Source organism: Oscillatoria salina IIICB1 (assembly GCF_020144665.1).
In the GTDB taxonomy this organism is placed as follows: Bacteria; Cyanobacteriota; Cyanobacteriia; order Cyanobacteriales; family SIO1D9; genus IIICB1.
This window is the reverse complement of record NZ_JAAHBQ010000051.1, coordinates 1-45,959: the sequence shown is the minus strand read 5'-3', so window position 1 is coordinate 45,959 and position 45,959 is coordinate 1. Positions and strand designations below refer to the sequence as shown.

Below are 45,959 nucleotides of genomic sequence, written 5' to 3'. Positions count from 1 at the left end.
GACGATAATCTGGAAAAATGTCATCCTGAGCGAAGCGTTCTCGGAGAGTAGGATCTCCCCAGATCCTTTGCTTTGCTCAGGATGACGTAAAATTAAATGAAAAAGAAGTTGTATCTAGATATTTTATTCATTTTCCGGAATTTCAATTATCTCTAATTTTAGCTCATTTCGAATCGTTTGACAATACTTTTTCCCAGCTTTAAAAAGTATCCAAAAATTAATTTTTATCGCCCAAAAAGGAAACGACATCACATAACTACTAAGATATCTTTCCCTTTCAACAAAGCGATCTCTAAGCGAATCTACCGGAATTTTTTGAGGAAAATGACCGCATTGTCTAAAGATTTCTACAGCATCTTCATGAGTTTCTAGAAAGCTTGCAAAAGTAGAATAATTGTCACTCATCAAAGCTTGATAGTAAAAATTATTTGGTTTCGGTGTATGTATCGCATCGAAAGAAACCGTCGGTGTATGTACTGCATCAAAAGAAACCGTTTTTAGCAATAAATTACTTGCAAATACTGTCGATAATTCCGAGAAAATTTTCTGCGGATAAACAGCAGAAATTAAACTAGGAACATAAATTAAATACCAATCAATTGCTTTTTCTGGATGTCTGAGGATCGTGACAATAAAATAGTAACTTTTTTGCAAAGAAAAGCGATCTATTTCACGAAAACCTAATTGTTCTATTTCAGTAATTATGCTAGCTAACTGAGTAAAACCTCGCTTAAATTTTCTGGCTTTTCTTTCAGTAATTGGATGTGGTGTATAATCTTCAGCAAATACAGATGTATAATTTTCGTAATTAGCAATAGTTAGTAATAGGAAAAAACCAAAAACTACGACTACAAAGTAAATTAAACTAAGTAAATTGAATTGTTTTGCAGACGGTTGCAAAAGCACCAGAAAACACATTATCCCAAGCGTCAGCAAACTTATAAAAATAATCAACCTCACTTGAGGAGAAATTCTTAATAGCCATTTCAACAACTTGGGTAGATTTTCTTTCATTTTTCAAATGAATAGATTAGAGAGCAAAAAAGTTATTTGTTTATTGGTATTTTAATTATCTCTAATTCTAATTGGTCGCTAAGAGGTTGACGATATTTTTTCCCAGTCTTAAAAAGAGTCCAAAAAGTAACCTTTATAGCCCAAAAGGGAATTGACATTAGATAACGATTTTCCCTTCTTTCGGTTTCAACAAAGTGACTTCTAATTGAGTTAGGAGAAATTTCTTTGGGATGATGACCTCGTTGTCTAAAAAGTGTTAAAGCTTCTTGATGAGCTTCAAGAAGTGTAGCATAATTAGCATTAAGCAAAGCTTGATAGTAAACATTTTTTGGTTTTAGGGTATGAACTGCATCAATAGAGACTGTGAAAATAAATAAGTCACTTTCAAATACTGTAGTTAATTCAGAAAAAATTATCTTATTCGCAAAAGATATTAAATACCAATCAATTGATTGTTGTCGATCTCTCAGGATAACAATAATAATATCGTAATTACGTTTGAGATAAAAACGATCTATTTCTCGAAAACCTAATTTTTCGATTTCGGTAATTTCTTTAGTTAATTGGGAAATAGTTCGCTCAAATTTTCTTTCTGGAATTGAACGTGGTGTACACTTATCCAGAAAAACAGATGTATAATTTTCGTAGTTAGCAAGACTCGTTAAAATCAAGAAAAGAAGAATTAAAACTAAGAAGTAAACTAAACCAGGTGGTTGAAATACTATACCCCAAATTATTAGTGCAGCTAGAGCTATATATAACCTTATGTTTCCAGGAATAAGCAATATCGGTTGCAACAACTTGGGTCGATTATCTCTCATGGTTTTTCGTCCTTAATAAAGTAAGTTGACAAAATTATTATTTCAGACAAATCAGTTATTTTTTTGACTGGAATCATTTTTAGAAGAGTGAATATTGTTACTATCTTGGCTGTGGGATTTTCCCCCATTTGACTGATGTTGAAACCAGCTCGCAAGACTGGTTGATAGTTGTGTTAAAGACGCAATTAATTCCGGTGAAACTTCTACTGGTAAGCTACCACTACGAACGTGCAAATCTCGTTGGGGAAAGGGAATTTCTACACCACGATTGCGAAAAATTGCTTCAATCCGAAAATAAAGATCGCTTTTGATTTGAAACTGTTTTTGTGGTTCTTTAATCCAAACTAATAAATCAAAATCAAGGGAACTATCGCCAAATCCTCTAAAAAATACTTTTGGTTGAGGGTTTTCGATAATATCTGGATGATTTTTGGTAGCATCAATTAAGGCAGATCGGACTGTAGTTAAATCTGAACCATAAGCTACTCCTATAGGAAGTTTTAATCGGGATACTGAACTATGATGATTCCAGTTGACTACTTCTTGTTCTAAAAAGCGGGAATTAGGCAAAATAATGGAGACTTGGTCGAGGGTACGAATTTCGGTACTGCGGACGCTAATTCGCTCTACTGTACCCATTAAATCGCCAACTTCAACAAAATCACCGACTTGGATAGGACGATCGAAAATAAGTACCAAACCGCTAATAAATTCTTTGGCTACTCCTTGCAATCCTAAACCAATACCAACACCGAGAACGCCTGCAAAAACGGTGAGAGAACTTAAATCTAGTCCCCAAACTTGCAAGACAACAATTGTGCCAATAAAGATAAAAGCATAGTTAGCAATAATGGTAATTGTTTCTTGGGCGGCGCGGTTTAAACCAGTATAGCGGAGGACGCGCGATCGCAAAAGTCGCTTGACGATTCTCGAAACATAAATTAATCCGGCAAATAAACCAAAGAGAATGAATAAATCCAGGACTGAATAGGCGTTATCTCCAAGGGGAATAAGTTGGGAAGTGACACTGTTTTCAACGACTCCAAAACTGCTACTTAAAAAGCTCACAACTCGACGACTGAGTTGTCTGGTTTGGATAAATAGATCGCTGATATAAATTAAACTCCAAATTCCGATGATGATGCGGATAATAGCGATAATAATTTGAGCAGCAATTTCTACATTTGTCTGGTGTCTGACAGTTTCTTCTTCTGAATTACCGTTACTGAAAAGTCGATCTAACAAAGGTTTTAGCTTACGTTCCCAAAACCAACCGACTCCCCAACAAAGCGCGATCGCCACTATAATCCAAGCAAAAGATACTAATCCTGCTTGGAGAAAATATCTGGTTGTGCGTTCGTATTGCGCGTCAGCGATCGCCTTTTCTAGTTCTCGCCGCCAAATTTGTGCTTGTTGTTCTACACTTCTCTCATCAGGAGTATCTTTGGCAGTGACTGTCAGTAAGTGCTCGTTGTTGACTCTAATTACAGGTAAACTTAGGCTAGTATCGACTTCTACAACGGCTGGAGTTTGGGAGTTTTTAACGATTTCTTCGAGAATAATGTTAGCTTCTCGCGCTCGTTTGTCAGCGCTGAATTTAGCTTCATTGACTTCAAATAATCTTCGTCCGTCAATGGTAATTGGTGCAGTAGGAGTATCTTGTGCCAAAATTGGCGCTATCGAAGTTAAACCTAAACAGGCGATCGCCACTAGCAAAAATGAGATAACTTCGATAAGAAACGATCGGTTTTTCATAGATTGGGGATTGGGGATTGGGGACTGGGGATTGGGGATTGGGGGGAGATAAGGGAGATAAACTGGTAACTGGTAACTGGTAACTGCTAACTGATAACTGCTAACTGCTAACTGGTAACTGTTCACTGCTAACTGCTAACTGCTAACTGATAACTGCTAACTGCTAACTGATAACTGTTCGCTGTTGGCTGATTTTTCCGCGAGTAATTTCGGTTTTAAATAAAGATTGTCTAGGACAGCCGAAGCACCTGCAACCCAAGGTGGGACAATTAAAGCACCGATAATTCCTAAGACTTGTGCGCCGCCAATAACTGCTAAAAGTTGATATAAAGGATGAACTCGGACTGTGTTACCTACGAGTAGAGGATCGAGTAAATATGTTTCCACATTTTGAATAATTACGAATAGTAGTAACACCCATAAAAAAGTCCAACCTCCTTGGGCGATCGCTACAATTAAGGCGGGAATTGCTCCGAGTACGGGTCCGAAAAAGGGAATTAGGTTGGTAAACCCGGCAATTACTCCTAAACCAAGGGCAAATTCGGAAATTCCTAAGAATTTCAAACTGACGCTAATCGCTAATCCTAAAATTGCCGAAACTAAGACTCGCCCTTGGATATAACCGCCCATACGCTGACTTACAGGTACTACCTGTGACGCTAAGCGATCGTCCCACGGTTTGGGAAATAAACTGAAAAAACCGGAAATTAATCTTTCTGCACCCGATAGCATATAGCCTGACAAAACTAGCGAGAAAACTAAACTAACTACGCCGCCAACAATGCCTCTGGTGACTCCGTAAGAACGCACTAGCAACTGTTGCGAAGCCTGAAACGTCCATCTCGTCACGGCTTGGGTATCGAAAAGTTGGTTAATTTGTTCGATCGCTTCGGGTTCGGTCATGCCAAAGCGTACTGCTATATTTTCTGCTAGGGCTTCCAAAACATCTAAATAAGTTGGCAACCGCCGAAATAGTCTTTGAATTTGTTCGACTACTGTCGGACCAATCAACAAGACTACTCCTGTCAAAATTGAAATTAAGCCCAAGTAAACCAGGATAACTGCTAACCAGCGAGGAATTTTTAACCTTTCTGCACCTTTGACAAAAGGTGCTAAGGTAGCCGCTAAGACTACGGAAATCATCAAGACGACGATCAAACTCCGTAACTGCCATAACAGCACTAAAATCAAGCCAGTAGCAACAAATGTTAACAGGTTTGAGAAAGAAAGATTAACGCGCCGCTCAATTGACATAAATTTAAGCTGAGTCAGAATTATTTAATCTAGAGACTTTCTAACTCAAGTCTCTAACCGCGATGCCATTCGGTTACACCACCTGGCTTGTCAATTAAGATGATACCTTGGGCTTTGAGTTCATCGCGAATGCGATCGCCTTCGGCAAAGTTTTTCGCTTGACGCGCTTGTTTTCGTTGTTCGATTAAGGCTTCGATTTCGGCTTCGCTTAAACCTGCGTTTGCTTCCTTGACATTTTCCTCAAATTGTGCAGTAAATCCTAAGACTTCTGCCAATTCGACTAAAGTCGCCCATTGTCGCTGCAATTGCTCCGGGCTGGTTTGAGTTTTCCCTTCGTGAATTAACAGATTTCCCTCGCGACGCAACTCCTTCGCTAATTCAAACAAAACCGCCAAACCGCCAGCGAAGTTGAAATCATCATCAACCGATGCTGCAAAGCGCGTGCTAAACTCCTCGATAATCTTACTCGTATCCGAATTTAACTCTTTCCAGCCCAATTTATTACCATATTGTTCACCAAAAAGCAACCCTTCTTTTAAAGTATTCCAGCCATTCGTCGCGGCTTCCAACGCCTCATCAGTAAAATCTACAGGCTTGCGATAATGAGCTTGCAAAATAAACAAACGCACCGCCATCGGGTCAAATTTCGCCAATAATTCGCGAATCGTCACAAAATTGCCCAACGACTTTGACATCTTCTCGCCGCCCACCTTCACCATACCATTGTGCAGCCAATACTTCGCCAAAGGCTTACCCGTAGCCGCTTCCGACTGAGCAATTTCATTTTCGTGGTGCGGAAAAATCAAGTCACTACCACCCACATGAAGATCGATAGTTTCCCCCAATCTTTCGCGCACCATAGCCGAACATTCTATATGCCAACCCGGACGACCACCACCCCAAGGCGACTCCCAACTCGGTTCTCCGGGCTTAGAAGCCTTCCACAGCGCGAAATCAAAAGCCTCTTTCTTCTTCGCCGCTTCGGGATCTGACACATCCACTCGTCCGCTAGCACCAGCCTGCAAATCTGCTAACTTGCGTCCCGAAAGTTTACCATAGTCAGGAAACTGGCGCACTGCATAGTAAACATCGCCACCAGCCGGATAAGCATAACCTTTTTCTTCGAGTTCGTGTACCAGACGCTTAATTCCATCGAGGGTATGAGTAGCGCGAGGATAAGCATCCGCAGGTTCCACTTTTAAGCGTTCCATATCCTCAAAATAAGCTTGGATAAAGCGTTCCGAAATAGTTTCCATCGGTACACCTTCACTTCTGGCGCGATTGAGGATTTTATCATCAATATCAGTAAAATTTTGGATATACTCAACCTGATAGCCACGCCAGCGCAGATAACGACGCACCACATCCCAAACCAAACAAGTCCGCGCATGACCCAAATGGCAATAATCGTACACCGTAATCCCGCAGCAATACATCCGCACCTTATGATCAAACAAAGGTTCAAAAGCTTCTTGAGTACGAGTTAAAGAGTTGTAAACAGTTAAAGTCATACGCAGTATTTTTTTCGAGTAATAACGCGATCGCAACAGCGAGATCGCTAGATAAGCAATAATATGGGAGAAAGAGAGACTGGTGACACTAGGAAACTGGATTAACGATCGGCGATCGTTCTCCATCCCCATCTTCCCAGTCTTCATTTTATTTTGACGTTGATTAGAAACTAATTATGCGATCGGCAGATATATCTGTTCCTACTGAGTCAATGGATGCTCCCAAACAAGGCTTACCAGTGACAATTATTACTGGTTTTCTCGGCAGTGGCAAAACTACACTCCTTAACCATATCTTGAGTAACCAACAAGGAGTCAAAACCGCCGTTCTCGTCAATGAGTTTGGCGAAATCGGGATCGACAATGAACTGATTGTCACCACTGAAGACGACATGGTGGAACTGAGTAATGGTTGTATTTGTTGCACCATCAACGAAGACCTCGTAAAAGCAGTTTACAAAGTTCTCGAACGACAAGAAAAGATCGATTACTTGGTTGTGGAAACTACCGGTTTGGCTGACCCCCTACCAGTCGCACTCACATTTTTAGGAACCGAACTGCGAGACATGACTCGTCTCGACTCGATTGTTACTGTAGTCGATTGTGAGAATTTCAGTCTCGATTTATTTAACAGCGAAGCGGCTTATAGCCAAATTGCCTATGGTGATATTATTCTGCTCAATAAAGTAGATTTAGTTGACGAAGGTGATGTAGATGCTTTAGAAGTCAGAATCCGCGACATTAAAGCTGGTGCGAGAATTATGCGTACCAGTCAATCGAAAGTTCCTTTACCTTTAATTCTCAGCGTCGGTTTGTTCGAGTCGGATAAATATTTCGAGTCGGAAGATACTCACGAACATCATGACCATGAACATCATCATCATGACCATGACCACGATTGTGAACACGAACATCATGACCACGAACATCATCATCATGACCACGACCACCATCATCACTCCCACCACTTAGAAAATGATGGCTTTACCTCGATTTCTATCCAAAACGATCAACCAATGTCGATTAGGAAATTCCAATATTTCCTCGACAACCAGCTACCAGTAAACGTTTTCCGCGCTAAAGGTATTCTTTGGTTTAACGAAAGTCCCAATCGTCATATTTTTCACCTCAGTGGGAAACGTTTCACCATCGAAGATGATGAGTGGAACGGACGCGAAAAGAAAAATCAGTTGGTATTAATCGGTCAAAATCTCGACGAAGCTAAGTTACGCGAACAAATTGCTAATTGTTTCTCTCTCCCTACCCCTAATCGTGGTAAGGGTTTCGGGAAATAATTATTTTGCTTTGTTTTCCTCTGAGTTTAGGACGTACTGCGGTGCGTCCTAAAATACTTTCCTAGAGTTATCTTCAGTCATTCAGCTAACATCAATTGTAATTCTCTCAAATCCATTGTCAGACTGTAAAATCAATTGTCATCCTTCGCTTCGCGAAGGATGACAGCACAAGATTGAGTCTTAAAATTGATGAAATAGTAAACTCCTCTAAATTTGTAACTTCAAATCTAATAATGCGCTTAGTTATCCAAAGAGTTAAATCTTCCCAAGTGACTGTCGATGGAGAAATTATCGGGAAAATCGGACCTGGATTGAATTTGTTAGTGGCGATCGCGTCTAACGATACCGACACCGAACTCGATTGGATGGTTCGCAAATGTTTAGCTTTACGTCTCTTTCCCGCTACTGAAGATGGCGATAAATGGGATAAATCAGTACAAGAAATTAACGGCGAATTACTCGTAATTAGTCAGTTTACTCTCTACGGTGATTGTCGTAAAGGTCGTCGTCCTTCTTTTAGTAATTCCGCACCACCAAATATTGCCGAAAAGCTTTACGATCGCTTCGTGAGCAAGTTACGCGCTAGTGGGTTAAAAGTCGAAACTGGTAAGTTTGGTGCAATGATGCAAGTCAGTATTGAGAACGACGGACCAGTAACATTACTACTAGAAAGAGAAGCTGAAAGTTAGACCTTTTTTGCTTAGATTTATCCTTTAGCTAAGAAATAGTTTATAATTAAGAAAAAGTATCTTGGAACTTAGATGAAGTAATAACTAGAAAAAAATTATGGAACCAAACCAAGGAATTATTATCGATTCATACCATTTTTACAATCTTGCTAAAGATGCTTACTATCAGGCAAAACAAAAACCTAAAATTCATCGGCAGAATGAGGCAGCAATTTCCGTTATCTTTTCGGCTCTTTCACTTGAAGCTTTTATTAATGAGTTTGCCGCGATCGCAATTCTCGAAAAAGCTTCGGGAGGTGGAGATAAATTTCTTGATAAGTTAATTGACGCGATTGAAGAATCAGCAGATCGTAAAAAAAACACGCAAGATAAATTCATGCTAGCTAGCAAAGCCTTAAATGATAAATTTGATAAGGGCAAAAACCCGTATCAAGATTTTGCGGATTTATTCAAATTACGCGATTGTCTAGTACATCTTAAGCCACACGATCGCTTGAAAATTGAAGAAGATGGGACATTTAGTTACTTAGGTAGAAAATTCATCAAAAGACTAACAAGCAAAAATATTCTGCGTCAAGATACAACAGTTGAATCAATAACCTTATTAATAGCTAGTGAGGATGTAGCTAAGTGGGCTTGCGATACAGCTTCAGCAATGGTTAATGCAATTCTAAATAAGATTGCTGAATCAAAGTTTAGCAAAGATAATCCTCACCTGGAATTGTATAGGCAGATGTTCCAATCTTTAGAAATTGACGAAAAAAAAATTTTAGAACAAGAGCATCAAAGTCGTCAAACGGCGGTTAGCAAAATTGAGCAACTTAGACCAAGATTACTCGAAACTTATGGAGAGTTTCCTGACTGTGTGGAGTTGTTACAAGAAGATAGGTCAAGGTAAGAGTGGATAAGCTTGTAGTTGATAGCAGCGTTGCAATTAAGTGGTTTATTCCCCAACCTTATTCATCCGAAGCACAAAAAATTCTGAATGCTTATCAATCGGGTAGCCTCTTACTACTTGCACCAGAGTTAATTTATGCAGAAGTAGGTAATATTGTCTGGAAATTGTCTAGATTTCAGGGGTTATCAGAGACAGATGCAGTTGCAATTCTCGATGGATTTTGCTCAATAAATATCTCAGTGACTCCCTTAGCATCGTTACTCAATGATGCTTATCAGCTTGCTGTTACTCATGAAAGAAGTGTATACGATTCTCTTTACGTGGTTCTGAGTTTACGGCAAAATTGCCAGTTTGTGACGGCTGACCAAAAACTGGTAAATGCGATTAGTGGTACATTTTCCAATGTAATCGCGATCGCTGATTGGTGATGCTAAATTGACCAAGCAAAGAGCGCAAGTGAAGCATCGTTCTTCACGTCGCGTCTCCCACGGAGAAGAGCATCACTACCGCAACCCCCACCAAAATCGAGCCAGATCTCGCACCTCTGACACTCCGTCCCTTGAGATAGGTAATTTTTCTGTGAGATGATGGGAAGATAACAAATTACCGAAAATAAAGGACTAAAGATTATGGCGCAAATTGAGTTTTCTAGAGGTACAGTTGAGGAATCTATTCCTGACGTGCGCGTAACTCGCTCTAAAAACGGTGGTGGTGGTACTGCTACCTTTATCTTTGATAACCCTAAAATCCTGACTAGTAAAAATTCTGGTGATGTTACAGGAATGTATCTCATTGATGAAGAAGGTGAGATTATGACGCGAGAGGTCAAGGGTAAGTATGTGAATGGTCAACCTCGCTCTGTGGAAGCAATCTTGATCATGAACAGTGAAGATGAGTTTAATCGCTTTATCCGCTTCATGAACCGCTATGCTGAAGAACACGGTTTGGGTTTGACTAAATCTTAATCGCTTGAAAGTCAGTTTGTGGGTGGTTCGCTCACAAACTTGGCTTTTTGACCGTTTGATTCGTATTTTTCGCGTTAAAATGTCAATTCCTCACTCGGATTTACCTGGAATTACGGTTTGCTGTGCGGTGATTACTGTTAGCGATACGCGCACTACCGCAACGGACAAAAGTGGTCGTTTAATTCAACAGTTATTATCTACCGCAGGTCATCAGGTGGGAAGTTATGCGATCGTTAAGGATGAACCTACCCAAATCCAAGCTGAGTTAAATCGCTTGTGTGACAATGAAAATCTGGATGCTTTGATTTTTAGCGGTGGTACGGGAATTGCTCCGAGAGATACTACTTATGATGCGCTATCAGCTTTATTAGAAAAGACTTTACCAGGGTTTGGTGAGATTTTTCGCTGGCTGAGTTATCAGGAAATTGGTTCGCGCGCGATCGCATCTCGTGCTACTGCTGGTATTTATCGTCGCAAATTAATTTTTTCCCTCCCAGGTTCCTCAAATGCAGTTAAACTCGCTCTGGAAAAGTTACTCTTACCCGAACTCACTCATCTAGTTACCCAACTTGGCAAAAAATAGTTATCTTCGTAATTGGGTTCGTCGTCAAAAATTTAGTCTTTCTGGCAAATTTTTAATTTCCTTAACCCCAACTACAATTGACTTCAATTATGTCTGAAGAAATTTTTGCTCAAGAACGTCAATTTCACGATCGCTGGGCGAATACTATTAATATTGATGGTATGAGCGTGCGAGATTATTTTGAAGCTTGTACTGCTCCGGAAAATCGTTTTATTCTCCAACATTTAGGAAATGTTCGAGGTAAATATCTCCTCGATCTTGGTTGTGGGGCTGGCGAAAATAGCGTTTACTTTGCTCAAAAAGGTGCAAATTGTCTTGCGGCTGACTATTCTCCCAAAATGGTCGCAGTTGCTTTACAATTAGCCGCAGCTAATCAGGTACAAATTACTGGCTGTACTGCTAATGCGATGCAATTAGATTTTCCTGATAATACTTTTGATATTGTTTATGCTGCTAATTTATTACATCATCTTCCCAACCCTAAAATAGCGCTTCAAGAAATGCACCGGGTTGTTAAATTGGGAGGAAAGGTTTGTTTTTGGGACCCTTTACAACATAATCCGGCGATTAATGTTTATCGACGCATTGCTACTGAGGTGCGTACTGAAAATGAACGACCACTAAATATTAATTTGGTTAATTACGTTAATTCTTTATTTTCTCAAACAATTTGGGATACTTTTTGGCTGGCTAGTCTCTGGATTTTTTTACGCTTTTATTTTCTCGAACGAGTTGACCCCAATCAAGAGCGCTACTGGAAAAAAATTATTCTCGAACAAGAACGCTTGCAACCGGAATATCAGCGTTTAGAACAGTTAGATATCCTTTTGAAAAAGTTACCTTTGATGAAGCGAATGTGTTGGAATTTGGCTGTGGTTGCTATTAAATAATCCTCGGTTGCTATTATCGCTATTACTTGTTATCTTTGGTATAGATGAGGTAGGATCTCGTCAAATAGTTGGCTTCTTTTAAGTTAACGTTTTTTAAGACAAATTCTTTCAGGCTCAAGATTCTTTTGGGTTGCATTTTTGCTGTTTTTCTGATATTACTAATTTATAGTATAATGGGAATCTTGACAGTAAAACTTTTTAGTCAATATTCCCATTATAAAAATAATATCCCGAAATCGAAAAAAAGTCAAGAAAAAATTGACTAAAAAAATAACTGGCGATCGAGTAAAGAATTAGTAACAATTTGATTCACACCCAGAGCAACTAATTGGTGTAAATCGGTGGGATTATCGACAGTCCAAGCAACCAAATCGACATCTTCTTGATAAGTAGTTTCAATCAAAATAGGATATGCGAGTAAAAGATGATATTCACAGAGCAAAACAGCATTACCTCTGCTAGTAGCTTGGCGTAACTTTTGCGAATAATCATCCAGTGTAGTAGGATAGAAACCCAAAGTAATATCTGGGGAACGAATAGCAACTTGTTGGAGAAAACTATCGTTAAAAGAAGTAACAATACAGCGTTTATACCACCCTTGAGACAAAATCTTAGCGACAAAATTATCTAGACTAGTTGTATTCCAGAGATCCCCTTGTTTAACTTCAGCATAAACTTGTAAATTAGTAGGTTTGAGTAAATCGAGAGCTTCTTGAAAAGTAGGAATTTTTTCTTCAGCAAACTGACTACTAAACCAACTCCCAGCAGACAATTGCTTCAATTGTGCTAGGGACTTTTCTCGAACAAGACCGCGACCATTAGTAGTACGATCGAGAGTAGAATCGTGAATAATTACAGGTATACCATCAGCAGACAATTGCAGATCGAACTCCACTGCACCCACCCCTCCAGGGTACCAGAGAGTCGGTGCAGCGATCGCCGCAGACAAAGCAGCAAGAGTATTTTCTGGAGCGATCGCGGAAAAACCCCGATGAGCGACTAAAACCAATTTCTTCATCTTGCTTTTACATCATCAAGTTTTAATCAAGATTAACTACCACTACTACAACCGAGAGAGATAATAAACAAAGAAGAGAATAAACTTTAAAATCATTATGTCATCTTTTTTACCAAAATCAAAGCAACTAATTTCTACTTAGAGCGGACAATTTACTCGCTCCGAGTAGCGATCGCCGTACCAACCTGTTACTACAGAGTTAGGTTAAGATAAATCAAGCTAGTCAGTAAGTAGAAGTGGGGTGAGAATAGATTACTCTAACCCAGAGTAAATGACAAAATCACTGTAGTATGTAGCCAAATCAAGATCGCTCGCTATGTCGGAAAAGTTGAAATTAAGGAGTTTACGAAGAGAATGAAAACACAAGTTTTTGGGAATTTTGTTGAGAATCTCCCTGTTAGTGACGAGTCATTAGTGATGAGATTTTCTCCAAGTTCTGTTCCCTTAAAACAACGCTGGCGAAATAATGGTTTATCCGCCGATTTTATGGCAGATTATATGACCACTTTTTTTCCAGGAAATGAACGAGTAACGGCTGCCATAAATAAAAAAGAAGAAATCAAAGGTGCCGTGGGCTATATTGCCAACGAATTGCTAGAAAATGCTATGAAGTTTAATGATGAAAAATCTTCTTATACTATTAGCATTCAACTGCATATGAACAGCGATTCCATTATTTTTGTAACCCGCAATAGCATTGCCCAAGAAGAAGTAGAAAGTTTTATTTTGTATATTAAAGAATTAGTTACTGGCGATCCAGAAGAGTTATATATACGTCAGTTGGAGGAAAACGCAGAAGATGTTGCGTGCAGTAGTTCTAAGTTAGGCTATCTGACAATGATTAATGATTATGGTGCCAAGCTAGGCTGGAAATTTGAGACAGTACATCAAGAATCAGAAGTTACGACTGTGACAACAATGGTGCAGCTAACAGTATAAGATAACATTAACTTTAGACAACATGATTATCGAGGTAAGAATGGAGATTAAAACAGACAATTATCGCATTTGGTACGATTCAGATACTACTACTGTGAAGTGTCAAGGTTCCCTTCGTCTTAGTGGTAGTGAAGAATCAGCACCAATTTTTGCCTTACTAGAAAAAGTTGCGGAAATGGAACCAAACATCATTACTTTGAATTTAGAAGAATTGGAATTTCTTAATAGTTCTGGTATTAGTATGTTGTCCAAATTTGTCATTAATATTCGCAAAAAGAAAAATACCAAAATGGTAGTTTTAGGCTCAAAAACTATTCCCTGGCAAGCCAAATCTCTAAAGAACTTACAACGTTTAATGCCTGGGTTGGAATTAAAGCTGAGTTAAAATATTAGTTCAGGTAAAAACTGAGAAGATATTTACCAATATGAAAGCCCAGAAAAACCCCATGTTACCAAATAAGGAAACATCCCCAGAATGGTTATTATTTCAAATAGAAAATCAGCGCCGAGAAATAGAGAAATTAAAGCAGGATAAAGCAGATTTAGAAATTTTACTGGAAACTGTTAACAATCATGCTGATAACGTCCAAGCAGAATTATATCGAGCTAATGAAAAACTAGAAGCAGAAGTAGCAGAAAAGCGACGAGCAGAAGCCAAACTAGAGTCAGTCTTAGCAATGGTGAGCCAGGAAAAGGCAGATTTAGAAATTTTGCTAGAAACGATCGCCGAACACAACGATGCTTTAACTGAGTTATTAGAGGAAAAGTTAAAAGATACAGTCGAGCAAAGTGAGATCCGCCTAGCTCAATTTCTCGAAGCAATTCCTGTGGGGGTGTTTGTAGTCGATTGTAGTGGTAAACCTTACTATGCTAATCGTACCGCGAAACGAATTCTTGGTAAAGATATCGTCTGGGATAAAGAACTTGAGGAACTTAGAGAAGTTTACCAAGCTTATCTAGCGGGTAGTGAGGAAATTTATCCTCGCGATCGCGATGCCTTAATTTTAGCTTTACAAGGACAAAGTGCGATCCTCGACGATATAGAAATTCGTCACCAAGAGCGAATTATTCCCCTAGAAGTGCGCGGAACGCCGATTTATGACGAATCGGGTAAAATTATTTATGCGATCGCTGTTTTTCAAGATATTACCGCCCGCAAACAAGCTGAAAAAGCAATCAAACAAGCAGAACATAAATATCGGAGTATCTTTGAAAATGCCCTTGAAGGTATCTTTCAAACTACACCTGAAGGTCGCTATCTGAATGTTAATCCAGCTTTAGCTCAACTTTACGGTTACGACAGTCCAGAAGATTTAATGTTAGCAATTACCGACATCAGTCAACAAGTTTATGTAGATTCCCAGCGCCGAAGTCAGTTTATCGAAATAATGAGAAAACAGGGAGAAATATCCGGATTTGAATCACAAGTTTATCGTCAAGATGGTTCGATTATTTGGATTAGCGAAAATGCTCGTTCTGTTTACAACGAACATAGCGAATTGCTTTATTATCAAGGTTTTGTTGTCGATATTACCGCCAGCAAACAAGCAGAAGTAGAACGAATTGAGTTTACAGAACAATTGCTGCAACTTAATAAAGCCAACGAACGCTTTGTTCCATCTCAATTTCTGCAATTATTAAATAAACAAAGTATTGTTGATATTCAAGTTGGCGATCAAGTAGAAAAGAAAATGTCAATTCTCTTCGCTGACATTCGCGGCTTTACCAGGTTATCTGAAGGAATGACACCGGAAGATAACTTTAAATTTATAAATGCTTATTTGAGTCGGATGGAACCTGCAATTATGGAAAATCGAGGGTTTATTGATAAGTATATCGGCGATGGTTTAATGGCTTTATTTAACGGTAGTGCAGACGATGCTGTCAAGGCAGCAATTACGATGATGCACAGACTTGCTCAATATAATACTACTCGCGATCGCCCAGAAAGACCACCACTCAAAATTGGAATTGGGATTAATACGGGTTTGCTAATGTTAGGTACCGTGGGAGGAGAATCTCGCCTCGATAGTACAGTAATTGGTGATGCAGTTAACTTGGCTTCTCGGTTAGAACATTTGACCAAAGAATATGGCGTATCCGTATTAGTTTCCCATCACACTTTTGCCAGTTTAACTAAACCAGAAAAATATAATTTGCGCTTCGTCGATCGCGTCCAAGTCTCAGGTAAATCAAAAACCGTTGCCGTTTTTGAAGTTTTTGATGCCGATCCTCCCGCAGTTAAAGAATGTAAATTAATCACCAAAACCGTTTTTGAACAAGCTATTTGGTTATTTTTTCAGGGAAAGTTGGCGGAAGCCAGACAGCAATTTGCCAACTGTCTGGAGGTAAACCCTAACGACACCGTAGCGAAAAATTATCTCAGGCGTTGCGAACAATTTCTGCTTTAACCTCAGAAAAAATTATTCAAAGGTAGGAAACAACTCGCGAGGGAAATCTTCCGCATCGATACAATTTTCCATCGCTGCTGCTGGAGAAAGATCGATTTCTCTGGTTAAACCAACAACACATTGAGAAAAACGCTTAGGAATCAAGCTGAGACGACAATTTTCGAGAACTTGACTATTATTAGGATTTTTCGTTTCTTGGCTGATTTCCGCCACACAGAAGGACAATTCTACAGGCTGTCTGACGCGGAAGCAAGTATCGAGAGCCTCTCGCGCTAAGATTGGCGTACGCTCGTAAATTCTCAGCACGCAGATTGATAAATCCTTGGGTTTGAGAGCGCCAGCACAAGCCGCAGACGATTCTTCTGGAGAAATTCCCACGCTACGCAATTCGCGAGCGCAGACATTAAATTGATTAAAATCGGTAGCTAAAGTAGGACTACTAGGAATTGCCATTGCCAATAAACCTACTTGTAGAGACGCGATCGCTCCTAAACGAATTGTACTCCTGATTTGTTTGACCATTTTCTCAGCATTATAGGTTACTGGGGATTGGGGACTGGGGGACTGGAAACAGTGAACAGTGAACAGTGAAAACCCCCTCTTCCTTGTTTCCAATCTCTACTCTCTACTGATAACTGACAACTGGTTACTGAAAGAAACCCCCACTCCCACGAAATTCGAATTGTTTAATATTCTGGCACGCTAGAGTCAACTTCTCGGCTCCAAGCGAGAATACCACCTTTAACGTTCGTTCCCTGAATACCAAATTCTTTGAGAATGCCGAGAGCTTTCGCCGAACGTCCGCCCATCTTACAATGAGCAACTAAACGCTTACCATTGCTAATTTCTTTAATTTTGTCGATACCAACACCATTCTCGATATCTGGTAAAGGTACGAGAATAGCACCCGGAATTTTGGCAATTTCGTATTCATTCGGGTTTCTCACATCCACCAAAACAAAGTCATTAGCACTGCCATCTAGCAATTGCTTCAACTCCTGTACCGTTATTTCCGCCATTTCCATGCGCTGTTTAGCCTCCTCTGCTCGTGCTTGGGGAATACCACAGAATTGCTCGTAATCAATTAATTTCTCGATAACCGGGCGTTCTGGGTTCGGTCGCAACTTCAATTCGCGGAATTTCATATCTAAGGCATTGTACAACAGCAAGCGACCGCTGAGAGTATCACCTGCGCCCAAAATTACTTTAATCGTTTCCGTAGCTTGAATTGAGCCAATAATCCCACAGAGAACCCCTAAAACACCACCTTCAGCACAAGAAGGAACCATTCCCGGCGGTGGGGGTTCAGGGAATAAATCGCGGTAGTTAGGACCATCTTCGTAGTTAAAAACAGTTGCTTGTCCTTCAAAGCGGAAAATCGAACCATAGACATTCGGTTTACCCAGCATCACACAAGCATCATTGGTGAGATAGCGAGTGGGGAAATTATCGGTTCCATCAACTACCACATCGTAAGGTTTCATTATCTCCAGAGCATTTTCCGAAGAAAGTCGGGTATTATACAAATCCACCTGACAGAAAGGATTAATTTCTAAAATGCTGTGTTTCGCGGACTCAATTTTTGGTTTACCAACCCAAGAGGTAGCGTGAATAATTTGACGCTGTAAGTTAGAACTATCGACAATATCAAAGTCAACAATACCAATACGTCCAATTCCAGCAGCCGCGAGATATAAAAGTAAAGGCGAACCGAGTCCACCAGTACCGATACAAAGAACGCTAGCAGCTTTGAGACGTTTTTGTCCTTCTAGTCCTACCTCTGGCAAAATTATATGACGAGAGTAGCGTTCGTATTCTTCTTTATTTAGTTGAATTTCTTCTAAATTAGGATTAAGCATGGCTATTCGAGTCTAAAACTTAGATATCAGGGAAATTAGCTGAGGAAACAGCTAAAAAATTTGTTTATTTGTACCTGTTTACCTCATGTCCGTCCATCTGTGGTTAATTTGAATGTAGGCAGAAAAAACATTCTAATCCTTTATGGTTCATTTTGGTTAGCAGTAGATTTAACTGTAACAATTTCTTCAAGTTGAAAGCGATCGCGATCGTCAAGCGTCCAGCTTTGTAAAGTTGCTGCTCGTCCTTGAGGGACAGAAACTATGATATACGAGTATTGTTGCCAAGCGATCGCGCGATCGAATTCTGAAGGTTCGGCGGGATAATCTGGATGGGAATGATAAATCCCGATAATGTTAAGCTGGCGATCGCGCACTGTTTTCTCTGCTTGCAGCATTACTTCTGGGGCGATACTGAAATTGTGACGTTTACTTGTGTCTCGCTTTTCGACACCCTCACCTTCCGCAAATAACTCCGCCGCTTCTTCGTTCCAGCTATTTTCAGTTTCCCACACTTCGGTCAAAATTTTGTGATTTTTGTTAATCTTACCAATGAGCAACCCACAGCACTCCTCTGGATAAGTTCTTTCCGCGTGAGTGCGTATCTTTTGCAAATGTTCTAAGTGAACTTCGATTCTACTTTGGTTCATTATTATTAATTAATCTAGTGAACAGTTATCAGTGAACAGTGAACAGTTACCAGTTATCAGTTACCAGTTATCAGTTACCAGTTATCAGTGAACAGTTATCAGTGAACAGTTACCAGTTAGCAGTTACCAGTTACCAGTTAGCAGTTACCAGTTACCAGTTACCAGTTACCAGTTACCAGTTACCAGTTACCAGTTACCAGTTAGCAGTTAGCAGTTACCAGTTACCAGTTACCAGTTAGCAGTTACCAGTTACCAGTTAGCAGTTAGCAGTTACCAGTTAGCAGTTACCAGTTACCAGTTACCAGTTACCAGTTACCAGTTAGCAGTTACCAGTTAGCAGTTACCAGTTAGCAGTTAGCAGTTACCAGTTAGCAGTTACCAGTTACCAGTTACCAGTTACCAGTTACCAGTGAACACCGATCAATTAGCAGTTTATCTTCCAATTCTCCCCAATTTCCCAGTCCTCAGTCCCTACTGATAACTGATAACTGATAACTCCTTCTTCCCCCTCTTCCGGTGTCCCCAGTCCCCATTTCCCATTCCCTAATCACTAATCCCTAAAAATTATGTGCCGTTTACTAGGCTACCTTGGAAAGCCAATTCAACTCGAACAAATTCTGTCTAAACCAGAACACTCCTTAATCGTACAAAGTTATCAACCCCGCGAAATGCGATCGGCAATTCTCAATGCGGATGGTTTTGGTATTGGTTGGTATCATTTGGAACAAGAAACAAATCCCTATATTTACAAAAGTACCCAACCAATTTGGAGCGATCTTAATTTACCTCATCTTAGTCGCTATGTGAACTCACATTGTAATTTAGCCTACGTCCGTAGTGCTACTCCAGGATTAGCAGTAGATTTAAGTAATTCCCAGCCTTTTAGTAGCGAAAATTTACACCAAGATTTTGCTGATCGATTGTTATTTATTCACAATGGTCATATTGACAATTTTCGCTATACCTTGTACAGACCCATCAGAAGTTTACTTAACGACTACACCTATCAATGGATTAAAGGTAACACTGATTCGGAACATATTTTTGCCTTAGTACTGAATGAATTACAAGAATTTCCAGAAATTACTCTGGAAAATGCTTTGGCACGAGCGATAATAAAAATTACTGAAATGACGAAGATAGCCAAAGTTAAGTTTGCTGCTAATATTATTATTAGCAATGGTAAGAAATTAGTTGCTAGTCGTTATGCTAACTTTTTACCGATGCCAAGTCTCTACTGGATGAGAGATGACCCTAGCTATCCTGGTGCGGTAATTATTGCTTCAGAACCTTTGTTCGCCGGAAACTGGAATAGTTTTCCCGAACGCAGTATTATTAGTGTGGAAAAAGACCTTGAAGTTACAATCAATCAACTCTAAAAGAGTAGCTATTCGCGAAGCTTTGCAGGAATGTCGGAGTCGTACTTTAGAATTATTTGATAATCTTGACGAGCAAATATTTACACGGCAAGCACATCCAGATTTTAGTCCGATTGGCTGGCATTTAGGTCATATTGCTTTTACCGAAGCTTATTGGATTTTAGAGCGTTTTGCTGGTAAACCGGCTTTATTTCCAGAATACCAAAAATTGTTTGCGGCTGATGGTTTACCAAAACGCGATCGCCAAAATCTCCCCCGTCTCGAATCGATCCAAGATTACCTAGAAATTGTCCGCAATCAGGTCTTAAACTATCTAGAAATTGCACCTCTAGACAAGCAAGAACGTTTTTGGCGTTGGTTGATTCAACATGAATGTCAGCATGGTGAAACTATTAGTTTTGTCTGGCAACTTCATCGTTTTAATTTAGCTGGTAGTCAAGCTATTTTTTCTTTTACTAAGCCACCTGCAACTGAGCCTGAATCTAAAAAAGAAACAATTTCTAATGAAGAAATGATCCCCATTCCCGCAGGAGAGTTTCTGATGGGAAATGAGGCAATTGATGCTCAAGATAATGAACGTCCTGCCTATTTAGTCGCTCTTGACAAATATTGGCTTGATCCTTATCCTGTTACTTGTGGAGAATATCGCCAATTTATTGAAGCTGGTGGCTATCAACAAGCTAAGTTTTGGTCAGAAAAAGGCTGGAAATGGCTACAAGCAAATCCTGTTGCTCAACCTTTATATTGGGCTGAAGAAACTACTTGGGATCTTCATCCGGTTTGTGGTGTTAGTTGGTATGAAGCAGAAGCTTATGCAAACTTTGTCGGGAAGCGACTTCCGACGGAAGCGGAATGGGAAAAAGCTGCGAGTTGGAACCCGATAACCAAGCAGAAATCTACTTATCCTTGGGGTAAGGAAGAACCCACAGCCAAGTTTTCTAATCACAATAATCTTAGGGGACAAACAACGCCAGTAAATAAGTATCCTGCGGGTAAAAGTTGCTTAGGCTGTTACGATTTGTTAGGCAATGTTTGGGAATGGACTGCGACGTGGTTCAATGGATATCAAGGTTTTCAAAGTTATCCTTATCGAGGTTATTCGCAAGTTTATTTTGACGGAGAACATCGAGTATTAAAAGGAGGTAGTTGGGCGACGCGTCGCTGGGGATTACGCAATAGTTTTCGGAATTGGTATCATCCCCATGTTCGCCAAATTTTAGCTGGATTTCGCTGTGCAAAATCCGACTAAAATTTGGCGATTGGCGCGGTAGCGCCAGCGTCCTCAAAGGCGTAGCCATCGCTTTGACAAATTTGGTTAGAGCGACATTTAAAACAGTTTATAGCGTCATTTTATTAATCAGCAACGCCAAGGATCGAAGGAATTTAGTAAATATTGAATGGGTATATAAGGCGCATATCCGAGTTGAGTAATTCCTTCTCGGTAGCCCTGAATAACAGTAGGTTGCTGAGATTCTTCTGGGGCTTGCAAGCCAATAATTCCTAGGTAGATGCCCTTCTCTAATTCTTCATTAGTTAAGGCTATGCCATCGGGAGTCAAGTAACAAATTAAATCCGGTCCGATCGCTAGAGGTACTTCGTGGGAATTGTTGCAGTAGGCTACCAAATTTTCGTTGAAACCAGAAATACAAATTTCTCCTTTGTCAGTTGCGACGATAACTTCTAGTTTATCTAAACGACCAACATTTTCCTTCTTAATGTCAACAATTTCACCTTCACCCAAAAGAAAAGCATTTGGTAAAGCAGGATTCTCGTCAAAATATCCTAACAAAGCCGTAATGGGGTTTTTCCCTTGCTCTGTGGCTTGACGCAAAACTGAACCAATTTCTAATGCTAGACTGATGGTATTGGGAACGATCGGACATAGATTTTGTAACGTCTCGCCAGTCATAACATAACTTGCCATCACCCCCGCATTACCAAATTCCTCAGTTTGCATTGTTTGAATCATCAAATCGTTGCTTGTGGATATTTGGTTAGGATAGATTGCTAGCTTAGTTTGGTTATTGGAGTCAAACGGCGAAGGAATCGAAGCCATTGCTCCAGGATAAACAGGAAGATCGCTGTGAGAGTAAGTTAACATCTCCAGCGAAGGTACGGATCTGCCAGCCCCATCACCATTAACGATCGCGATATTTTGACTCACCGCAATAAACATGGCTAAAAAAGTATTAGCAGTACCAATTTCGATCGGGAGAACAAAAGAAAAATTTTCTCCGATAATTTCTTCCACAAGTTCCACAGGCGCGATCGCTGCTGCGAGCAAATCTGAGAGAGTATAATTTCGCCCAGTTTCTGGCTTTTCACGGCTGAAATGGCTCAAAGAAAAATGTAGACTTAAAAAACTGCGTGCTTGTTGAGGGTGTACATCACTGGGCGCACCCGCAGCAAAAGGAACTACTCCCCATTGAGGTTGCTCTACTTCTTGAAAATCTAACAGCGTGACTGTCTCTGATTTTGCTAGAATTGCCTGAAGGATTTCTTCCCCCATCTGCCGCGAACCGCCACCGCCACTAGCAAGAAATGCAGCCCCATTTAAAAGATCTTCTAATTCCTGTTCTCCTAATTGTCTCATTTCCCTCTCCCTCCGCAAATTTTTCTCAGAAATACCGAAGATTTTGAGACAATTTAATTTACCGCTCTTACTACCTAAAAATTAGGCTTTTTAACTAAGTTTTAAGATTTTTCTACCTGGACTAGTAAGACCGATTTTTTCCCAGCCGCTCGTGGTAAAATGCTAACTGCTCGAGTAGTTTTTACAATTGTTCTTCGGGTAGCGAGATCCATGCTCGACCGCCAGATTTCTTGTTTATGGCAATGGTGGTTAACGAATGCTTTGTTAGCGATCGGCTTAGGAGCATTTTCTACTCCTGTTGTCGCCCAAATTGTTCCCGATGATACCTTGCCGAATGACTCTTTAGTAAACCAAGATGGTAACACTTGGAAAATTGATGGGGGAACAACTGCCGGAAATAACTTATTCCACAGTTTTCAAGAATTTTCGGTTCTCCTCAACAATACGGCATTTTTCAATAATGCTCAAAACATTAATCAGATCGTTACCCGCGTCACCGGAGGAAAAATTAGCAACATCGACGGCTTAATTCGTGCTAACGGTAGCGCAGATTTATTTCTGATTAACCCTAGCGGAATTATCTTCGGTGCTAATGCCAAACTCGATTTGGGTGGCTCATTTATTGCCAGTACCGCCGATCGCATCGAGTTTGCGGACGGTAGTTTCTATAGTGCCAAAAATCCCCAAAATTCACCTTTATTAACCATCAGCGTTCCCCTAGGCTTACAATATGGCAGAAATCCCGGTGCGATTCAGGTGAACGGTTCCGGACATGATATCAATCAACCTCAATTATTGCCACACAATAGAGGAAACGTCCGGGGTTTACAAGTTCCGTCAGGAAATACCCTCGCTTTAGTCGGGGGAAACGTCACTGTCACTGGGGGAGTCTTAACCGCCGAAGCAGGCAGAATTGAGTTAGGTGCAGTAGCCGAAGGAAACGTCAGACTCGAACCTACAAACCAAGGTTGGGTATTAAACTATGAACAAATAGCCAACTTTCGCGACATCAAATTTTTCTCTCAATCAGCCGCAGACGCAAGTGGAATTCCCGGAGGTGCGATCGCGATTTGGGGGCGCAATTTTGAACTCTACGATGGTTCGATAGTTTTGATTCAAAACCAAGGTAGTCAAAAAGCTGGCAATATCAGCGTTAATCTTTCCGAATCTTTAATCGCTGTAGGACTCGATCCCGATGGTACTCCACCAAGTAGTTTAGTTAATGAAACTGTCACTGCTGCCGATTCAGGAGGTTGGCAAGTTTCCGCCCGTAATTTAATTTTTCAAGCTGGAGGACAAGCAGGAACACGCACTTTTAGTTCCGGAAGCAGTGGCAATGTTGAAGTAAATATCTCAGAATCGGTGCTGATTGAAGGATTTTCTCTCGATCGCAACAATCAACCGTTTATTAGTAATATTATTACTGGCTCCCTAGGAAGTTCGGGAATGGCTGGGGATATTAACGTCTTGACGCCACGGTTGAGAGTTCTTGATGGAGGACAAATATCGTCTACAGCTTTGGGAACTGGACCAGGTGGTGATGTCATTATCAATGCTAGTGAAAGCGTAGAATTAATTGGCTTTAGTCCTAGTTTTTCGGGTAGTTTGTTGTCGGCTTCAGCATTTAATGCTGGTAATGCAGGCGAGATCGCGGTGAATACAGCTAAATTAGTGTTAAGAGATGGCGGTAGAGTCGATGCAAATACGATCGCCTCTGGTAACGCGGGAAATGTCACTGTTAATGCTTCTGAATCAATTGAAATTAGCGGTACGGTGCGATCGCCTGAAGTAACTACTCCTTCTCAAATTGGTTCGGCAGCTAATACACCCGATCCAGTTTTGCAAGTATTTTTCGGACTTCCTCCGGTTCCCTCTGGTAGTCCTGGAAATGTGACGATTAATACTCCCGTGTTGCACGTTCGCGACCAAGCTTTAGTTACTGTTAAGAATGACGGAACTGGGGATGCGGGAAATCTTTCCCTACAAGTAAATTCGTTGTTTCTCGACAGTCAAGGTGGGATTACTGCTTCGACAATTTCTGGAGGAGGAGGAAACCTGAATTTGGAAGTGCGAGATTTGCTGCAACTAAGAAATAATAGCGTCATTTCCGCAGAAGCAGGTAGTGGAACCGGATTTGGTGACGGTGGTAATGTGAATATTAATGCTAACTTTATCGTCGCTTTACCGAACGAAAATAGCGATATTGTGGCTAATGCGTTTGCTGGAAGTGGTGGCAATATTAATATTACCAGTCAAGGCATTTTTGGTTTAGGTTTGAGTGAAGGAAATTTGAATAACTCACTCAGCGAAATTAATGCTAGTTCTGAAACAGGAATTGCGGGAATGGTGGAAATTAGTACCCCAGAAGCAGATACAACTTCGGCATTGGTAGAATTACCAGAAGAAGTAAGCGATAAAAGCGATCGCATTATTGTTGGTTGTGCTGCCGCAAGCGGTAATTCTTTTACTATAACTGGACGCGGTGGTTTACCTGAAGACCCTAGCGCAACAATTAGAGGTCAAACTATCTGGCTGGATTTACAAGATTGGTCAGTTGCAAGCACAAATTCTCGGAGAAATATTTCTGTCTCACTCGAACAAGTCGAATCAGAAAAACAAGTTCGGCAAATTGTTCAAGCCACAGGTTGGATTGTGAATCAAGAGGGACAAATTGAGTTAGTAGCAGCACTTCCAAATGATGGCGAATCTAGGTTGATTCCATCTCGAGAATGTAGCCAGATTAGTTCTGATTAATACCAGAAAAACTGGTAATTGTCAAGGTGATTTACTGGAACCAATGAAACTATTACTATGGTTGGGTGAGTTATGAACCTCCTAGGAGGAAAAAGCAAAAGTTTACTAGTTTTTTGTTGTTGGTTTGCTATTAGTTTACTTTTAGTAACAACTGTTCGTGCGATCGCGTTTCAGCCTACCGCAACAATCGCGCAATTCGTCCAACCAGAATCTGCACCAGCCCAACTTTTACAAGCGGGAAAACAATCTTACCAAAGCGGACAGTTTTCCCAAGCGATAAATTTTTGGCAACAAGTAGAAGCAATTTATCGGCAACAAGGAGAGATTTTTAACCAAGCACAAGCCCTTAATTATCTCAGTTTAGCTTATCAAGAATTGGGACAATGGCAAGAAGCTGAAAAAGCGATTGAAACCAGTTTGAAGTTATTAGAAAATCAAGGGAGAAATGATGAGAGAAAAATAGCAATTTTTGCTCAAGCTTTGAATGCCAAAGGTAGCTTAGAATTAGCTAAAGGACAAACCCAAGCTGCGTTAGCAACTTGGCAGCAAGCCGAAACTGCTTACAGTCGCGCTGGTAATGAAACAGGTAAATTAGGCAGTCAAATTAATCAAGCACAAGCTTTAAAAGCTTTGGGACAATATCGACGGGCAAGATCGTTATTAGAAAAGTTAGTTATTCAACTACAAGCACAACCAGATTCGCTGTTGAAAGCTCAAGGATTACAAAGTTTAGGGATAGCTTTACAAACGAGCGGTGACTTATTAAAATCGAAAGAAATCTTAGAACAAAGTTGGGCAATTAGCCAGAAATTTGCGGCTAATGCTGATACCAGTGCTACCTTAATGAGTATTGGCAATATTGCCAGAGATTTAGAACAATATGAAGTAGCCGCAAACTATTATCAAGAAGCTGCTAAATTAGCAGCAAACGAGCTTACTGAAGTGCAAGTAGAACTAAATTTAATTAGTTTATTAGTTCAAAATAAAGAATGGGAGCAAGCAGAAAAGTTAATTGCCGAAATAGAGTTAAAAATCTCAGAACTTGCCCCCAGTCGCGCTTCAATTTATGCGAGAATAAATTTAGCAGCAAGTGCGAGAGAAATAGCCAAACAAACTAAGCAAAAAAATCGGCAAACAATAGCTTTAATTTTAGCAACTGGGGTGCAACAAGCCAGAGAAATTGGCGATCGCCGTGCCGAAGCCTACAGTCTCTATCAACTTAGCAAACTCTATAGCGAAAACCAACAGCGAGCATCAGCCCAAACACTTAGCCAGCAAGCGTTACAAATTGCTCAACAACTCAATGCTGCCGATTTAGTTGCTCGTGCTGCGGCTGAGTTAGGTAGAATTCTCAACCAGCAAGGAAACATCGAAGCTGCCAAATCCGCTTATCGAGAAGCTTACCAAAATCTGCAATCCTTACGCAGCGATCTCGTAGCGATCGAGAGCGAGATCCAATTTAACTTTACCAGCAGCGTCGAACCAATTTATCGAGAATTTGTTAGTTTGTTATTGCAACCTGATGCTAGTCAAGCCGATCTTAAACAAGCAAGAGAAGTTATCGAAGCCTTACAGATCGTTGAATTAGACAACTTTTTCCGCGACGCTTGTTTAGATGTGAAGCCAGTACAAATAGATGAAATCGACACCGAAGCAGCCGTAATTTATCCAATTATTTTACCATCGCGCCTGGAAGTAATTCTTTCGTTACCCGATCGCGCTTTACGCCACTATGCAACTCCATTACCAGCCACAGAAGTAGAAGCAACTTTGCAAAAAGCCTACTCTTCTCTTTACCTAGGTTATTCGAGTCAAGCAAGATTAAGTCTTTTCGAGGAAATTTACGATTGGCTGATTAAACCAGCAGAAATTGATTTAAATCGCGATCGCATCGAAACTTTAGTTTTCGTCCTCGACGATTCCTTGCGTAACTTACCAATAGCAGCACTTTATGACGGTCAGCAGTATATCATCGAGAAATATAGTATCGCCTTAAGTTCCGGATTACAACTATTTCCCCAAGCCTTAGAAAAACAACAACTAAACGCCTTAACCGTCGGCTTAACCCAAGCCCGTCAAGGCTTTTCCCCCTTACCCGCAGTCGAAACAGAAATCAAACAAATTGCTCGAGAAATCGAAACTAAGGTACTCTTAGATCGAGAGTTTACCGTTGCCCAATTTCAAAAATTAATTAGCGATCGCTCTTTTCCCATCGTTCACCTAGCCACCCACGGTCAATTTAGTTCTAACCCAGAAGAAACCTTTTTGCTAACTTGGGACAGTCGTTTAAACGTCACCGAACTCGATGTCTTATTTGAAAAAAGAAGAGTCGGGATTCTCAAACCTATAGAATTATTAGTTTTAAGCGCTTGTGAAACTGCATCCGGCGATCGCCGTGCCACACTAGGATTAGCAGGATTAGCATTGCGATCGGGTGCTTACAGTACCTTAGCAAGTCTCTGGTCTGTTAACGACGAATCCACAGCCGTACTCATGAGCGAATTTTATCAGCAGCTAACACAGCAAAATCAATCGATAACCAAAGCTGAAGCCCTTCGTCAAGCCCAACTAGCACTGTTAAAAAATCCTGTCTACGATCATCCTTATTTTTGGGCAGCTTTTGTTTTAATTGGCAATTGGTTGTAAGTATGATTAATCATCGCAGGATAAGGAGTATTAAATGTATGTTTAGATCGAAATCATTTCTACGACAAAGCCTTTCTGTGAGAACTATGAGTGGAATTTTAGTTATAGCCGCTAGCTTCTCCCAATCAGGACAAGCAAGTCCCAAAATAACAGCAAATGAAAGCTCAGACAATAATTTGGCGATCGCTTTGCAATTTCAGCCCCCAGCAGAAAGCGCCCCAGCTACCAGCATTGGCGGTGGTACTCGCGCTCAAGTGAAATTTACAGCGCCCGGAGAAAGCGCCCCAGCTACCAGTACAGGAGGCGGTACTCGCGGTCAGGTAACCTTTGCACCTCCAGGAGAAAACGCTCCAGGAACTAGCACGGGAGGCGGTACTCGTGGCGAAATTATTTTTGCACCTCCAGGGGAAAGCGCCCCCCAAACCAACGCAGGAGGCGCTACTCGGAATGAAAGATTACCCGCCTTAACTGCTTTGTTACCAAGTACGAATTACGGACAAACGATCGCTGCTCGTCCCACATTTTTTGTTTACCTACCACCAACAACTTCAAGAGAAATATTTTTTAGCCTTCAAGACGAACGCCGAAATCATCACTATCAAACCATCATCAAGGTTTCTGGTGAAGGTGGAATTGTCAGCGTAACTTTACCCGAAGACGCACCAGAATTAGAAATTGGCAAAAACTACGCTTGGTTTTTTGCCCCAATTCAACCCGGAGAAACAATTCAACCGAGTAACTATGGCGTTAGTGGTTGGATCGAACGAGTAGAAGTACCGACAAATTTGGCAAATTCCTCGGCAAATCCCCTCGAAAAAGCTACATCCTATGCTGAGTTAGGGATTTGGTACGATACCCTCGCCGTCTTAGCTGCGGCACAAAAAGCCCAGCCAGAAAACTCACTATTCGCGAGTGAGTGGCGAGATTTGTTACAACAAGTAGGTTTAGAGGAAATATCTACTCAACCTTTGGGCGAACAGTGGTAAAAAAGCAATTTACCAGGGAAAATTAAGCGAGCAAGATGCTCGCAAGGAAAAAATTCGTCAAAATTTTGCTCAAAAAAATGTGGAAGAAGCTGAAACAGCAACTTGGACGACAACTAAGCATAATAATTATTGCTCCAAGTGTAGCCGGATTAGCGATCGCGGGAAATCTAGCAGGTGTTTTTCGCTTACTTGAGTGGAAAATGTACGATCGCTTAATGCTCATGCGTCCCGAAGAATCTGTCGAAGAGCGGATTGCGATCGTGACAGTTAGCGAAGAAGATATTCAGCATCTCGCCCAGTGGCCCATGAGCGATCGGCAAATGGCTCAATTAATTCGCAACATTCAAACTCAAGAACCAACCGCGATCGGGATCGATCTTTATCGGGATTTGCCTGTCGAACCAGGACATCAAGAATTAGTCGAACTATTTCAATCTACACCTAATTTAATCGGGATTGAAAAAGTCGCTGGAGTGCCAGTTCCACCACCGCCAATTTTAAAGGAATTAGGGCAAGTAGCGGCAGCAGATTTAATTTTAGACGCTGACGGTAAGCTCCGCCGCAGTTTAATTGTTTTAGGTAACAATCAGGGCGAATTTCGCGAAGGATTAGGAACTAAACTGGCTTTAATTTATTTGCAAAAAGAAGGGATTGAGTTAGAAGTTATCGACGAAAAGAAAAAAATTTATCGCTTAGGTAAGGCAGTATTTAATCCTTTAACTGGAATGCAGGGAAATTACTTCAAATCCGAGACAGGAGGATACCAAATTCTCTTAAATTATCGGGGAGATTTAGATAAGTTTTTGACTATTTCCTTAACCGACGTCTTAGAAAATCGCATCCCCGAAGATTTTTTCCGCGATCGCCTAGTCTTAATTGGTGCAATTGCACCCAGCCTCAACGACTTTTTCTCCACACCATATAGTAGCGAAAAATCTGGGAGAATTGAACTAACTCCAGGAGTAGTTATTCATGGAAATATAGCCAGCCAAATTTTAAGTGCAGCTTTAGAATCTCGCTTGATTATCCAAGGTTGGGAGCGACCTTGGGGGTGGCTGTGGATCTTATTTTGGTCTGGATATAGCGCTAGTTTAGGTTCAATTTCTTTGCGCCATCATTGGGCAATAGTAGCAATTTTTTTGGGCGCTGGAGCAATTGTAATTACCGCTTATTTAGCTTTTCAAGTCGGTTGGTGGATACCTACCGTAACACCACTTTTGGCACTTACAGGGTCAGCTATTGCCAGTATCGGCTACATTATGTGGGATAATCTCAAAGAATATGCCCTAACCTTAGAAGAAAAAGTCAAACAACGTACCTCCCAACTTGCTCAAGCTAATCAAGAAATTATCGCCCTTAACCAAAAATTACAAGCAGAAAATTTGCGTTTGAATGCTGAGTTAGATATTGCCAAGCAACTGCAACAAATGGTGTTACCTAAACCAGCAGAATTAGAGATAATTGAAGGATTAGAAATTGCCGGATATATGGAACCTGCCGATGAAGTAGGAGGCGATTACTATGACGTATTACCTAACGATAGCGGGATCAAAATTAGCATTGGTGATGTAACAGGACATGGTTTAGAAAGTGGCGTGCTAATGATTATGGCACAAACGGCAATTAGGACTTTACATGAAAGCAAACAAACCGATCCAGTGCAATTTTTAGACATTCTTAATCGCACCCTTTTTCACAATATCGAGCGCATGAATTCAGAAAAAAATATGACTTTGGCTTTATTAGATTATAGCAATGGTACCCTCAGTTTGAGCGGTCAACATGAAGAGATAATTATTGTCCGCACTGATGGTAGTTTAGAGGAAATTGATACAATCGATTTGGGATTTCCTTTAGGTTTGGATGAGAATATTGCTGATTTTGTCGCCGAAAAAAAAATTAGTTTGCATTCGGGTGATGTAGTTGTCCTTTATACTGATGGAATTACTGAAGCAGAAAATACTGAAGGGGTGCATTACGGATTAGCAAGATTGTGTGAATTAGTGAGAGAAAATCGCCAACTTCCTCCAGAAGAAATTCGCCAAAAAGTTGTTAAAGATGTTCGGCAACATATTGGTTCCCAGAAAGTTTTTGACGATCTTACTTTGGTAATTATCAAACAAAAATAGGCGATATCTGCTGATAAAATAAGTATAAATTAGCCATATTTTTTAGAGTAAATTAATGTTGAAAAAACCATAATTATGCTATTAGAATTAAGACAATTAAAGCTTAAACCTGGTCAGCAATTGCTGCTTGAAGATATTAACTGGCAACAATTTGAAAGTATTTTAGCAGAATTAGGAGAACGGCGATCGCATCGAGTTTCCTATAGTAACGGATTGTTGGAAATTATGGTTCCTTTACCCGAACATGAAAAAGCTAAGGAAATTATTAGCGACTTGGTTAAAATTTTGCTGAATTACCAAGAAATCAATTACGAATCTCTAGGTTCAACTACTTTCAAAAAACCATTTATGAAGCAAGCCGTTGAACCAGATGCTTGTTTTTATATTCAAAATCAAGCGGCGGTAATTGGCAAAAATAGACTAGATATGACTAGCGTTCCACCTCCAGATTTAGTGATAGAAATTGATTTGACATCTCGCACCCAGTTTAGTAATTATCAAATCTTAGGAGTTCCGGAATTGTGGCGATATAATCGACAAGGATTGGAAATTAATCTTCTAGAAAGAGGTACATACATTAAGTCTAATTTTAGTCCGAATTTTCCCAATCTACCAATAATTGATTTGGTGAATAAATATGTTTCAGAAAGTCAAGATATTGGAAGTAGTCAAGCCGTTCGAGAGTTTAAAAATTGGGTTAAGGAAAATATTTTAATTAATAATAACTAAGGAGTGAGATAGTTTTTTAACTCTACCTCTGAAGCAAAAAACGAGCAAAATCTAAAACTTCCCGCTTTTTTTCCTCAGATAAATTAGAAACCAAACCTGCTACTTGTTCTGGTAATGATAACCAAGTTTTAGTCTTTGCTTTCCAGACTACGATAAACTGTTCAGATGATAGCGTACAAATTGTTGGACTGTTATCATCTGTATTAGCAAATTCTACGTCATATTTGCAATCGTCATAACACACTACAATCGTTCCTTGTTGACCCGATGTAAGTTGGTTTTTTGGTAAGTTTATTAATAATTCGACTACATCAAGCAATTCTGGTTCATTCATTTTTACTTCTTAATATATAAAGTTATTAACATCTTTAGTAAAACCCAAGTTACGCTGAAACATTAATGCTTTATTTGCACCTTGAGGATGATCTGGATTAAGAGCGTATTCGGTTAGTTTGCGAGGATCGACAGCAACATATTTAACAATATCTCCTAACTTCATTCGAGTTTACCTAATCTTAAAATAAGCGCTCGCTCTCTTTCCTCCCTCCAATCTGATTTTCCTGAGATTCACGAATTTCTCGATAATCTTCTCAACTTTTCAAAATTTGGTAGCGAAATATACCTCTTGGGTGTATTGTAAAGTTTTATGTCAATGTGTTTCGATCGCTATTGGCACTTTCTCGCCATTGTTCAACCAATACACAAAAAGGGTTTCATGTCAACTTTTTCTCAAGCACCAACAAAACGACGTTTGCAAATCGAACATTTACTCAGCCCTCAGTCTGCGAGAACAGATGATGGTGATGATGTGGTTAGGGGACTAACTCAAACACCGAAAACTTTACCTCCGCGTTATTTTTATGACGACCGAGGTTCGCAATTATTCGAGCAAATTTGCGATTTACCAGAATATTACCCCACGCGCACAGAAGCAGCTATTTTAGAACAGTATGCCTCAGAAGTAGCGCGAATGACTGGCGCTTGTGAATTAGTTGAATTGGGTAGCGGGAGTTCGCGCAAAACTCGTTTATTGCTGGATGCTTATCAAGATTTGGGTTATTCTTTACGCTATGTTCCCATTGATGTCAGCGCGGGAATTTTGCAGGAAAGTGCAGAGAAATTATTAGAGGATTATCCTTCTTTACAGGTGCGCGGTTTAGTCAGTACCTACGAACAAGCATTAGCGCAATTGCAACCAACTACTTTACCAGCAAGAATGATTTTCTTTCTTGGAAGTACGATTGGTAATCTTAACCCACAAGAGTGCGATCGCTTTCTTACCCAAATTACCACAGCCCTCGAACCCGGTGATTATTTTTTACTCGGAATTGACTTACAAAAACCGCTTGAAATACTTGAAGCTGCTTACAATGATTCTCAGGGTATTACAGCAGCTTTTAATTTGAATATGCTCAATCACCTTAATTGGCGTTTTCAGGGTAATTTTGAGCCAAACTTGTTTAAACATTGGGCTTTTTTCAATCAGGAAAATTCACAAATTGAAATGCACTTACAGTGTCAGCAAGATTGTACTGTAAGTTTAAAAGCTCTCGATTTAACTGTTAACTTTAGTGAGGGTGAAACTATCCATACAGAAATTTCTCGGAAGTTCAATCTCGAAAAAATGCGCCAATATTTAGCAAAACAAGGTTTACAACCTCTACATACTTGGACTGACAAAAATGATTGGTTTGCTTTGTTACTTTGTCAGTTGCAGTAATTGATACTGTTTGTGAAAATTTCCCCTTTTTTAAGGACAAGGTTGTTTCACGAGCGTCTAACCTAACACCCCCTTCCTTGGTTAGGGAAAGGGGTGTTAGGGGTGAGGTAAGAATTAAATCTTATTTGCAGAGACAAAACAATTCATTTTTTCGCTCGTTACTATTGCCCTTATAAAGGTTATTTATTTCCTAGCAATTACTGATGGAATGGCACAGTAAACAAAGGAATTAAAGCGAATAACATCCAACTCCAACTCCAAAAATTTGCTGACGAGGGAGATTCAGAATTAGTGAGTAAAGCATCGATTCTTTCTGCTAAACGATTTGGTGGGGTAGCGCAACTAAAAGCAACGGAAAAACTGTCGCTAAATTGTAATGGCGCCTTGGCTACTTCTAACAATGATTCTGCTAACAAAAGCGGATCTACTCGTTCGGCTGCTTGACGATCTGCGCGCATTTCTCGTAGTAATAATAATTCTTGCCACAAGGCTTCAGTATTCGGCAACCAACTGGTGCAAAATCGCAACCAACCTAACCAGAAAAACCAGAAAGTATCGCGATAATAATCGTGTGCTTGTTCGTGTGCCAAAACTGCTTGTAAATGCGCTTTGTCAAGAGTTTGTAATAATCCTTTACTAACTACTAAATCAGAATGCCAAAAGCCAATTTGAGCGCTATAAGGAAAATTGGTGTCTAAAATGTGGGCAATTTTGCCAGCTACTTCTAATTGGGAATAAGAGCGAAGTCCTTGACAAGAATGCCACATTTGGTATAGGCGTTTTATTAAGCAGAAAACAGCCCAAGCCAGAAAAGCGATCGCCACGAGATAAGAAACCCAACTCGCGTGTAATCCCAGCATTTTTCCTTCCGGACCCATAAATAATACCGCCGCCGCAGTCATTAGCAACAGCAGAGGTGGTAAAAGGAAGAAAAAGAGCGATCGCTGCCAGCGCGTGGTCCAACTGTCCCCAGATTGATGCCAAAATAATCTTAGACAGCAAGCGATCGCGGTGGTTATCAACATAATTACCAAGTGCATTATTCCTTCTCCTCCTCTCGCTGACGGCGGACAGTATCGAGACGTTTGGCGATCGCGTCAATTTGCTCTAAACTAGCAGCATCGAGACTATCGGCAAAACTAGCAACCACATCTGGATTACTTACTGCCAAAAAACTCTGCAATTGTTCGTAAGCCTTGATAACCCGCGCTTCTTCGCAAGAAATCAACGCCTGCCAGCAAAAAGCACGTTCTCGCTTATCGCAACTCAGCCAGCCTTTTTTCGTCAAGCGACGTAACACAGTAGTAACAGAAGCATAAGCTAACTCGCGATCGGGATCGGCAAGCAAAACTTCATGAACATCTTTGACAGTCACGCAACCCAGTTGCCAAACAATCTCTAAAATTTCCGTTTCCAAAGGACCCAGAGACAATTTTTTCGGGCGATACTTAGGTAAACGACTCATAACTTCTACATTGTTTCTTGTTCATTGCTTATCGTTTAATATAAACTAAATTTGTCTCGATTTAGTGTGAGGCAAGATGATTAAATTTCCTGCGGCAACAAAAAATCTGCCGCTCAAATTCTGCTTAACTTTATTAACTGCTAGCTTACTTCCTTTCCCGATAGCACAAGCCCAAACAGGAGTAAATACTACACCACCTTTAGAAATAAATTATGAAGAAAATCTAGAAACTCCCAGCCCCGAACTAGAATTAATAACTCCAGCCTCAGAACTTTTCCCCAGTTTATCAGAACCAGAAAATACCGATCCACTCGAACAAATTACGAATGTTAATCAATTGCGAGATATTTCTCCCGGAGATTGGGCTTTTGAAGCCTTGCGTAATTTAATCGAGAATTACGGTTGTATTCAAGGATATCCTGACGGAACTTATCGCGGCAATCGGGCAATTAGTCGCTATGAATTTGCCGCAGGTTTGAATGCTTGTTTGCAAGAAATTGAAATACTTTTGCGTAGCGAAACTAATAATCATACTGGAGAAATCGACCGCGAAATCATTGCCACCTTGCAACGACTGCGTCAAGAATTTGCTAATGAACTAGCAATTTTACGCGGGGAAGTTGACGGAATCCAAGCCCGAACGAGAGAATTAGAATTAACTCATTTTTCTCCCACAACTAAACTCACAGCAAATGTCTTTTTCAATTTTACGGGAGCCTTTACCGACGATAAAATCAAAGCCGAAGGATTAGATGCTTTTCGGGCGCAACGTAGTGCCAGAAGACCATTTGTGCGGGAAGTTGAAGATGCAGAAGTTACTTTTAGTTATCTAACTTGGTTAAACTTAAACACTTCCTTTACTGGCAGAGATTTATTAGTAACACAGCTAGCAGCAGGGAATGGTTTTTCGCCCGTTAATGAATTTGTTTCCGCAGGCTTATTTTATACTTTTGGTACTCCTTATACTGACCAAACGGCGGGCGTTGAAACTAACGATATAATTATTCGGGAATTGTTTTATAGTTTTCCCGTTAGCAAAAATTTACAAGCAGTTGTCGGACCAAGAATTAATTGGTATCGTTACTTTGATGAGAACAACTTTACATCTATCTTCACTGGTGCAAGTAGTTTCAATTCTAGCGGTAGTACATTGTTAAATACCGTCGATCGCGGCTCGGGAGTTGTGTTAATCTGGAATCCTAGCGAGATCCTCAGCTTTCGGGTAGGCTATTTAGGAGAAAATAGCGAATTTCTGCCTGATACTTTATTTAACACCGCTTCCAACCCTAATGAAGGCTTATTCGGCGGGACAAACACCTTCACCACAGAATTGACCTATTCTCCCACAGATAATCTTAACCTCAGATTTTTGTATAATCGCTCCAATCTCCAGGCGATCGCCGGACAAATTGGCGGTGCATTAGGAGAACCCCTTACAGGCTTTGCTGATGATAGTCAAGGCGGTGCACTTAACGACGCGACAGCCGACACTTTTAGCTTTAATTTTGACTGGTTAATTACCGACAAATTTGGCATTTTCGGACGCTATGGTTACGGCAGCACTAACATTTATCCCGAAAATTCTAACCTCGATAATGGCGAAATAAATACTCAAAGTTTGCAACTGGGTCTGGCTTTTCCCGACTTAGGAAAAGAAGGAGCCTTAGCCACTTTATCTTACCTCATCCCTTTCTCGATTCTCGACGGACGTGAATTTCTAGTTTCTGGTGGCGGTAACGGCGGCGTACAATATGAATTTGAATTTACTTACTACTACCCCCTAACCGATAGAATCGCTTTAGTTCCTGCCTTTTACTTCATCGGCAACGCCAACAACTTCAGCGATAATCCAAATATTTATATCGGTAACTTACGCGCCCAATTTAGCTTTTAACCCCCCAGAAAAAACCATTTTTTATTCAAGACTACTATCCAGATTTATCAATCGAAGATATTCATGCTTGTCTTAAGTATACTATTGTGCTAGTAGCGGCTGAAGAGATTAATTTAGCACCCATTTAGTCATGAGATTTTTACTTGACCAAGATGTCTATGCTCTAACAGCAAGATTTTTGTTTGAAAAAAGAACAATCGCGCACAAACTTAACTAAATATTTGTGAAACTCTTCCGTTGCCTCTAAATAACAATCTCGACCAGCATTTTCCAAGACTACCTTTTGAGCATTCGGCATCAATTTAACTAAAGTTTCATCTTGGGCTGCCATTGTATCTTTACTGCCACAAACTGATAAAGTAGGTAATTTAATTCCTTGGAGTTGTTGGCTAAATTTCAAAATTCCTACCGGAGCAATTGGCACAAAACCCTTCAAATTGTCTGCATAATTAGCGACAAAAGGCAAGCTATACAATCCACTTAAAGAAGGAGAAACTAAAATTGGTAACTTTAAATTTAGCTTCTCCATTAACTCTAGTAAAAAATCTTGCGGCGAACTTTTTCTCGTCGCAAAACTACCATTACTATATAAATCTACAGCAACAGCTCGATATCTTTGTTTAGCTAAGAGATTTATTGTGCCAATATCTACCCAAGTTTGGGAATTTTTACTAGCACTGTGAAGCAGTAAAACCGAGGGAGAACTTGGTCGTCCTGCCTCTACATAATGAAGTTTAGCATCTTGAACATTAACTTGTTTAGAATCAATTTTTATTTCCGAAGAAAGGGGATAATAAAAAACAACCATTTGCTTTTTTCCTCTGCGAACTAGGCGGGTTGCTAAATAGTTTCCAATTAATTTTATTAATAAAGATAATCAACTGGATCTGATAGCTGGGCAATAATTTCATCTTTTTGCCCTGTTGCCCAAATAGCAAAGTGCTTGGCAAGAGGTGGTGCTAAAACTAAAGTATTTGTAAAACCAGAAAAAAGATAAATTCCTCTAATTTTTTCTAAAGCACCAACAACAGAAAATTTATTATGGGCAAAAGCAACAAGACAATGATGCCAGGTTCCCGGTAGATTTTCCAAAGCTGGTAGCACTTTGCCAATGGCACTGCGAAGACGGGCTTCACTAACTAATTCATTTACTTTAGCATTTGGATCGGTGAGAGTTCTACTAATTTGACCGATACGAATACTATTATCTAGAAATTGAATTGCACCCGGATCGAGAATTGCTGGTACTGGTTCGTAACCAGGTTGGTTCCAAAGCCGATCTAACTCTAGTTTACTGGCTTCAGCTTCTAGGGTAAATCTAGTTGTATCGGCGGGCATTACTAAGGTGCGTAATTTGAGATTTACTGGGGGAGTTTTAATGATTTCCGAATGGGTAAAATAGACTCTCACCTTAATTCCGGCGGCGTGAAGTAAACTACGACTAAATCCTCCGGCGCAAATTACGGTGTTAGGACTGTTATAAGTTGTTTTTGTAGTTTTAACTCCTAAAATCCGATTTTTGGCTCGCAGTAATTCCACTACTTTGTCGTAGGCAATTTTACCGCCGAGGTGAAGAAAAGCGTTAAGGTAGCCTTGAGTAGTTTTTAGGGGATGAATATGACCGTGATTCAAGTGTAAAGCACCAGCGATGGCATTTTTATTCAAAAGTGGTTCTAATTCGCTTGCTTGTTCAATATTTAGCAGTTTGGGCGCGAGCGCAAATTTGCGATATTCTGTTACTACTTTTTGTGGCTCAACTCCTCGATCTATAGTTAGTAATAAATCTATTTCTCGAAATTCTGTATCAGCATCTAATTCCTCAGATAGATGACGGTGAATTTCAATGCCTTCAGCACATAATTGTTTGGTTATTTCGTCAGTTCCCGACCAATAAGCAAGTCCACCATAACTATAGCGAGTCGCATTATCTAGAGTGGCATCTTTTTCTAGTAATAAAACGGCAAAGTCTTTACTGGCTAATTCGTAAGCTAAAGCACCACCAGCGAACCCACCACCCACAACAATCCAATCGTAGTTCATGATTACTTAATCGCTTATTCATCTTTTCCAGCTTGCCACAAACAAACACAAGGGCAACCCCCCGTGGTTGCCCCTTTCTAGCCTCTAATTGTTTGGTAATACCTCTAAGTTAAGATTTTTTCCTCTTGGAATTGATAAGTTCTACGACAGAGCGAGATCCATTTGTAGCGGCTGTAGGAACTGAGATGTGGTTACTCTTATCTAGGAGATATTTGCGAAACGTATCGGCAATCACTGAGAGCTGTTTCCCTCCGAGATAAGCTACATACCAAGAACACTGAATGGGAAAATGTTGGACATCCAGAACCGTTAATTCTGCCATCGTGCCTTCAGGAATCAGACAGTTAGCAGACAAAACTGAAATACCTAAACCCCCAGCGATCGCTTGTTTAATTGCTTCGTTACTACCCAATTCTAACTTGACAGAAACATTCACTTTGTGCTTGGCAAATAGCTGTTGGACTGCTCTGCGCGTGCCGGAACCAGACTCGCGCATAATAAATGCTTCGTTACTCAAGCTTTTAATCGGAACTTTACTTTTCCTTGATAAAGGATGACCCTTCTTAGCAACGACAACTAAAGGATTATCGAGAAAAGCTTGACTGTGCAAATCTGTATCTTCTGGTGGTTGACTCAGAACATATAAATCGTCCGCATTGTCTTGCATTCTTTCCCGGAGAGTTTGATGATTCGTCACCACTAGCGCGACATCAATCTCTGGATACTTCTGGCAAAATGAACCTAACAGTCTCGGAATAAAGTATTTAGCAGTCGTTACCACCCCTAAACGTAACTTTCCTTGCTTCATCCCCTGTAAATCAGCTACTTTCATCTGGAAATTATCTAGGTTGGAGAAGATTTCCCGACAAGTGGTGAGTAACGCAGAACCAGCCTCGGTGAGATAAAGGCGTTTGCCAATCTGCTCGAACAAAGGCATACCAACAGTTTGGCTTAATTGCTTGACTTGCCCAGAAACAGTCGGTTGGGTGATAGATAACTCTTCGGCGGCACGGGTAAAGCTACCGTGACGAGCAACAGTCTCGAACACTTCTAACTGATGTAAGGTTGCGCTCATCAACTTTCTACCTCTCATAAGCTTAAATTATGTTTGGGACTAGTAATCATTAGCAAAAAAAAATTACAATTTTTCTGCTTGACCTGTATCATTGTAACATCGAAAAAAAACGATAGATGAAAAGCAAACAATAGTTTTTTATCTATAAATGGAGCGGAGCGAGTCTCCACTCTGCAATCGAAATATTTTTCTCAACTTGTATGCAAACCTTGAACGACTTTTTCACTTATGCAACTCACTAATCGCATTCATTTTCGCAACCTAAAAGGGGATATCTTCGGCGGACTAACTGCCGCAGTTATCGCCCTGCCGATGGCACTAGCCTTCGGTGTTGCCTCCGGAGCCGGGGCTGCGGCTGGGCTTTGGGGAGCAGTATTAGTGGGCTTTTTTGCTGCCTTATTCGGTGGTACTCCGACCTTAATTTCCGAGCCCACCGGACCAATGACTGTCATCATGACAGCAGTAATTGCTAGTTTGACAGCAGCCGACCCCGACAACGGCTTGGCGATGGCATTCACCGTCGTAATGATGGCGGGAGTATTCCAAATTATTTTTGGAGTTTTGCGGCTGGGGAAATATGTCACCTTGATGCCTTATACAGTAGTTTCCGGTTTCATGTCCGGGATTGGCATTATCCTGATTATTCTTCAGCTTGGACCGTTTCTAGGACAGGCATCACCGAAAGGTGGCGTAATCGGGACAATTCAAAACTTACCCACACTAATTAATAACATTAGTCTTCCCGAAACGATTTTAGCGGCGATCGCGGTAGCCATTATCGTCTTAATGCCCACTAAATGGAAGCGTATCGTTCCTCCCCAATTAGCCGCTTTAATTATTGGTACTGCGGTATCGTTATTCTTCTTCCAAGGTGTAGAGATTCGACGCATCGGCGAAATTTCTGCTGGTTTGCCTAGTTTGCAACTACCTTACTTCACTCCCAGTCAGTTTCGAGTCATGCTCGTCGATGCCTTAGTTCTCGGAATGCTGGGCTGTATCGATGCCTTACTTACTTCCGTAGTTGCCGATAGTTTAACTCGTACCCATCACAACTCAGACAAAGAATTAATTGGGCAAGGACTGGGCAACCTCGCTTCCGGATTATTCGGCGGTATTGCTGGTGCTGGAGCAACAATGGGAACCGTCGTTAACATTCAAAGTGGTGGTCGCACCGCACTTTCAGGCTTAACCCGCGCCTTTGTTTTACTCATCGTTGTCCTTTGGGCTGCACCTCTGACTGCGACAATTCCGATGGCAGTTTTAGCAGGTATCGCCCTCAAAGTTGGTATTGACATCATCGACTGGAGTTTCCTCAAACGCGCTCATAAAATCTCGGTGAAAGGCTCATTGATTATGTATAGCGTAATCTTACTCACAGTCTTCGTCGATTTGATTGTTGCAGTTGGAGTTGGAGTATTTATCGCTAATATCTTAACTATCGATCGCCTGACCCAACTACAAGCTAACGATGTCAAAACTGTCACCGATGCTGACGACGAAATCTTACTTTCTCCCGAAGAAAGACAATTGCTCGATCGCGCTGAGAATCGAGTCCTCTTGTTCCACCTTAGCGGTCCGATGATTTTTGGAGTAGCGAAAGCGATCGCTCGCGAACAAACAGCAATGGTCGATCACGATGTTCTCATTGTAGACCTTAGTGATGTTCCCATCTTAGGTGTAACTTCTTCACTCGCCATTGAAAACACGATTCAAGATGCCATTGATAAAGGTCGTCACGTCTTCATCGTCGGTGCTGAAGGCAAAATTAAGAAACGCTTAGAAAAACTAGGTATTTGGTCAATACTTCCCCCAAATCACGTCGGAATCAGTCGTTTAGAAGCACTACAACAAGCACTAGCTTTGGTGAATATTAACGATTCCTACACCAATACTACTGAAACACCACTCAATTTGGAATCAAAGGTGTTGTAACTGGCAAGTTTAAATCTGGCGGGTTAAGTCAAGATTTAAGCAAAAAACGCGATCGCTAATTAACTAACTTTACCTAATCCACCATTGATTAATTTCGCTCAAAAACCAAACATTCACACAGGAGAAAAAGAGAAATGAGCATGACTTCTCTAGCTTGGCAAAACCTTACCAATCCTTTACTAGCAACGGCAACCGATCCGGGAAATTCGCCGATGATTTTAACCGGAGTGCTACTAAGTTTAGTTGTGATTTATGTTGCTAGTAAACTCGGTGGCGAGTTATCAAAAGCGCTAGATTTACCTCCAGTCTTAGGCGAATTAGTCGCTGGTGTAATTGTCGGTGTTTCCGCCTTGCATCTGCTAATGTTTCCCGAAGTTGGTGCCGAAGCTAGCGACTCAGTTATTATGACAGTTCTCCAGGCGATCGGCAATTTAAGTCCTGAATCTGTCAGCAGTATTTTTGAAACGCAAAGCGAAGTAATTTCGGTTTTGGCGGAATTAGGCGTAATTATTCTGCTGTTTGAAATTGGTTTAGAGTCAGACTTGCGGGAATTGCAAAAAGTCGGCTATCAAGCAGCAGTTGTCGCTGTAGTTGGTGTAGTTGCGCCTTTTGCTGCGGGAACTATTGGTTTAATGTTCTTTTTTAATGTTCCGGCAATTCCTGCTATTTTTGCAGGTGCAGCTTTAACTGCTACCAGCATTGGAATTACTTCCAAAGTTCTCTCTGAATTAGGCTATCTCAAGTCAAGAGAAGGTCAAATTATTGTTGGCGCCGCAGTGATTGATGATGTCTTGGGAATTATCGTTTTGGCAGTAGTAGCAAGTTTAGCCAAAACTGGCGAAGTTGATATTGTCAACTTGATTTATTTGATGACAAGTGCCAGTGTTTTTCTCCTCGGTTCGATTTTTCTGGGGAAATTTTTCAACAAATCTTTTGTCGCGATCGCTGAAAGATTACAAACACGCGGAAATTTAGTTATTCCTGCTTTTACCTTTGCTTTCTTAATGGCATTTCTCGCTAATGCAATTCATCTGGAAGCAATTCTGGGCGCCTTCGCTGCTGGTTTAGTTCTTGATGAAACTGATAAGCGCAAAGAACTTGATAAACAGGTAATTCCCATCGCTGATATCTTAGTTCCAATTTTCTTTGTGAGTGTGGGCGCAAAAGCTGATTTAGGTGTTCTCAATCCAGCGATTCCCACTAATAGACAAGGATTAGTAATTGCGGCTTTTCTGCTTGTTGTCGCAATTATTGGTAAGGTAATTACAGGTTGGTCAGTTACAGGTAAAACACCAATTAATCGTTTAGCAATTGGTGTAGGAATGATTCCTAGAGGTGAAGTTGGACTGGTTTTTGCTGGGATTGGTTCGGCGAGTGGTGTACTTAGTAAACCTTTGGAAGCCGCAATTATTATCATGGTCATTCTGACAACTTTCTTGGCACCTCCTTTCTTAAGATTGGCATTGAAAAATACAACAGAGGAAGAAGATGTTTTGGAATCTTTTGAGGAAGCAGATATCGCGAAATAAATAGCTAAAAAAGCGATCGCCCAACTATCGCGATCGCTAATTTTAATCTCACTATCTTCTCAGCAATAATTGTGAAAACAAATTTTGGCTAATTTTCAAGTCTCAAAAACTTTATTTGTTCTTAGTTGGCTTACTAATTTTTTTCGGGATTAGTCAAGCCTTTACTAATATTAATGCTCTGCTAAGTCTCCTCAACCTGTTCGTCAGGTAATTAAGAGGTTTAAAAATAGCCGCGAACAACAAAAAACGAACAAAAAAATCAATAATATTTATGGTTTTTCGCTCCCTAAAAACTGAAGTTTATCGCAATGGAACAAATACTTAAGTGGCTGCCAGATAGTCCAATTGTCGGTTTCACAATCCTGCTTTTAGTTATTTTGATACTCCCGCCTATTTTTGAACGTCTTCGATTACCAGGATTGGTAGGTTTATTGGTTGCTGGAGTTTGTTTGGGACCTGACGGTTTAGGATTGCTCAGTGCTGAATCAGAAACCATGAAATTGCTTTCAGACATTGGGAAAATTTATCTCATGTTTGTCGCAGGATTAGAAATAGATTTAGCAGAATTTCGCAAAACTAAAAATCGTTCTTTGACTTTTGGTTTTGCTACGTTTATAATTCCTTTAATCGGTGGTGCCAGCGTTGGTTTAGCATTGGGAATGGGCTGGAATGCTTCGATTTTAATTGGTTCATTACTTGCTTCCCATACCCTTTTAGGTTATCCAATCGTTAACCGTTTAGGAGTAACAAATAACGAAGCAGTAACTGTTAGTATTGGCGCCACAATTTTCACTGATATTTCCGCTTTGCTCATTCTAGCAATCTGTGTTTCTATTCATGCCGGTGATTTTTCTGCTGTTAGTTTAGTTAGCCAACTAGGAGCTTTAGCAATTTACTCAGTTATTGTGTTATTTGGTTTTGGTTGGGCTGGAAAAGAATATTTTCGCCGCACGGGAGACGAAGAAAGCAATCAATTTTTGTTTGTTCTCTTAGCAGTATTTTTAGCATCTGTAGGAGCGCAAATAATAAATGTTGATAAAATTGTCGGTGCCTTTTTAGCTGGTTTAGCAGTGAATGATGTAGTCGGAGGCTCTCCAGTAGAAGAAAAAATTGAGTTTGTTGGCAGCACTTTATTTATTCCCTTTTTCTTTGTTGATATGGGATTGCTGCTAAATGTTTCTGGTTTTGTTAATACTTTGACAACAGAATTGTTATTAACTGGGGCAATTGTGGGAGTGTTAATTAGTTGCAAATTTTTAGCTGCTTTTATTACTAAACAATGCTTCGGTTATAACTGGAACGAAACGATGACAATGTGGTCTTTGTCTTTACCACAAGTAGCAGCAACTTTAGCAGCCGCTTTGGTAGGTTTAAATGCTGGCTTGATTCCGGATTCTGTGTTCAATACTGTAATTGTTTTGATGTTGGTGACAGCAATTCTCGGACCAGTTTTGACAGCTCGTTTTGCGAGAAAATTACCGCTACCAAAAACAAAATTAGACAGCAAAACGGCTATGTGGGGAGTTACAAACGATGTCGAATCTAGTATTTCTTCTCGCGACATTGAATTTAATTTAGAGAAGCAAAATTCAACATTAGCGATCGCTGATAGCACAGATTTGGCTGTAGTCCCGCGTACTGTCCCTACCCACACCAATCAACCTACTTCCTCTAATCCTCCTTTTACCGTCTTGGTACCAGTTTCTAATCCCCACACAGAAAGGTATTTAGTAGAAATGGGTGCAAGGTTAGCGCGTCATGAGTCAGGAATGGTCGTACCCTTATCGATCGCTAAAGCTCATGTTCACATGGATGAACCAGAATTGGAACTAGAGATCGCTAAAAGTCAACGTCTTTTAGAACGCGCAACGGCTGTAGCTGAGGAGTTTCAAGTTAAAGCGAAAACAATCGTCCGAGTTGATGACGATGTTTCTTATGGTATCAGTCGTGCTGGCAAAGAACAAGACGCGAGTTTAATTGTGATGGGTTGGAGTCCGACAACCAGCTTACAAGCTCGTTTGTTTGGTAATGTCATTAATAGCGTCTTTTGGTCTGCTCATTGTCCAGTAGCAGTAATGCGACTGCTAGAAGAACCAATTAACATTCGCCAAATTTTAGTCCCTGTCAAAAATATTACCCCTCAAACCTTAAGAACAATTAGGTTTGCTCAATTATTCGCCGATACTAACAAAGCCCAAATTACCTGTTTGCACGTCGGCTCTCGCGCGATGACTGCTGAACAAATCTACATATTTGAGTCAGAACTTGCTGAAATTCTTAGTCAAAGTCACCCCCAAGTAGATTTAATCATCAAAACTATTCGCAGTGACGAGCCTGCTGAGGCAATTCTTAAAGCCGCTCGTTCATTCGATCTCGTAATTTTGCGATCGCTCCGTCGTCGGACTGTGGCGGGATTAGCGGTTAGTGACGTAACTACTAGAGTAATTTCCCAACTAAGTTCTTCCTTGATTTTGTTTGGTGAACCTAATTCTCCTCATTGGATAGGTGTTGACAACTATCTTGCGTGACGACTCCCGAC

40 protein-coding genes are annotated in these 45,959 nt (G+C 40.5%); 23 read left to right on the top strand and 17 right to left on the bottom strand.

What is annotated here, in order from left to right; genetic code table 11:
• Positions 1–123: 123 nt before the first annotated feature.
• The 5 genes from G3T18_RS15985 to cysS are packed head-to-tail and all read right to left on the bottom strand — an operon-like array spanning position 124 to position 6,355.
• Positions 124–1,014 (bottom strand): hypothetical protein, encoded by an 891-nt coding sequence (locus G3T18_RS15985; protein ID WP_224411568.1) that lies wholly within the window; start codon positions 1,012–1,014, stop codon positions 124–126.
• A 32-nt stretch (positions 1,015–1,046) separates the two neighbouring features.
• On the bottom strand, positions 1,047–1,835 hold the full coding sequence (locus G3T18_RS15980; RefSeq protein ID WP_224411567.1) for a hypothetical protein: 789 nt from the start codon (positions 1,833–1,835) through the stop codon (positions 1,047–1,049).
• 51 nt (positions 1,836–1,886) lie between these two features.
• The gene (locus G3T18_RS15975; RefSeq protein WP_224411566.1) at positions 1,887–3,716 is read right to left on the bottom strand and encodes a mechanosensitive ion channel family protein; all 1,830 of its coding nucleotides are present in this window, start codon (positions 3,714–3,716) and stop codon (positions 1,887–1,889) included.
• Between the two features lie 30 nt (positions 3,717–3,746).
• Entirely contained in the window at positions 3,747–4,844 is a 1,098-nt protein-coding gene (locus G3T18_RS15970) for an AI-2E family transporter (protein WP_224411565.1), read from the bottom strand.
• Positions 4,845–4,897: 53 nt separating this feature from the next.
• Complete coding sequence (cysS, locus tag G3T18_RS15965; protein ID WP_224411572.1) at positions 4,898–6,355, bottom strand: cysteine--tRNA ligase; 1,458 nt, start codon at positions 6,353–6,355, stop codon at positions 4,898–4,900.
• A gap of 176 nt (positions 6,356–6,531) precedes the next feature.
• Between cysS and G3T18_RS15960 the strand changes: the two genes are divergently transcribed.
• The 7 genes from G3T18_RS15960 to G3T18_RS15930 all read left to right on the top strand — a co-directional run bounded on the left by G3T18_RS15960 (position 6,532) and on the right by G3T18_RS15930 (position 11,675).
• Positions 6,532–7,650, top strand: coding sequence for a CobW family GTP-binding protein (locus tag G3T18_RS15960; RefSeq protein WP_224411564.1), 1,119 nt, complete (start codon positions 6,532–6,534; stop codon positions 7,648–7,650).
• Between the two features lie 233 nt (positions 7,651–7,883).
• Positions 7,884–8,339, top strand: coding sequence for a D-aminoacyl-tRNA deacylase (dtd, locus tag G3T18_RS15955; RefSeq protein ID WP_224411563.1), 456 nt, complete (start codon positions 7,884–7,886; stop codon positions 8,337–8,339).
• 97 nt (positions 8,340–8,436) lie between these two features.
• Positions 8,437–9,237 (top strand): hypothetical protein, encoded by an 801-nt coding sequence (locus G3T18_RS15950; RefSeq protein WP_224411562.1) that lies wholly within the window; start codon positions 8,437–8,439, stop codon positions 9,235–9,237.
• 2 nt (positions 9,238–9,239) lie between these two features.
• Positions 9,240–9,665, top strand: coding sequence for a type II toxin-antitoxin system VapC family toxin (locus G3T18_RS15945; RefSeq protein ID WP_224411561.1), 426 nt, complete (start codon positions 9,240–9,242; stop codon positions 9,663–9,665).
• 201 nt (positions 9,666–9,866) lie between these two features.
• Positions 9,867–10,202 (top strand): photosystem II reaction center protein Psb28, encoded by a 336-nt coding sequence (gene psb28, locus G3T18_RS15940; RefSeq protein ID WP_224411560.1) that lies wholly within the window; start codon positions 9,867–9,869, stop codon positions 10,200–10,202.
• A 79-nt stretch (positions 10,203–10,281) separates the two neighbouring features.
• Positions 10,282–10,785 (top strand): MogA/MoaB family molybdenum cofactor biosynthesis protein, encoded by a 504-nt coding sequence (locus G3T18_RS15935; RefSeq protein ID WP_224411571.1) that lies wholly within the window; start codon positions 10,282–10,284, stop codon positions 10,783–10,785.
• A gap of 89 nt (positions 10,786–10,874) precedes the next feature.
• The gene (locus G3T18_RS15930; RefSeq protein WP_224411559.1) at positions 10,875–11,675 is read left to right on the top strand and encodes a class I SAM-dependent methyltransferase; all 801 of its coding nucleotides are present in this window, start codon (positions 10,875–10,877) and stop codon (positions 11,673–11,675) included.
• A gap of 262 nt (positions 11,676–11,937) precedes the next feature.
• Here the strand turns inward: G3T18_RS15930 and G3T18_RS15925 are convergent, their stop codons facing one another.
• Entirely contained in the window at positions 11,938–12,693 is a 756-nt protein-coding gene (locus G3T18_RS15925; RefSeq protein WP_224411558.1) for a glycerophosphodiester phosphodiesterase, read from the bottom strand.
• Between the two features lie 354 nt (positions 12,694–13,047).
• Between G3T18_RS15925 and G3T18_RS15920 the strand changes: the two genes are divergently transcribed.
• From G3T18_RS15920 to G3T18_RS15910, 3 genes are read left to right on the top strand one after another with little or no spacing between them, the layout of a single operon-like run.
• Positions 13,048–13,632 carry a slr1658 superfamily regulator gene (locus G3T18_RS15920; RefSeq protein WP_224411557.1) on the top strand — a complete coding sequence of 195 codons (585 nt, stop codon included), beginning with the start codon at positions 13,048–13,050 and terminating at the stop codon, positions 13,630–13,632.
• A gap of 40 nt (positions 13,633–13,672) precedes the next feature.
• Positions 13,673–14,017, top strand: a complete 345-nt coding sequence (locus G3T18_RS15915; protein ID WP_224411556.1) for a slr1659 superfamily regulator — start codon at positions 13,673–13,675, stop codon at positions 14,015–14,017.
• 40 nt (positions 14,018–14,057) lie between these two features.
• Complete coding sequence (locus G3T18_RS15910; RefSeq protein ID WP_224411555.1) at positions 14,058–16,043, top strand: PAS domain S-box protein; 1,986 nt, start codon at positions 14,058–14,060, stop codon at positions 16,041–16,043.
• 12 nt (positions 16,044–16,055) lie between these two features.
• Here G3T18_RS15910 and G3T18_RS15905 read toward each other — a convergent pair whose 3' ends face one another.
• The 3 genes from G3T18_RS15905 to G3T18_RS15895 all read right to left on the bottom strand — a co-directional run bounded on the left by G3T18_RS15905 (position 16,056) and on the right by G3T18_RS15895 (position 18,549).
• Positions 16,056–16,565 carry a hypothetical protein gene (locus G3T18_RS15905; RefSeq protein WP_224411554.1) on the bottom strand — a complete coding sequence of 170 codons (510 nt, stop codon included), beginning with the start codon at positions 16,563–16,565 and terminating at the stop codon, positions 16,056–16,058.
• Between the two features lie 164 nt (positions 16,566–16,729).
• Positions 16,730–17,902, bottom strand: a complete 1,173-nt coding sequence (moeB, locus tag G3T18_RS15900; protein WP_224411553.1) for a molybdopterin-synthase adenylyltransferase MoeB — start codon at positions 17,900–17,902, stop codon at positions 16,730–16,732.
• Positions 17,903–18,042: 140 nt separating this feature from the next.
• Positions 18,043–18,549, bottom strand: a complete 507-nt coding sequence (locus G3T18_RS15895; RefSeq protein ID WP_224411552.1) for a Mov34/MPN/PAD-1 family protein — start codon at positions 18,547–18,549, stop codon at positions 18,043–18,045.
• Positions 18,550–18,587: 38 nt separating this feature from the next.
• Here G3T18_RS15895 and G3T18_RS15890 point away from each other — a divergent pair, with 38 nt between their 5' ends.
• From G3T18_RS15890 to G3T18_RS15880, 3 genes are all read left to right on the top strand, one after another.
• Positions 18,588–18,788: a hypothetical protein gene (locus tag G3T18_RS15890; RefSeq protein ID WP_224411551.1), complete on the top strand. Its 201-nt coding sequence runs from the start codon at positions 18,588–18,590 to the stop codon at positions 18,786–18,788.
• 327 nt (positions 18,789–19,115) lie between these two features.
• Positions 19,116–19,928: an ergothioneine biosynthesis protein EgtC gene (gene egtC, locus G3T18_RS15885; protein WP_224411550.1), complete on the top strand. Its 813-nt coding sequence runs from the start codon at positions 19,116–19,118 to the stop codon at positions 19,926–19,928.
• Positions 19,903–21,177 (top strand): SUMF1/EgtB/PvdO family nonheme iron enzyme, encoded by a 1,275-nt coding sequence (locus tag G3T18_RS15880; RefSeq protein ID WP_224411549.1) that lies wholly within the window; start codon positions 19,903–19,905, stop codon positions 21,175–21,177. The genes egtC and G3T18_RS15880 overlap by 26 nt, the downstream gene beginning before the upstream one ends.
• Before the next feature lie 108 nt (positions 21,178–21,285).
• On the opposite strand, the gene G3T18_RS15875 is transcribed toward G3T18_RS15880, so the two are convergent.
• Positions 21,286–22,521: a DUF917 domain-containing protein gene (locus G3T18_RS15875; RefSeq protein ID WP_224411548.1), complete on the bottom strand. Its 1,236-nt coding sequence runs from the start codon at positions 22,519–22,521 to the stop codon at positions 21,286–21,288.
• A gap of 210 nt (positions 22,522–22,731) precedes the next feature.
• Here G3T18_RS15875 and G3T18_RS15870 point away from each other — a divergent pair, with 210 nt between their 5' ends.
• The 5 genes from G3T18_RS15870 (at position 22,732) to G3T18_RS15850 (ending at position 31,765) form a co-directional block, all read left to right on the top strand.
• Positions 22,732–25,275 (top strand): beta strand repeat-containing protein, encoded by a 2,544-nt coding sequence (locus G3T18_RS15870; protein ID WP_224411547.1) that lies wholly within the window; start codon positions 22,732–22,734, stop codon positions 25,273–25,275.
• A gap of 72 nt (positions 25,276–25,347) precedes the next feature.
• Positions 25,348–27,921 carry a CHAT domain-containing protein gene (locus tag G3T18_RS15865; protein ID WP_224411546.1) on the top strand — a complete coding sequence of 858 codons (2,574 nt, stop codon included), beginning with the start codon at positions 25,348–25,350 and terminating at the stop codon, positions 27,919–27,921.
• Between the two features lie 86 nt (positions 27,922–28,007).
• On the top strand, positions 28,008–28,907 hold the full coding sequence (locus G3T18_RS15860) for a DUF928 domain-containing protein (RefSeq protein ID WP_224411545.1): 900 nt from the start codon (positions 28,008–28,010) through the stop codon (positions 28,905–28,907).
• Between the two features lie 35 nt (positions 28,908–28,942).
• Positions 28,943–31,036, top strand: a complete 2,094-nt coding sequence (locus G3T18_RS15855) for a CHASE2 domain-containing protein (RefSeq protein WP_224411544.1) — start codon at positions 28,943–28,945, stop codon at positions 31,034–31,036.
• Positions 31,037–31,111: 75 nt separating this feature from the next.
• Positions 31,112–31,765, top strand: a complete 654-nt coding sequence (locus G3T18_RS15850) for a Uma2 family endonuclease (protein ID WP_224411543.1) — start codon at positions 31,112–31,114, stop codon at positions 31,763–31,765.
• Positions 31,766–31,787: 22 nt separating this feature from the next.
• On the opposite strand, the gene G3T18_RS15845 is transcribed toward G3T18_RS15850, so the two are convergent.
• Positions 31,788–32,099, bottom strand: coding sequence for a DUF4926 domain-containing protein (locus G3T18_RS15845; protein WP_224411542.1), 312 nt, complete (start codon positions 32,097–32,099; stop codon positions 31,788–31,790).
• A gap of 9 nt (positions 32,100–32,108) precedes the next feature.
• A complete protein-coding gene (locus tag G3T18_RS15840) occupies positions 32,109–32,264 on the bottom strand; it encodes a DUF6883 domain-containing protein (protein WP_224411541.1) in 156 nt (51 codons plus the stop codon).
• Between the two features lie 216 nt (positions 32,265–32,480).
• On the opposite strand from G3T18_RS15840, the gene egtD reads away from it, so the two are divergent.
• Positions 32,481–33,485, top strand: a complete 1,005-nt coding sequence (egtD, locus tag G3T18_RS15835; protein WP_224411570.1) for an L-histidine N(alpha)-methyltransferase — start codon at positions 32,481–32,483, stop codon at positions 33,483–33,485.
• A 197-nt stretch (positions 33,486–33,682) separates the two neighbouring features.
• Here the strand turns inward: egtD and G3T18_RS15830 are convergent, their stop codons facing one another.
• Positions 33,683–34,525: a M56 family metallopeptidase gene (locus G3T18_RS15830; protein WP_224411540.1), complete on the bottom strand. Its 843-nt coding sequence runs from the start codon at positions 34,523–34,525 to the stop codon at positions 33,683–33,685.
• On the bottom strand, positions 34,525–34,950 hold the full coding sequence (locus G3T18_RS15825; RefSeq protein ID WP_224411539.1) for a BlaI/MecI/CopY family transcriptional regulator: 426 nt from the start codon (positions 34,948–34,950) through the stop codon (positions 34,525–34,527). Before G3T18_RS15825 ends, G3T18_RS15830 begins: the two co-directional genes overlap by 1 nt.
• 76 nt (positions 34,951–35,026) lie before the next feature.
• On the opposite strand from G3T18_RS15825, the gene G3T18_RS15820 reads away from it, so the two are divergent.
• A complete protein-coding gene (locus tag G3T18_RS15820) occupies positions 35,027–36,844 on the top strand; it encodes an iron uptake porin (RefSeq protein ID WP_224411538.1) in 1,818 nt (605 codons plus the stop codon).
• Between the two features lie 163 nt (positions 36,845–37,007).
• On the opposite strand, the gene G3T18_RS15815 is transcribed toward G3T18_RS15820, so the two are convergent.
• The 3 genes from G3T18_RS15815 to G3T18_RS15805 all read right to left on the bottom strand — a co-directional run bounded on the left by G3T18_RS15815 (position 37,008) and on the right by G3T18_RS15805 (position 39,962).
• Positions 37,008–37,652, bottom strand: a complete 645-nt coding sequence (locus G3T18_RS15815) for an alpha/beta fold hydrolase (RefSeq protein WP_224411537.1) — start codon at positions 37,650–37,652, stop codon at positions 37,008–37,010.
• Positions 37,653–37,708: 56 nt separating this feature from the next.
• Positions 37,709–38,884, bottom strand: a complete 1,176-nt coding sequence (locus G3T18_RS15810; RefSeq protein WP_224411536.1) for an NAD(P)/FAD-dependent oxidoreductase — start codon at positions 38,882–38,884, stop codon at positions 37,709–37,711.
• Positions 38,885–38,993: 109 nt separating this feature from the next.
• A complete protein-coding gene (locus G3T18_RS15805) occupies positions 38,994–39,962 on the bottom strand; it encodes a LysR family transcriptional regulator (protein ID WP_224411535.1) in 969 nt (322 codons plus the stop codon).
• A gap of 225 nt (positions 39,963–40,187) precedes the next feature.
• Between G3T18_RS15805 and bicA the strand changes: the two genes are divergently transcribed.
• From bicA to G3T18_RS15790, 3 genes are all read left to right on the top strand, one after another.
• On the top strand, positions 40,188–41,891 hold the full coding sequence (gene bicA / locus G3T18_RS15800; protein WP_224411534.1) for a bicarbonate transporter BicA: 1,704 nt from the start codon (positions 40,188–40,190) through the stop codon (positions 41,889–41,891).
• Positions 41,892–42,025: 134 nt separating this feature from the next.
• Positions 42,026–43,420: a cation:proton antiporter gene (locus G3T18_RS15795; RefSeq protein WP_318013985.1), complete on the top strand. Its 1,395-nt coding sequence runs from the start codon at positions 42,026–42,028 to the stop codon at positions 43,418–43,420.
• 308 nt (positions 43,421–43,728) lie between these two features.
• Positions 43,729–45,948, top strand: a complete 2,220-nt coding sequence (locus G3T18_RS15790; RefSeq protein WP_224411533.1) for a cation:proton antiporter domain-containing protein — start codon at positions 43,729–43,731, stop codon at positions 45,946–45,948.
• Positions 45,949–45,959 lie beyond the last annotated feature (11 nt).

Coding starts and splice junctions, on each gene's coding strand:
- G3T18_RS15970 (WP_224411565.1), bottom strand. CDS start 4,844: ATGTCAATTGAGCGGCGCGTTAATCTTTCTTTCTCAAACCTGTTAACA.
- G3T18_RS15905 (WP_224411554.1), bottom strand. CDS start 16,565: ATGGTCAAACAAATCAGGAGTACAATTCGTTTAGGAGCGATCGCGTCT.
- G3T18_RS15980 (WP_224411567.1), bottom strand. CDS start 1,835: ATGAGAGATAATCGACCCAAGTTGTTGCAACCGATATTGCTTATTCCT.
- G3T18_RS15830 (WP_224411540.1), bottom strand. CDS start 34,525: ATGCACTTGGTAATTATGTTGATAACCACCGCGATCGCTTGCTGTCTA.
- G3T18_RS15930 (WP_224411559.1), top strand. CDS start 10,875: ATGTCTGAAGAAATTTTTGCTCAAGAACGTCAATTTCACGATCGCTGG.
- G3T18_RS15985 (WP_224411568.1), bottom strand. CDS start 1,014: ATGAAAGAAAATCTACCCAAGTTGTTGAAATGGCTATTAAGAATTTCT.
- G3T18_RS15910 (WP_224411555.1), top strand. CDS start 14,058: ATGAAAGCCCAGAAAAACCCCATGTTACCAAATAAGGAAACATCCCCA.
- G3T18_RS15825 (WP_224411539.1), bottom strand. CDS start 34,950: ATGAGTCGTTTACCTAAGTATCGCCCGAAAAAATTGTCTCTGGGTCCT.
- G3T18_RS15860 (WP_224411545.1), top strand. CDS start 28,008: ATGAGTGGAATTTTAGTTATAGCCGCTAGCTTCTCCCAATCAGGACAA.
- G3T18_RS15795 (WP_318013985.1), top strand. CDS start 42,026: ATGAGCATGACTTCTCTAGCTTGGCAAAACCTTACCAATCCTTTACTA.
- G3T18_RS15935 (WP_224411571.1), top strand. CDS start 10,282: ATGTCAATTCCTCACTCGGATTTACCTGGAATTACGGTTTGCTGTGCG.
- G3T18_RS15870 (WP_224411547.1), top strand. CDS start 22,732: ATGCTCGACCGCCAGATTTCTTGTTTATGGCAATGGTGGTTAACGAAT.
- G3T18_RS15925 (WP_224411558.1), bottom strand. CDS start 12,693: ATGAAGAAATTGGTTTTAGTCGCTCATCGGGGTTTTTCCGCGATCGCT.
- G3T18_RS15920 (WP_224411557.1), top strand. CDS start 13,048: ATGAAAACACAAGTTTTTGGGAATTTTGTTGAGAATCTCCCTGTTAGT.
- egtC (WP_224411550.1), top strand. CDS start 19,116: ATGTGCCGTTTACTAGGCTACCTTGGAAAGCCAATTCAACTCGAACAA.
- G3T18_RS15850 (WP_224411543.1), top strand. CDS start 31,112: ATGCTATTAGAATTAAGACAATTAAAGCTTAAACCTGGTCAGCAATTG.
- egtD (WP_224411570.1), top strand. CDS start 32,481: ATGTCAACTTTTTCTCAAGCACCAACAAAACGACGTTTGCAAATCGAA.
- G3T18_RS15790 (WP_224411533.1), top strand. CDS start 43,729: ATGGAACAAATACTTAAGTGGCTGCCAGATAGTCCAATTGTCGGTTTC.
- G3T18_RS15815 (WP_224411537.1), bottom strand. CDS start 37,652: ATGGTTGTTTTTTATTATCCCCTTTCTTCGGAAATAAAAATTGATTCT.
- G3T18_RS15960 (WP_224411564.1), top strand. CDS start 6,532: ATGCGATCGGCAGATATATCTGTTCCTACTGAGTCAATGGATGCTCCC.
- bicA (WP_224411534.1), top strand. CDS start 40,188: ATGCAACTCACTAATCGCATTCATTTTCGCAACCTAAAAGGGGATATC.
- moeB (WP_224411553.1), bottom strand. CDS start 17,902: ATGCTTAATCCTAATTTAGAAGAAATTCAACTAAATAAAGAAGAATAC.
- G3T18_RS15950 (WP_224411562.1), top strand. CDS start 8,437: ATGGAACCAAACCAAGGAATTATTATCGATTCATACCATTTTTACAAT.
- G3T18_RS15845 (WP_224411542.1), bottom strand. CDS start 32,099: ATGAATGAACCAGAATTGCTTGATGTAGTCGAATTATTAATAAACTTA.
- G3T18_RS15875 (WP_224411548.1), bottom strand. CDS start 22,521: ATGAGACAATTAGGAGAACAGGAATTAGAAGATCTTTTAAATGGGGCT.
- G3T18_RS15820 (WP_224411538.1), top strand. CDS start 35,027: ATGATTAAATTTCCTGCGGCAACAAAAAATCTGCCGCTCAAATTCTGC.
- G3T18_RS15915 (WP_224411556.1), top strand. CDS start 13,673: ATGGAGATTAAAACAGACAATTATCGCATTTGGTACGATTCAGATACT.
- G3T18_RS15810 (WP_224411536.1), bottom strand. CDS start 38,884: ATGAACTACGATTGGATTGTTGTGGGTGGTGGGTTCGCTGGTGGTGCT.
- G3T18_RS15895 (WP_224411552.1), bottom strand. CDS start 18,549: ATGAACCAAAGTAGAATCGAAGTTCACTTAGAACATTTGCAAAAGATA.
- cysS (WP_224411572.1), bottom strand. CDS start 6,355: ATGACTTTAACTGTTTACAACTCTTTAACTCGTACTCAAGAAGCTTTT.
- psb28 (WP_224411560.1), top strand. CDS start 9,867: ATGGCGCAAATTGAGTTTTCTAGAGGTACAGTTGAGGAATCTATTCCT.
- G3T18_RS15840 (WP_224411541.1), bottom strand. CDS start 32,264: ATGAAGTTAGGAGATATTGTTAAATATGTTGCTGTCGATCCTCGCAAA.
- dtd (WP_224411563.1), top strand. CDS start 7,884: ATGCGCTTAGTTATCCAAAGAGTTAAATCTTCCCAAGTGACTGTCGAT.
- G3T18_RS15855 (WP_224411544.1), top strand. CDS start 28,943: ATGCTCGCAAGGAAAAAATTCGTCAAAATTTTGCTCAAAAAAATGTGG.
- G3T18_RS15865 (WP_224411546.1), top strand. CDS start 25,348: ATGAACCTCCTAGGAGGAAAAAGCAAAAGTTTACTAGTTTTTTGTTGT.